The 57,671-nt window shown below is 36.6% G+C and carries 42 protein-coding genes, 1 tRNA gene and 1 pseudogene (1 of these 44 running past the window's edge); 19 read left to right on the forward strand and 25 right to left on the reverse strand.

Features of this window, described 5'->3' with window-relative positions; genetic code table 11:
• The first annotated feature begins 1,093 nt into the window (after positions 1–1,093).
• Entirely contained in the window at positions 1,094–2,008 is a 915-nt protein-coding gene (locus tag EG814_RS08695; RefSeq protein WP_125720952.1) for a hypothetical protein, read from the forward strand.
• 701 nt (positions 2,009–2,709) lie between these two features.
• Here EG814_RS08695 and EG814_RS08700 read toward each other — a convergent pair.
• The 6 genes from EG814_RS08700 to EG814_RS08725 form a co-directional block, all read right to left on the reverse strand.
• Positions 2,710–4,728, reverse strand: a complete 2,019-nt coding sequence (locus EG814_RS08700) for a glycoside hydrolase family 97 protein (RefSeq protein WP_125720954.1) — start codon at positions 4,726–4,728, stop codon at positions 2,710–2,712.
• A gap of 28 nt (positions 4,729–4,756) precedes the next feature.
• The gene (locus EG814_RS08705) at positions 4,757–5,998 is read right to left on the reverse strand and encodes a glycoside hydrolase family 71/99-like protein (protein ID WP_125720956.1); all 1,242 of its coding nucleotides are present in this window, start codon (positions 5,996–5,998) and stop codon (positions 4,757–4,759) included.
• A 232-nt stretch (positions 5,999–6,230) separates the two neighbouring features.
• Positions 6,231–7,745, reverse strand: coding sequence for a RagB/SusD family nutrient uptake outer membrane protein (locus tag EG814_RS08710; RefSeq protein WP_125720958.1), 1,515 nt, complete (start codon positions 7,743–7,745; stop codon positions 6,231–6,233).
• 28 nt (positions 7,746–7,773) lie between these two features.
• The gene (locus tag EG814_RS08715) at positions 7,774–10,791 is read right to left on the reverse strand and encodes a SusC/RagA family TonB-linked outer membrane protein (protein ID WP_235830935.1); all 3,018 of its coding nucleotides are present in this window, start codon (positions 10,789–10,791) and stop codon (positions 7,774–7,776) included.
• 26 nt (positions 10,792–10,817) lie between these two features.
• Positions 10,818–11,900 (reverse strand): hypothetical protein, encoded by a 1,083-nt coding sequence (locus tag EG814_RS08720; RefSeq protein ID WP_125720960.1) that lies wholly within the window; start codon positions 11,898–11,900, stop codon positions 10,818–10,820.
• Positions 11,901–11,908: 8 nt separating this feature from the next.
• Positions 11,909–12,430 carry a DUF5004 domain-containing protein gene (locus tag EG814_RS08725; RefSeq protein WP_125720962.1) on the reverse strand — a complete coding sequence of 174 codons (522 nt, stop codon included), beginning with the start codon at positions 12,428–12,430 and terminating at the stop codon, positions 11,909–11,911.
• A 482-nt stretch (positions 12,431–12,912) separates the two neighbouring features.
• On the opposite strand from EG814_RS08725, the gene EG814_RS08730 reads away from it, so the two are divergent.
• Positions 12,913–14,511 (forward strand): DUF6377 domain-containing protein, encoded by a 1,599-nt coding sequence (locus tag EG814_RS08730; protein ID WP_125720964.1) that lies wholly within the window; start codon positions 12,913–12,915, stop codon positions 14,509–14,511.
• Between the two features lie 317 nt (positions 14,512–14,828).
• On the opposite strand, the gene EG814_RS08735 is transcribed toward EG814_RS08730, so the two are convergent.
• The 9 genes from EG814_RS08735 to EG814_RS08770 all read right to left on the reverse strand — a co-directional run bounded on the left by EG814_RS08735 (position 14,829) and on the right by EG814_RS08770 (position 24,064).
• Positions 14,829–16,052, reverse strand: coding sequence for a sterol desaturase family protein (locus EG814_RS08735; protein WP_125720966.1), 1,224 nt, complete (start codon positions 16,050–16,052; stop codon positions 14,829–14,831).
• A gap of 550 nt (positions 16,053–16,602) precedes the next feature.
• Positions 16,603–17,889 (reverse strand): Glu/Leu/Phe/Val family dehydrogenase, encoded by a 1,287-nt coding sequence (locus tag EG814_RS08740; protein WP_206430295.1) that lies wholly within the window; start codon positions 17,887–17,889, stop codon positions 16,603–16,605.
• Between the two features lie 458 nt (positions 17,890–18,347).
• Complete coding sequence (locus EG814_RS08745) at positions 18,348–19,202, reverse strand: EamA/RhaT family transporter (RefSeq protein WP_125720968.1); 855 nt, start codon at positions 19,200–19,202, stop codon at positions 18,348–18,350.
• 498 nt (positions 19,203–19,700) lie between these two features.
• Complete coding sequence (locus tag EG814_RS08750) at positions 19,701–21,164, reverse strand: AAA family ATPase (protein WP_125720970.1); 1,464 nt, start codon at positions 21,162–21,164, stop codon at positions 19,701–19,703.
• 204 nt (positions 21,165–21,368) lie between these two features.
• The gene (locus EG814_RS08755) at positions 21,369–22,487 is read right to left on the reverse strand and encodes a vWA domain-containing protein (protein ID WP_125720972.1); all 1,119 of its coding nucleotides are present in this window, start codon (positions 22,485–22,487) and stop codon (positions 21,369–21,371) included.
• Positions 22,488–22,593: 106 nt separating this feature from the next.
• Positions 22,594–22,974, reverse strand: coding sequence for a YchJ family protein (locus EG814_RS08760; protein ID WP_125720974.1), 381 nt, complete (start codon positions 22,972–22,974; stop codon positions 22,594–22,596).
• Positions 22,964–23,197: a hypothetical protein gene (locus EG814_RS08765; protein ID WP_125720976.1), complete on the reverse strand. Its 234-nt coding sequence runs from the start codon at positions 23,195–23,197 to the stop codon at positions 22,964–22,966. Before EG814_RS08765 ends, EG814_RS08760 begins: the two co-directional genes overlap by 11 nt.
• Positions 23,198–23,360: 163 nt before the next feature.
• Positions 23,361–23,510, reverse strand: coding sequence for a hypothetical protein (locus EG814_RS20985; RefSeq protein WP_164515294.1), 150 nt, complete (start codon positions 23,508–23,510; stop codon positions 23,361–23,363).
• Positions 23,510–24,064: a hypothetical protein gene (locus EG814_RS08770; RefSeq protein ID WP_125720977.1), complete on the reverse strand. Its 555-nt coding sequence runs from the start codon at positions 24,062–24,064 to the stop codon at positions 23,510–23,512. The genes EG814_RS20985 and EG814_RS08770 overlap by 1 nt, the downstream gene beginning before the upstream one ends.
• A gap of 85 nt (positions 24,065–24,149) precedes the next feature.
• Here EG814_RS08770 and EG814_RS08775 point away from each other — a divergent pair, with 85 nt between their 5' ends.
• The 6 genes and pseudogenes from EG814_RS08775 (at position 24,150) to EG814_RS08800 (ending at position 29,179) form a co-directional block, all read left to right on the forward strand.
• Positions 24,150–24,395, forward strand: coding sequence for a hypothetical protein (locus EG814_RS08775; RefSeq protein WP_125720979.1), 246 nt, complete (start codon positions 24,150–24,152; stop codon positions 24,393–24,395).
• An 801-nt stretch (positions 24,396–25,196) separates the two neighbouring features.
• Positions 25,197–25,637 (forward strand): KTSC domain-containing protein, encoded by a 441-nt coding sequence (locus EG814_RS08780; protein ID WP_125720981.1) that lies wholly within the window; start codon positions 25,197–25,199, stop codon positions 25,635–25,637.
• A gap of 261 nt (positions 25,638–25,898) precedes the next feature.
• The gene (locus EG814_RS08785; protein ID WP_125720983.1) at positions 25,899–26,660 is read left to right on the forward strand and encodes a DUF4369 domain-containing protein; all 762 of its coding nucleotides are present in this window, start codon (positions 25,899–25,901) and stop codon (positions 26,658–26,660) included.
• Between the two features lie 18 nt (positions 26,661–26,678).
• A pseudogene (locus tag EG814_RS08790) lies at positions 26,679–27,065 on the forward strand (TlpA family protein disulfide reductase); the annotation flags it as partial.
• A gap of 433 nt (positions 27,066–27,498) precedes the next feature.
• Positions 27,499–27,582: transfer RNA gene (locus EG814_RS08795), tRNA-Tyr, on the forward strand.
• 289 nt (positions 27,583–27,871) lie between these two features.
• Positions 27,872–29,179 carry a site-specific integrase gene (locus EG814_RS08800; RefSeq protein ID WP_125720987.1) on the forward strand — a complete coding sequence of 436 codons (1,308 nt, stop codon included), beginning with the start codon at positions 27,872–27,874 and terminating at the stop codon, positions 29,177–29,179.
• Between the two features lie 355 nt (positions 29,180–29,534).
• Here the strand turns inward: EG814_RS08800 and EG814_RS08810 are convergent, their stop codons facing one another.
• Together EG814_RS08810 and EG814_RS08815 are read right to left on the reverse strand one after the other, a co-directional pair.
• On the reverse strand, positions 29,535–29,807 hold the full coding sequence (locus EG814_RS08810) for a MerR family transcriptional regulator (protein WP_125720989.1): 273 nt from the start codon (positions 29,805–29,807) through the stop codon (positions 29,535–29,537).
• A gap of 15 nt (positions 29,808–29,822) precedes the next feature.
• Complete coding sequence (locus tag EG814_RS08815) at positions 29,823–30,110, reverse strand: hypothetical protein (RefSeq protein WP_125720991.1); 288 nt, start codon at positions 30,108–30,110, stop codon at positions 29,823–29,825.
• A gap of 378 nt (positions 30,111–30,488) precedes the next feature.
• On the opposite strand from EG814_RS08815, the gene EG814_RS08825 reads away from it, so the two are divergent.
• Both EG814_RS08825 and EG814_RS08830 read left to right on the forward strand, forming a co-directional pair.
• Positions 30,489–31,373, forward strand: coding sequence for a TraG/TraD/VirD4 family protein (locus EG814_RS08825; RefSeq protein WP_262699910.1), 885 nt, complete (start codon positions 30,489–30,491; stop codon positions 31,371–31,373).
• Positions 31,374–31,884: 511 nt separating this feature from the next.
• Positions 31,885–32,358: a hypothetical protein gene (locus EG814_RS08830; protein WP_125720996.1), complete on the forward strand. Its 474-nt coding sequence runs from the start codon at positions 31,885–31,887 to the stop codon at positions 32,356–32,358.
• Positions 32,359–32,393: 35 nt separating this feature from the next.
• On the opposite strand, the gene EG814_RS08835 is transcribed toward EG814_RS08830, so the two are convergent.
• Positions 32,394–34,349: a hypothetical protein gene (locus tag EG814_RS08835; protein ID WP_125720999.1), complete on the reverse strand. Its 1,956-nt coding sequence runs from the start codon at positions 34,347–34,349 to the stop codon at positions 32,394–32,396.
• Between the two features lie 633 nt (positions 34,350–34,982).
• Positions 34,983–35,156, reverse strand: a complete 174-nt coding sequence (locus EG814_RS20990) for a hypothetical protein (RefSeq protein ID WP_164515295.1) — start codon at positions 35,154–35,156, stop codon at positions 34,983–34,985.
• Positions 35,157–35,500: 344 nt separating this feature from the next.
• Between EG814_RS20990 and EG814_RS08840 the strand changes: the two genes are divergently transcribed.
• The 8 genes from EG814_RS08840 to EG814_RS08870 all read left to right on the forward strand — a co-directional run bounded on the left by EG814_RS08840 (position 35,501) and on the right by EG814_RS08870 (position 41,920).
• Entirely contained in the window at positions 35,501–35,773 is a 273-nt protein-coding gene (locus tag EG814_RS08840; protein WP_125721001.1) for a hypothetical protein, read from the forward strand.
• A gap of 56 nt (positions 35,774–35,829) precedes the next feature.
• Positions 35,830–36,111: a hypothetical protein gene (locus EG814_RS08845; RefSeq protein WP_125721003.1), complete on the forward strand. Its 282-nt coding sequence runs from the start codon at positions 35,830–35,832 to the stop codon at positions 36,109–36,111.
• 75 nt (positions 36,112–36,186) lie between these two features.
• A complete protein-coding gene (locus EG814_RS08850) occupies positions 36,187–36,591 on the forward strand; it encodes a hypothetical protein (protein WP_125721005.1) in 405 nt (134 codons plus the stop codon).
• Positions 36,592–36,640: 49 nt separating this feature from the next.
• Entirely contained in the window at positions 36,641–37,540 is a 900-nt protein-coding gene (locus EG814_RS08855) for a hypothetical protein (RefSeq protein ID WP_125721007.1), read from the forward strand.
• On the forward strand, positions 37,530–37,676 hold the full coding sequence (locus tag EG814_RS20995) for a hypothetical protein (RefSeq protein ID WP_164515296.1): 147 nt from the start codon (positions 37,530–37,532) through the stop codon (positions 37,674–37,676). Before EG814_RS08855 ends, EG814_RS20995 begins: the two co-directional genes overlap by 11 nt.
• Before the next feature lie 724 nt (positions 37,677–38,400).
• The gene (locus EG814_RS08860; RefSeq protein WP_125721009.1) at positions 38,401–39,408 is read left to right on the forward strand and encodes a hypothetical protein; all 1,008 of its coding nucleotides are present in this window, start codon (positions 38,401–38,403) and stop codon (positions 39,406–39,408) included.
• Positions 39,409–39,429: 21 nt separating this feature from the next.
• Positions 39,430–40,047 (forward strand): porin family protein, encoded by a 618-nt coding sequence (locus EG814_RS08865; RefSeq protein ID WP_164515297.1) that lies wholly within the window; start codon positions 39,430–39,432, stop codon positions 40,045–40,047.
• Between the two features lie 31 nt (positions 40,048–40,078).
• A complete protein-coding gene (locus EG814_RS08870) occupies positions 40,079–41,920 on the forward strand; it encodes a hypothetical protein (protein WP_125721013.1) in 1,842 nt (613 codons plus the stop codon).
• A gap of 834 nt (positions 41,921–42,754) precedes the next feature.
• On the opposite strand, the gene EG814_RS08875 is transcribed toward EG814_RS08870, so the two are convergent.
• From EG814_RS08875 to EG814_RS08900, 6 genes are all read right to left on the reverse strand, one after another.
• Complete coding sequence (locus tag EG814_RS08875) at positions 42,755–43,405, reverse strand: outer membrane beta-barrel protein (protein WP_125721015.1); 651 nt, start codon at positions 43,403–43,405, stop codon at positions 42,755–42,757.
• A gap of 232 nt (positions 43,406–43,637) precedes the next feature.
• Positions 43,638–44,777: a formylglycine-generating enzyme family protein gene (locus EG814_RS08880; protein WP_125721017.1), complete on the reverse strand. Its 1,140-nt coding sequence runs from the start codon at positions 44,775–44,777 to the stop codon at positions 43,638–43,640.
• 460 nt (positions 44,778–45,237) lie between these two features.
• Positions 45,238–46,089, reverse strand: a complete 852-nt coding sequence (locus EG814_RS08885) for a transporter family protein (RefSeq protein WP_125721019.1) — start codon at positions 46,087–46,089, stop codon at positions 45,238–45,240.
• A gap of 17 nt (positions 46,090–46,106) precedes the next feature.
• A complete protein-coding gene (locus EG814_RS08890; RefSeq protein ID WP_125721021.1) occupies positions 46,107–47,144 on the reverse strand; it encodes an HAD family hydrolase in 1,038 nt (345 codons plus the stop codon).
• Positions 47,145–47,189: 45 nt separating this feature from the next.
• Positions 47,190–47,432, reverse strand: a complete 243-nt coding sequence (locus EG814_RS08895) for a hypothetical protein (protein WP_125721023.1) — start codon at positions 47,430–47,432, stop codon at positions 47,190–47,192.
• Between the two features lie 180 nt (positions 47,433–47,612).
• Positions 47,613–49,223 (reverse strand): arylsulfatase, encoded by a 1,611-nt coding sequence (locus EG814_RS08900; protein WP_125721025.1) that lies wholly within the window; start codon positions 49,221–49,223, stop codon positions 47,613–47,615.
• A 521-nt stretch (positions 49,224–49,744) separates the two neighbouring features.
• On the opposite strand from EG814_RS08900, the gene EG814_RS08905 reads away from it, so the two are divergent.
• Positions 49,745–57,671: the 5' portion of a PKD domain-containing protein gene (locus EG814_RS08905; protein WP_125721027.1), read on the forward strand. It continues 2,861 nt past the right edge of the window; 7,927 of the gene's 10,788 nt are visible here — the first part of the coding sequence; its start codon is at positions 49,745–49,747; its stop codon lies off the right edge, out of view.

The raw sequence follows: 57,671 nt of genomic DNA on the forward strand, positions 1-57,671 counted from the left end.
ACGGATTAATAGAAATTATGAACGTAGAAAATCGAAAATAAGGCAAGCAGGAAAATATAAATCTGTAACTAATTACAAAAGAGTTATTTAGTTCTTAACTTAATGACATTGACTCCCATCCCTCACGCAGTCCCGTTTTCAAATGATATTTGGTACTAAAATGACATTTTGGTTTCCATTCTATGCAGTCAATATTATCTGCCTATCTTTCGTTAGATGTACTGCGGTGCATCTCTACAGAACATACCTCCTTAAATTGAAACCCAAACCATACGCCTCTGTAACTTTGTACCTTTGCCCCTCATAAATTATCTGCCAATCTTTCATTAGATGCACTGCGGTGCATCTCTACAGAACATACCTCCTTAAATTGAAACCCAAACCATACGCCTCTGTAACTTTGTACCTTCCCCTCTGCCCTCATAAATTATCTGCCAATCTTTCGTTAGATGCACTGCAGTGCATCTCTACAGAACATACACCCTTAAATTAAAACCCAAACGTTTTACCTCTGTAACTTTGTCCCTTTGCCCCTCATAAATCATCTGCCTATCTTTCGTTAGATGCACTGCGGTGCATCTCTACAGAACATAAATTCTTAAATTGAAACCCAAACCATACGCCTCTGTAACTTTGTCCCTTTGCCCCTCATAAATTATCTGCCTATCTTTCGTTAGATGCACTGCGGTGCATCTCTACAGAACATAAATCCTTAAATTGAAACCCAAACCATACGCCTCTGTAACTTTGTCCCTTTGCCCCTCTGCCCCTCATAAATTATCTGCCAATCTTTCGTTAGATGCACTGCAGTGCATCTCTACAGAACATACCTCCTTAAATTGAAACCCAAACCATACGCCTCTGTAACTTTGTACCTTTGCCCCTCTGCCCTCATAAATTATCTGCCAATCTTTCGTTAGATGCACTGTACCTCTGTAACTTTGTCCCTTTGCACCTTTGCCTCTCTAAAAAAACATATTTCACTGGCAATCAAACAATTTAATAGAATAATTCCTTTTAAAAACAAATATTGAATCATTATTTTCATTAACTTTAATGTTAATATTTTCCTAATCACATAAAACTAAAGCTGATGAAAAAACTATTTCCTTTTTTAGTAATGATACTCTTTTGGATTCCGTTACATGCCCAAGTTGTTGCAGAAAACAATTTGAGCGAAAGTTTGAACACATCAAAGATTGAGAATGCAGAATTTCAGGACAATTACGCAGACGATCTTCCTTGGCATGCTAGAAGATTTAAATTTTCAGCAGGTGCTTTTTTCCCTATAAATAACACGCAAGTAGAAGTGGGAAGCAACGATGGCAGTTTTGGAAATTTGATTGATTTTGAAAAAGATTTGGGTTTTAATAGAAGCACATCGTCATTTACAGGATCATTTGAATGGAGAATTTCGCGAAGATCCAGACTTGGGGCAGAATACTTCTATCTAGACAGAAGTTCTACAAAAAGACTAGAAAGAGAAATCGAATTTGGAGACAATACTTATCCCGTAGATGCTACAGTTGGTGCATTTATGGAAAATCATATTGCCAGAATTACCTATGGGTATGCTTTTATATCGAAACCTAAATATGAAATAGGAGCTCTTATTGGTGCTCACGTAATGTTTGGAGATGTAGGTTTGCGATTGGAGGGCGCTACTGCAAGTGCAGAATATCGAGATAATTTTAGTTTTACTGCTCCATTGCCCGATTTAGGAATTTGGGGAGAGTTTGTATTAGGCAAAAAGGTCGGACTTTATGCCAACTTTAATTATTTCGCCGTCAAAATAGATGATATTGATGGACGATTGTTGAGTTACAATTTATCTATTCTCTACAATGTTTACAAAAACTTCAGTCTAACCGCTGGCTATACAGGCCTGAATGTGAGAGTTGATGTTGAAAAATCAAGACTTAACGGTTTCTTTAAATGGGGTTACAATGGCCCTTCTATAACCGCTACTTATAGCTTTGGAAATCATGTGAAGCTTTATAAACATTAATCTAAGGTACTAAGGTTCTGAGATACTAAGGTTCTAAGGTTTTTAGAGTTATTTTAAAAATAAAAAGTTCGCAAAGCTTTGTTTTGATAAAGCTTTGTGAACTTTTCGTAAAAAAAATGCCGCGAAGACACTAAGTCGCAAAGTTTTTTTAGCCACAAATTTCACGAATTTTCGCGAATTAACATTGTGCTTTTAGTCTTGTTTTTTTATTCCTGAACGAAGTTACACAAGAAGCTCCACAACGATAATAAAATTCGTGTAATTGGTGAAATTCGTGGCTAAAAAAATCAACACAAAACATATCAATAAAGCTTTGTGAACTTTTCGTAAAAAAAATGCCGCGAAGACACTAAGTCGCAAAGTTTTTTTTAGCCACAAATTTCACGAATTTTCGCGAATTTTTATTCCTGAGCGAGGTCACACAAGAAGCTCCACAACGATAATAAAATTCGTGTAATTGGTGAAATTCGTGGCTAAAAAACTCAACACAAACATATCAATAAAGCTTTGCGATCTTAATTTTGAGAACCTGCTTCGGCTTTAATAAAAACATCTTTACGCACTTTGCGGTAAAAAACTTAACGGTAAAAAAACAAACCCGATAACTCTCCAGCTATCGGGTTTATTACCAAACTTAAACTTACTTAACTTAACTCAAAATAAAACTTTATAAACTTAGAACCTCAGCACCTTAAAAAAAACTATTTTTCTATTGGAGAAAATTTTATTGCTGTTCCTCCTCCAGCAGCCAATTTGATATTTAAAACAGTTTTGCTGTTCACTTTTTGTTTAGAGATTGTAACGGGATACGGATTTGTTTTATAATTTGCTCCTTCTCCATCTGCATAAATTTCGGCTTCGTATTCTTTGTCTTTATCCAAAAATGAAAGCGCCACTTTCAGCTCTCTTGCATTTCTATTGGTAATTGAACCTAAATACCAGTTTTTCTCATCCCAATCTTTACGAACAATTGTGGTGTATTCTCCAATTTTAGAATCCAAAACTTTGGTATCTGACCAAGTGCATGGCACGTCTTTTACAAATTGAAACTCTGGTTTTCCTTCATAATTTTCAGGTAAATCTGAAGCCATTTGCAACGGACTGAAAATAATCACATACAAGGCCAATTGATTGGCTAAAGTCGTCTGTACTTTTGCGCCAGAAGGTGTTTTGTAATCAAAATTGAAATTTCCTGGCGTGTAGTCAAACGGTCCAGAAAGCATTCTTGTAAAAGGCAAAGTTGTTAAATGCTCTGGCGTATTTCCTCCATCTACAGACCATGCATTATATTCTTGTCCTCTTCCTCCTTCTTGCGACATAAAGTTTGGATATGTACGCTGTAAACCAGTTCCTTTCATTGGTTCATGGTTATCAATCATGATATGATATTTTGCTGCTGTTTCCATTACTTTTCTGTAATGACGCGCTCCGTACTGGCTGTCATGCCATTCTTTTTTATCCAAATACTTGTTTACGTAACCCGTTTTAACCGAATTCACACCCATTTTCTGATACAGTTTAAAAGCATCTTCCAATTGGTTTTCATAGTTTTTGGTTGCTCCTGCTGTTTCGTGATGTCCGATTAAACGAACATTTTTCATGGCCGCATATTTAGTAATTTCTTCCAAATTAAAATCTGGATAGGCTTTTGTAAAACTAAATGCAGAACCGTCAGCTGTCCAATCGCCATCCCAACCTTCATTCCAGCCTTCTACCAGAACACCGTCAAAATTGTTTTTCGCAGCAAAATCAATATATTCTTTGGTGTTTTTGGTTGTAGCACCATGTTTTGGTCCTTGTCCCCAAGTGTATTTTTCTAAATGCATTCCCCACCAGATTCCGATATATTTTGAAGGCGTTATCCAAGATAAATCTTCAATTTTTGAGGGTTCGTTTAAGTTCAGCATAATGGTTGAAGTTGCTACCGCTCCAGGAGTTGCACCGACTAAAATAGTTCTCCAAGGCGTTTTAAAAGGCGTTTCGGCATATACTTTTACGCCATCTGCCCACGGAACAAGATCGCTTTTGTATTGTTTATCAGTAGTTTTTAATAACGTCATTGAGGCAAAATCAGTTAAATTGGCTTCGTGAATCGCTACATACAATTTATCTTTAGTTTCAAAAGTTGCCGGTGTATTAATAGTATCCGTTTTACTCATTAATGTTTTGCGGTATTCGCTTTCGTAATAACTATTTTCGCGATGCACCGGAATCCACCAAACCTCATTATTGTCTTTAAAAGTAAATTGTGTCACTTCATTAGAAATTTTGACTTTTCCTAAATGTGGCTGTTTTGGAAATTCATAACGAAATCCGACGCCATCGTCAAAAACTCTAAAAATAATATCGACCAAACGCTCCTCGCCTTTTGCTTCTTTTAAGTGAACAATCAGTTCGTTATGATGATCTCTTACTTTTTTGAATTCGCCCCAAGGCTGTTCCCAAGTTTCATCTGCCGATTTTTCTTCAGTAGAAACCACTTCAAAACCATCGGTCATTTTGGCTAATCCTTGAAACTCAAATCCCATAAGAGAAGGTTCAATAACCGATTTTCCGTTAGAAGAAAAACTATATTGAGGCTGTCCAGATGGAGTTAATTCAAAAATTAATTCAGAGATTTTTTCTGGAGAACTGATTTTATACGTTTTTTTAGTACTGCAGGCTAGCATCACCACCGATACAAGCGCTATTAGGCAATAGCTGTATTTTCTGTTTTTCATTATTTAAATTGTATTAATTACAGCTCTATTATATTTCGCTCATTACTTGTTTTGCTTTTGCAGGCTGCATTGAAACAAAATAATTAAATGCCTGATTGAGTTTTTTCTGAGCGTCTGCATTTCCTTTTTTCGCCACACGTAAATCATACAGCTTACTGATTTCAGGAAATATATTTTCTGTACTTTTTACTCCAGCAAAAGTTTTGATTTTTTCGATAAAAGAATATCCAAATTCAACTGTTGGTTCAATCATAGTTCCTTCTCCGAAATCATTCCACGTAATTAGCTGCAGGTAATTTACATTCGCATTTTTTGCTAAAGCAAGCGTTTCATCCAATGTCGCTCCATTGTTGTGTTCAATTGTCCAACCAATCGCAGCACCGCCTCCGCCTTGAGCGTAAAAATCTTTAAAACCAGGATAAGCGCTTCCCATTGCAACACCCAATTTAGGTTTGGTATTGGTATAAAAATTGGTTAAAAAACTATTGTCTTTATACACCCATGCATATTCGCCAGCAGCATTTGCTCCTGCTTTTACAGAATGATCCCAAAGTGTTAGAAAAGTTGGTTTTACCGTCAGCGTATTAAAGACATTGGTCCATTCAGCGGGAGTTTGCAAAACGATTGGCCCAAAATTCATTAAAAGTGGTTTGCCATTAATCTTAATATAATTAGCATCAGAAAAATAATTCTTTTCTACAAAAGCCAAATCTGTTTTGGCAGCGCCGGTTACCGAAATTGCTTTTCCAGCATTGACAACATTAGTCAAAAATCGGTCTTCGTAAACAATAGCATATTCTAAACCTACTTTGTCCAGCATTTCTATAAGTTCATCTGTATTTTCTTTGATCATTCTATAATCATTGACATCGTAAGTGCCGTACCAATCGATCAGAATTCCATCAATTCCTGAATATTTCATCATCAGCAAATGATTTTCGATCACATTTTTATCGCCTGAGTGATAAGGACCAATCAGCGGATAATAATACGATGCAATTTCTCTTCGGCCGCTTGCATTTACATTGTTCGGATTTTTGTTTGCCATTGTCCAGTGATATCCCCATTTTTTATCGGCACTGCTTTCGTTGGTTTCAAACCACGGCATATAGTGCATATAAATTTTGGTGCTGTTGGTTTTCTCAATCGCAACAGGTGCTGTAACTTCTGGTTCTACTGGTTGGTATGAGCCTTTGTCATCGCTGCTGCAGCCAGCCGCCATTACAATGCTCATTAAACCAAAAAACAATGATGTAATATATTTTTTCATGTTGATGTATTTTATTTCTCACTAACTAAAAGGATTTTTTTCACGCAGATTTAAAAAAGATTTAAGCAGATTATAAAGATTAATTATTGTCAGATTTAAAATAAATCTGCTATAATCTGCAAAATCTGCGTGAAAAAATCTTTTTAATATATTTATAAAAACATATATAAAATGCTGAAAAACATGTCAGCCTTCCACGACTAACCAACATGGAAGACTGACATTTAAGAATCTAGCTTTGAGGATATCCAGGATTCTGTTTCAAGTTTTTATTTGTTGTCATAACAGTACTCGGAATTGGGAAAATTGCTCTGTATTTTTCCGTTGTGCCTTTTGACCACCATGGCTCGAAGAATGTTCCGAAACGAATGTTGTCTGTTCTTCTTCTTCCTTCGAATGTAAATTCTTTCAACAATTCTTGATTTATAAATGCTAGATCAATAGTTGCCGGCAATTCTTCTCCAGCGCGAGCCGCTACTTGCTGTACAAATGGTCTAGCTAAATCTGGTGAGCCTAAACGAACGTAACATTCTGCCTGCATCATCAAGATTTCTGAATAACGGATTAAAACAAAATCGTGATCGCGTTCCCATTGTTCTCCTGCTTTCATTTCGTATTTTGCCAAACGAACTCCTTCATTCTCTTTTGCATCTTCTAAACTTGTTAAGTTTTCTGTATACGTTAACGGTTCTCCGTTGTCCATCATAATTACACTTCCTGTTGCCAAATTGATCTGATCGCCTTGAAGCATACATTTTTTTCTCTTGTCTGTATCTGCAAAAGCAGAATAAACACCAGGCTGTGCGCACATTCCGTTTGCACTCCAAGGGTAGTTGTTTGGAATTGCAGAAATGGCTAATTTTTGATTGTAATGCGCAGACATTGAGTTCATGTAATTTCCTACTGTTCCTGCTTTTGAATCGTAAGGAATAGCAAAAATAATTTCTGGCGAAGTCTGATTCTCTGTTACAAAATTGGCAAAGAAATCTGGTGTCAAACTGTAACCTGTAACTTTCTGGCACATCTCGATACAATCTTGCCAACGTGCCTGGCCAATAAAGGCTTCTGAATTAAGATACAATCTAGCCAAGATAGAATAAGCTACATTTCTAGTCAATTTAGAATATACCGGATTTGGATTTAAAAACGGAATCGCATCTGTCAATTCTTTTTCAACAAAATCATAAACTTGTTTTCTTGTTGAATTGGTCGGAAGATCTGTATCTTCAAAATTGGTTACGATTGGCACATTTCCAAATAAATCTAAAAGATTGTAGTAATAATACGCTCTAAGCGCTTTTAATTCTGCAAAAATCGGTTCTTTAGCTTTATCAGTCAAAGATGATTTATTGATCTGATAAATGATCGCATTAATCTTAGCAATTCCGGTATAATTGTAACGCCAAGCTGAAAGAATCATTCTATTATCTGCTTTCCAAGTATGTTTTTGTGCGTCTTGATATTGACCGCCATCATACCAGTTGGTTCCTCTTGTCGGTATTGTAGCCTCATCTGAAACTACTTCATTCAAAAAGAAAACATATTCGCAAGTTGGATAATTATTGGAAATTGCATCAGAGAATCCTCTTAACGAAGAATAAGCCCCACCTACCAGCGCATCGATTTCTTTGGTTGTATTTCCGAAATTTCCGTCTTCTACCTGATCATACAGCTGTTCGTCCAAATCTGTACATGATACCGTAAAAAGCATGCTTAAAAGTATTGCTGCTGTTATTTTGATTTTCATTGTTAATATTTTATGGTTATCAATTCGCTTAGTTATTCAGCGTAAAATTTAGTCCAACAGAAATTGTAGTTGGTCGAGGATAATTGTTGTATCTGTCAATTCCAGGAGCGGCCAAACCGGTTGTATCCATTCTTCCAGTTTGATTAATTCCGTCCTGAGCATTTAAACCAATCTCTGGATCTACACCTTTGTAACCTGTAATTACAAATAAGTTTTCTCCCATTACATACATTCTCACTTTAGATTTTTTGTATTTCAATGGTAAAGTATAACCAAAAGTTAAGGTCTGAAGTCTGAAGAAAGAAGCATCTTCGATCCAATAATCAGAATACTTAGGGGCAGAAGTAATACCGCTGCTTAAGAAAGAATCTGGCACATTGAAAGCTGGTAATCTGTTTGGGTCGTTCAACATCATATTTGTAGCATTCAAAGCTTTTTGTCCAAACATTCCGTATCCAGAAACTCCAAGATCAAAATTTCCGTAAGTAAAATTCATTCCAATACCTAAAGTCAAATCTGGCTGAATATTTCCTAAATCTGTCTTGTCTTCATCTACCAACGCACTTTCTGCAACTATTTCTCCCGCTGCATTGTAATACTGTATTTTTCCATCTGCATCTAAACCAGCATTTTTGAATCCCCAGAAAGTTCCAACTGGATATCCTTCAGCAATAATTTGCGAATACTGTCCAGACATACCCGCCAGACCATGAAGAGATCCGCTGTAGATAACATCTGTTTTATATGTTGGATTAGAAAGTTTTTCGATTTTCTGAACATTGTGTCCAAGCGTTAAATTGGCATTCCAATTGAATTTATCTCCCTTAATAATGTCTGCATTCAAAGTCAACTCAACCCCTTTGTTTGACATTTCACCAACGTTTGCCAACATCGTTCCTACTAAATATGGAGGCTGAGGCACTTCGTAAGTATATAATAAATCTTTTGTTGTTTTAGAATAATATTCAAAAGATCCTGTAATTCTGTTGAAAAGTCCAAAATCAAAACCAACGTTAATCTGTTCTGTAGATTCCCATTTCAAATCAGGATTTGGGTTTTGTTTTGGAGAATAAGCCAAACTCCACGTTTTAGTAACTGGATCGTAATAACTGTCACTTCCAACTCCTAAAATAGAAAGCGATTTGTACTCACCAATTCCGTCCTGATTTCCAGTAACTCCGTAACCCACTCTCAGTTTTAAATTATCTAACCAGCCTTTTGAAGATTCCATAAACTCTTCGTTAGAAATTCTCCATGCCGCAGAAGCAGATGGGAAAGTTCCCCATTTATTGTTTTCTCCAAAACGGCTAGATCCGTCACGTCTTACCGTTGCAGTCAATAAATATTTACCGTCGTAACCGTAGTTAGCACGAGCATAAAAAGAAACTAAATTTGATTTTCCTTTGTATGAATACACATCACTTAAACGATAGTTGTAACCAGCTCCTAAATTATTATAACTAAAAGCATCTGTTACAAAACCTCCTCTCTGTGCTCCAAAACCTTCGTAGATATTTTCAAGGTAAGAATAACCAGCCAAAGCGCTAATGTTATGTTTGTCTATAACTTTGCTGTAATTTACATAAAGTTCGCCTTGCGCATTGGTATATTCTGCATAGGTTCTTTGTGCAAAACCGCCTTCAGTTTGCCCTTCCATAACAGCATAAGATGGTTTGTAAGTACCTCCTTTTACAGCATTGTGTTCTAACGAAATATTTGCTGTAGCCGTAAAGTCATTTAAGAATTTTACATCTGTTTTAAAATAACCTAAAAGTCTGTGTCTTTCGTTATCAAAGGTTCTGTTTGTTAAAATCTCAACTGGATTTTCGTAAATATTTCCTGTTACAACACTAAAATTTCCGTTAGAATCGTAAACCGGAATCGTTGGATTTAAGTTGTAAGCTCTTTCAAAAATTCTGTAATCAATTGGGTGCCATTTGTCAATATTTGCAAATAATCCCATATCAAATTTTACTTCTTTATTGTCTCCAAGAAACTGATAAGCGCTTACATTACCGCTTAATCTTTCCAATCCAGATTTTTTTATAACTCCTTGATTGTCTAGGTAAGAAAGAGAAGTTCTAAAACCGCTGTCTGCTTTACCCGAATTGATACTCAAAGTGTGTGACTGAGAAACTGATGTCTGCTCGATTGCTTTCTGCCAGTTGGTATTTGCGCCGTAATCTACCGCATCTGCAATCTGATTCTGGCGAACATAACCTCTCCATTGATTTGCTGAAAGAAGATCTAAATTATCATTTACATAACCAATCCCCGTTTGTCCGTTGTACACAACAGAAACGCCTTTTGTTCCCGATTTTGTTGTAATCATGATTACTCCATTTGCTCCACGAGAACCGTAAATCGCCGTTGCCGAAGCATCTTTAAGAACGTCAACCGATTTAATATCCGAAGGCTGAACCACATTAATATCGACTCCCGCAATACCATCTACCACAATTAGCGGACTGTTGCTTGCTGTTAAAGAAGTTCCTCCACGAAGACGAATTGTAGCCCCTGCAGCTGGATCTCCAGAAGGACGAATAATATTCAATCCTGCTACTTTTCCTTGCAAAACTTGTTCTGTAGAAGAAATAGTTCCTTTTACTAAATCATCTGCTCCAACTGTAGAAACTGCGCCAGTCAAATCTGATTTTTTCACTTTTCCGTAACCTACAGAAACTACTTGCACTTCTGCCAATGTGTATCCGTCATTTTGCAGGCGTACTTCAACATTTGAAGTACTTCCCGTAACTTGAATTTTTTGTGTTGTCGATCCGATAAACGAAACTTCGATTGCACCTCCTACGGCTACCTGAAGACTAAATTTACCATCAAAATCTGTTGTAGTTCCGTTTTTTGTTCCTACTTCAATGATAGAAGCTCCCGGCAATACCGTTCCAGTATTGTCATAAACGGTTCCTGAGATTTGTTTTTTCGTCTGCGCGAAAGTGCTAGCAGAAAGAAAAAGCATAAAAATCATCAATACCGCTCCTTTAGCAGTCCACATTTGATGCAGGACGCTTTTTGTATTTTTACTATTCATTAGAATTGGTTTTAATTTACTAGTGATTATTTATCTAAAGTTTTAAGCGGAATCGTCGTATCCGAAATCGTTTTGTCTTTATTGTCTTTTACCAAAACATGGATTTCACTTAAATTTGAAACTCCGTTTAGTTCTGAAACTAGATTGACAAAACCTTTAATTTCTGCAGTTCCTCCAGTAAACTCACCAGAAATTATTTTTGGTCCAGCTGTTATCGTGTAGATTAATTTGTTTACTCCTACCTCGTTATTTTTTCTCGACATTCCAAGAAAATCCTTTTGACTGATTTGTGACGGAAAGAAAGCAAAACTTGGCGGCGGCGGCGGAATAAACTCTCCTGCGTAAATAATCTGATCGCCAGAATTGGTTGTCCAGTCTTTTGCTACCATTAGGAAAGTAATATTTTCCATAACAAAACCTGGCTCGGTATTGTAATATTCTTGCGGAATCAAATCCATTCTATAAAAACCATTACCAAGATCTTTCAATTTTGTTTTTTCAGAAACTTCTGGAAGCCATGCTTGATATTCTTGCAAAACAGCCCAATTGTTTAACCCACTATGAAAGTGAACACTTGGCACACCAGCAAAACCATCTTTCAAATTAGAATTGAATAAAATACTTACCGGCTTATCAACTAAAGGTTTTTCTGGATACGATCTGATTACCTCATTTGCAGTATAAAACGATGAAAAATCAGTGTATGGCATATTTCCAACATCACTTTGTTTAGAACCATTTTTATTCTTTAAACGAAACCAGAATCCTGCACTTGCAGCAATTTCTTCTGGAGTTTTAGAAAAATAAACTGTCGGAGTCAAAGTAAAACTCCAGATTTTATTTCCTTCGTATTTCAGTTTTGCAAAATCAGAAGAGTTTTCCCAGTTTCCCGCATCTGGTTCAGATGGAGACCAAATCCAGATGTATAAATCTTCTGTCTCCGCAAATGTCGATGCCGACATATCAAAATACCATGTGACTTTTTCATCATACTTGTACACCACAGGAAATGATGACATTGGCCCTACAGCTCCAGCAGCTTCTTGCGCCTGAATAAAATTAGGAGCCATCAACAAGGCAATTAAAATTGTATATATAAACTTTTTCATATTACTTTTTAATTAATAGCATTTAATTTAAACACATAAGAAACAAAATCTACACCGCCAGAAGAATGCGCCAATTGAAGTTGCATTTCTTGAGTTTTTCCTGGAACCGACATCAATCTCAATTCATCTGTTTTTTGCGTTTTCTGTGCATCACTGTACAAATAGATTTTTGTTCCAACGCCATTAGTCTGTTGAAAAGCTGAGCTAAGTGCCCAATACCCTTTTGGTGCAAATAATGGAGGCACATCTCCAGTTACTTCATAACTTGTCGGATTATTATTTTCATCTACATTAAATTTGATTTTAAAATCTTCGTAGTTGAAATAAGTACTCAAGTTTTCTTCGTTTGGTTCGATTTTGTTTGCTTTCGCAACTTCATCAACCATTTTCAGATTTGTTAATCCCCAATTTCCATTTACTTTTTCATAAAGGGTAATCGGATCTACGTAGCTTTCGTCATCTGTGTTATCGCATCCAATAGCAAAAAAACACATCATAAAAGCTAGCCAATAAAGACTTTTACATTTCATAAATTTTTGGTTTTCGTTAGTTTGTTATCCCTTTCAAAAGGATACAGCGAAACTAGACGTTAAATAAATCCTAAAAAAAAAATCTGATAAAAATCAAGATGAAATTCAAACAACTAAAACCATAACTAAATAGTAATCAATTATTTACACTTTTTATCTTTATAGAAAAATCAAGACGCTGTTTAGATGAAAAAGGAGTTTTTTTAAATGGTAAAAATGACAATATGTAAAATATTTGGTATATTTTTTTTACAATGAATATTTATACGTAGTTTTTATTGTATAATTGCAAATAAATTACCTGTTTTTAACATTTACAGCTTATTTTCATTCAGAAAATTACCTTTTAAAGCTATGTTATTGAACAATTTATAAAATTCCATAAAAACAGGTTTAGCTTAATCTCAAACTTATTCTTAATTTTAAAACGAATTAACTAACTATACCAATCAACCAACCTTTTCCCTAAACCAAACAAAATCATGCAAAGAATATTGATGCTGCTTTTCTTCTTAGGAGGTTTTTCTCTTACTGCGAAAGAGACGAATCCTTATCTTGAAGAATTAGATCAGGTACTCTTAAAAAAAGAGGTTTACCTGAAACAGAAATATCGAAAAATTGAAATTTTAAAGAAAAACGTATCGAAGTTTACACTCAACCAAAACAATGAAGAGCTGTACAACTGTTATATGGCCTTGTTTGACGAATACAAATCTTTTAAATACGACTCGGCTTATTACTATTTAGAGCAATCTAAAATCAAGGCTAAAATTTTAAAAGATCCAAAGTTTTTATCTAAAAGTAGAATAAAAGAAGGTTTTGTGCTTCTATCTTCGGGACTTTTTAAAGAAGCAATTGATACGCTCGATGTTATTGATGACACCAAACTGGACATCAAAAACAAATTTGAATATTATAACATAAAAGCACGTGCATACTATGATCTGGCCGATTACAACCGTGATCAGCGTTTTAACATTCATTATGTACAGCAGGGAAATCATTTTTTAAAGAAAGCTTTAGAATTAATCGGAACCAATACGAATGAATATTGGGCCGCAGAAAGTTTAAAACGCCTCAAACAGCAAGATTGGCGCGGTGCCGAGTTTGCCTTCAGCTATTGGATTAACAACTATAATCTGCCTCCCGATTATTACGGAATCGCGACTTCGAGTCTTGGTTATATTTATTCGGAACGAGGTTATACCAAAAAAGCGATTCAATATTTGGCTTTAGCCGCAATTGCTGATGTTAAAAATGCGACAAAAGAAACGGTGGCACTTAGAAATTTAGCCAATGAACTCTTTAAAATGGGCTATTTGGATAAAGCCAACGAATACATCAATATCGCAATGGATGACGCTACTTTTTATAATGCCAGACATCGAAAAATTGAGATTTCGTCGATTCTGCCCATTATAGAAAAAGCACAGCTGAACAATGTAAAAGATAAGAATGATAAACTCGAAAAAATCATTATTCTTTTGACGATTCTTACTGTTATTATTTTTGTTTTTCTTGGTATTATTTTCAAACAATTAAAAGAAAAAAATAAAGCAAGAAAAATCATGGCCAACTCGTACTTGCAATTGCAGGAAATGAATGTGAGTTTGAGCGAAGCCAATGCGATTAAAGAAGAATATATTACGTATTTTATTAAAGCAACTTCGGCTTTCATTAATAAAATTGACCATATTCAGAAGAGTACTTTGCATAAAATCATCACCAAAAAAACAGATGAAGTTATTGCGAGTTTAAAACGTTACAATGTAAAAGAAGAACGCGAAAATCTTTTTCATCAGTTTGACGAAATCTTCTTGAAATTGTTCCCAACATTCGTAACCGATTTCAACAAATTATTCCCAAACGATCATAAATGTATTGTTAAAAAAGGGGAACTTCTAAATACCGAATTGCGAATTTTTGCTCTTTATAGATTAGGAATTCAAGACAGCAGTCAAATGGCAGAATTCCTAGAACTTTCTGTAGCTACCATTTATACGTACAAAACCAGAATTAAAAGCAAATCTGATTTTAAAGATACTTTTGAGCAGAAAATTATGGAGATTAAGACGATTTGATAAAAGGTTCTGAGGTTCTGAGGTCCTGAGGTTCTGAGGTTCTGAGATAGTAAGGTTCTAAGTTTTTTTTAGCCACGACCCGAGCGATAGCGAATAGGCGAAGCAATTCACGAATTTTCTTTTTCCAATCACATCGTATAATCGTTGCGTATAAATTTCACATATCATTTTGAACAAAAATTCGTGTAATTATCAGCCACGAATTCACGAATTAAACTAATTCTATCCGCATAGATTTTAAAATTATTCGTGAATTCGTGGCTAATAACTATACGAATTGATTGGAAAAAGAAAATTCGTGAGTTCGTGGCTATTTCTCATTCCGAAGCCTCTAACTGCAAAACAACATTTTGATAGCGTTTACTCAATGAAAACAGCTGTTCTGCGAAAATCATTACTGCTATAGGCACAAAGAAGAACGCCAATAAATCTTCTTCGTATAAGAAATAAGTCGAAATCAAGGCGAGGCGAGCATATTCCAAATAGTAAATCCATTTGCGCTGTTCTAATAAAGCCCCACAATTGATTAAAGTTAGAATAACCAAAGAAAGTACAAATAGCTTATCATAACTTTCTAAATAATCAAAATAATAGGTGAAAACGGTTAAAATAAACGTGCAGATTCCTAATTGAATGTAAAGGTAATTTTTAAATCGAAGCCTTTGATTTGGAGCAGCTTTATCTTGCAGAAATCGCTTTTCTAGAATCGGACGAATATCCTGATCCATATCGGCAGGGCTACCGAAAACGGCTTTCCATTTGGCTTTAAATCCTTTGGAACGTTTCATTAATTCGTAGATTTCGAAATAATAATGAAAATGCTGCCACAAGAAACTATAGCTTTTCAGCGGATGCGTTAATCCATATTTTGGTTTTTCTTCTTCGGTTTGGAAAGTTCCAAATAGACGATCCCAAAAAGTAAACATATCACCATAATTTTTGTCCAAATATTTTTCATCAGAAGCGTGATGAACGCCATGAACTGAAGGCGTTACAAAAACATATTCCAGCCATTTTATTTTGCCGATAAGCTGAGTATGAGTAAAGAACGAATAAGCGCCATGAACAATCAGCATGGTAATCACCATTGTAGGATGAAAACCAATTAACGGCAAAATACACCAAAATCCAGTTCTAATAATTGCCTGAAATGTTGTAATTCTCGCTGCAGCCGTAAAATTAAATTCTTCGCTATGATGATGCACGATATGCGCCGCCCAGAAAAAATTAACTTCATGTCCTAATCTGTGGTACCAATACCAGACAAAATCGGTCGCTAGAATTAAGGCAAACCATACTAATGCATTACTTGGAATATCAAATAGCCTATAATCATCATAAATTAGATAATACAATTGGTAAAAACTGGCCGCGATAAATAAGTTAATCAAACGCTCGGCAATTCCGATAGAAATATTAGACACAGAGCTTTCATAATTAAAAATTTCAGACCTTTTTTTGCGTTGGGCAAGCTTATATTCCAAAAACAAAAAAAGAAAAAAGGCCGGCATGGCAAATGCTAAAAAATTGATATTTTTCATTTGTATGATACTTTTCGATTCTAAAAATTATTTATGAGCAATTTTATTTAAACACATAGAAACATAGATTTTTTAGTTTTGCGAAAAGACAATTGAAAGAAACTAGTTTCTAGCACATAGATTACTTCTGCTTGTCATCCTGAGGAACGAAGGATCGCACTCGGGAATCTACAAAGGTTGGTAGCATTTTCTTTGCGGAGTTTCTTGTGCGATCCTTCGTTCCTCAGGATGACAAACTTTTGTCTTAAAAAAACTTCGCGACTTCGTGACTTTGTGGCAAAAAAACTCAGCATCTTTGTCAAGTTACTTGCGGAGATCTTTGTTCAGGATGACAAACCTTTCTCAAACTGCTATGTTTATTAAAGCTAGTTAAACGCCTTTTCTACGTTTTCAATCCCGATAGCTATCGGGAATGTTTCTATGTGTTTAATAATTTTACTCATCTTTTAATAAGTCAAACGAAAAAGACATTTCCATCAATTACGTTCTTATAGAGAGTTAAAGAAAAACGTAATCAACGAAAATGATCTTTTACGAAGTAAACCTGATTTTAATTCTGCTTATATTGAGGTGCTTCTAGCGCAACCTCTTTAACCGACTGCGTTTCGGCTACTTTTTTCAAAGCAATAATATAAGCTGCAATACGAGGCGTTACATTGTGTTTTACTGCCACTCTAAAAACAGTATCAAAACCTTTTTCTAAAATATCTTCCAGACGTTTATTAATCTGTTGAATTCTCCAAGATTCTAAAAGCGAATTTTGAAGCCATTCGAAATAAGAAACGGTAACACCGCCCGCATTAGCCAAAATATCAGGAACAACTAATATATTTTTTTCATGTAAAATCTGATCTGCATCTGAAGAAACAGGTCCGTTTGCTGCTTCAATAATAATTCTTGCCTGAATATCTTTCGCATTTTTCTGTGTAATCACATCTTCTTTTGCAGCAGGAATTAATACATCAACATCTAAAAGCAATAAATCTTCGTGTTTTATGGCAACCGAATTCGGATATCCTTTTATAGTTTTATTATTCAGATTATAATATAAAATCAGCTCAGGAATATTAATTCCGTTCGGATTGTAAAATGCTTCAGAAACGTCACTTACAGCCACAATTTTTACTCCTTTTTCGTGTAGAAATAAAGCAGAATGCAGTCCAACATTTCCAAATCCTTGAATTGCCGCTGTAGCTCTCGCAGGTCTTATTTTTAATTTCTGAAGCGCTAGAAGAGTGATAATACTTACTCCTCTGCCCGTTGCTTCTACTCTACCCAAAGATCCTCCAGAATGAAGATGTTTTCCTGTAACTACGGCATGAATTGGTCTTCCGTGCAAAATAGAAAATTCATCCATCAGCCAGCCCATTTCGTCTGGTCCTGTTCCCATATCCGGAGCAGGAACATCTTTTTCTGGTCCGAAAATATCTGCCAAAGCTTTGGTATAACCTCTTGTAATTTTTTCTAATTCAGTTTTAGAATGGTTTCTAGGATCGCAAATAATGCCGCCTTTTGCTCCACCAAATGGAATTCCAGTTACAGCAGATTTCCAGGTCATCCAGGCGGCAAGTGCTTTTACTTCATCAATATTTACAGCAGTATCATAACGAATTCCACCTTTTGAAGGTCCTAAAGCCGTGTTGTGAATTACACGATATCCTTCAAAATTCTGAACATTTCCGTTATCTAATGTAATCGAAAAGTTGACCGTGATTTGTTTTTCTGGACGCTGTAGTTTTTGACGAATAGAATCATCTAAATTTAAAATTTCTGCAGCAATATTAAAGCGATCAATCATCGATTGAAACGGATTGTGTTTTATAATTTCTGAGCTCATATTATATAGTTTTTTTAGGTTTGGGTTATCTTTTTTATGTTTATATATCTTCTTCTCTTTTGAAGATGCTTTTATTTTTATTCTTCAAATCAGATGCAACACGGAATCTTTATCAGGCAGCTGCGCATCAAAATTTTCATATTTCTGTCGGTTCTCATATCTTGATTTTTTAATGATTCAAAAAAAAAGCCTTTCATGGTGCAATGAAAGGCTAAAAAAAAAATAACTAACAAGTACTTTCTCTATTAACGCCATTTCAAAACGTGATTCATCATACAGCACATCGCAAAGCTGCAGGTGAAAGACGTCGTTATATTTTGGCTATAGTTTTTCATTGTTGAAGCAAATCTACAAAAATATATTTATAAATTCTATAGAATTAGTAGAGTTTGTTTTGTGCAAATTTTCATTAATCTATTAAAACAACTGTAAACTAAAGGATTACGCTCTAAAAAAAATTATTGTAATTGCGAAAAAAATATAAAAACAACGGCAATTAGCGCTAAAAATAATCCCAAAATATTGATTTTAGATAGTTTTTCTTTAAAGAAAAATGCACCAATAAGAGTTCCTAGAATAATTACCCCCATATTCATTCCTGCAAAAACCGTTGATGGATTTTCTGCAAATGCTTTATGCGCTTTTAAGTAGAATAATATATTTCCGAAGTTGAAAATCCCAACCAATATCCCGAAAGGAATGCTTTTTAAAACGAAATTTTCTTTTGCTATAAATAACTTATATATAACTATAAGAATAGAAACAGCAAAAGCAATTAGAAAGACAAAAAACAAAGATGTTGTATAAGGAACAACAGTATATAACGCTATTTTCTTGAAAAGAATATCAATAACTCCAAAACCAAGCAGAACTGTTGCGGGATAAATCCATTTGTTTTGTGTATTTTCTGTAGGTTTTCTTAAGATGAATAAAAGCGCTGTGAAACCAACTAATACCCCAATAATTTTATAGGTATTGAATCCTTCATTAAACAAGAGCCAAGCCGCCAAAATCGGAATAAATAATGACAATCTTTGAGCTGCATCTGTTTTTGCAATTCCCATATATTTTATGGAAAGCGCCAAAAACAAAAATAAAATCGGAAGCAAAATTCCAACTGAAGTGTAAATTTCTAACGGCGCATTATGATCTAAAGCATTAAGATCTGGCGTAAAAGTAAAGTAACAAAGCGTAATCGCAGCTATATAATTGAAGGAAATGATTTGTGATGCATTAGCATTATATTTCCTGGAAATCTTGAAAATCACACCAACAATAACACTGCAAAGAATACTTAATACAAGGAATAACATAAATTGATTTTTGGATTGTAAAAGTAAGGTATTAACAGAGAAAATGATTCAACCGGTTTTGAAAAACACACTAGTCCAGGTTACTTTTTATTTAAACATATAGGAACATTCCCGATAACTATCGGGATTGCAAAATTAGAAAAGGCGTTTCACTTGTTTAAAATTCACATAGTTGTTTGGGGATGGTTTGTCATCCTGAGGAACGAAGGATCACACAAGAAGCTCCGAAAAGAAATTTGACCAATCTTTGTCGATTCACGAGTGTGATCCTTCGTTCCTCAGGATGACAAATCTCTCGCTATGTTTCTAAAAAGCAAACCCGACAGTTTTTAAAAACCTGTCGGGTTTAATACCGAAAAAACTATGTGTTACAAACTAGTTTCTTTCAATTATCTTTTTTACAAATCTAAAAATCTATGTTTCTATGTGTTTAAAAAAACAAACCCAACAGACTTTAAAATCCGTTGGGTTTAATGTAATCTTTAAATCGTAAACAGTTTAAAACTTACTGATATAACTTCCGTAAATATCTCTAAACTGATTTCCTTTTGCAAAACGGTCTTTGCTCAGTTTTTTATATTCTACCAATCCCCAAAGAATAAATTCTTTCATGAAATACACATCTTCTTTTGCCAATTGAGGCTGGTATTTTTTCAATAAATCATCTAACGGACTTATTTCATCTAAAATACTTTTGTATTCTTTATCAGAAGCGTCATCTAATAATTCGAAACCGCTTTCTGCGAAAAACCATTCCACTACATCAGAATAAGGCGTTTTCTCGTCTGGTTTTTCTAATTTTTCGATTTTTGGGAAATATTCTGGAAATAAAGTTCGAATGGCAGATCCAATTAGACTTTCAGCCACAACATCAGCTCCCTCCTGCTCTCCTTCATAAACCAATTCTACTTTTCCTGTAATCGCTGGAATTATTCCAACAAAATCAGACAAACGTAAAGTCGTTTTATCGGCGCCTGAAATTAAGGCACGGCGTTCTGCTGTACTAATTAAGTTTTCGAACGCTGTAATGCTCATTCTCGCACTTACACCGCTTTTGTTGTCGATATATTCGCTTTCGCGTGCTTCAAAACTTATTTGTTCTAAAATATCTCTAGCCAAACTCGGAACATACACAATATCAGTTTGGTTCTGATCCAGTTTCGATTCTTGCTCGGTAATGGTTCTGGCAATCTCGATACTTTCTGGATAATGCGTCAAAATCTGCGAACCAATTCTATCTTTCAAAGGCGTTACAATACTTCCTCTATTGGTATAATCTTCTGGATTTGCCGTGAAAACAAATTGCATATCTAAAGGCATTCTCAATTTAAATCCACGAATTTGGATATCGCCTTCCTGCAAAATATTAAACAATGCAACTTGAATTCTTGCCTGTAAATCAGGTAACTCATTAATCACAAAAATACAGCGATTCGCTCGCGGAATCATTCCAAAATGAATTACACGATCGTCTGCATAAGATAATTTTAAATTTGCAGCTTTAATCGGGTCAACATCTCCAATCAAATCTGCAACGGTTACGTCTGGCGTTGCTAGTTTTTCAAAGAAACGTTCATTTCTGTGCAACCATGAAATTGGCGTTTCATCACCTTTCTCAGCAATCAAATCTCTTGCAAAACGAGAAATCGGATTCAACGGATCGTCGTTAATTTCAGAGCCTTCCACAAACGGAATATATTCGTCTAATAATTCGACCATCTTACGAGCCAAACGCGTTTTTGCTTGCCCGCGAAGTCCCAATAAATTGATATTGTGACGAGAAAGAATTGCACGTTCTAATTCTGGAATTACGGTATTTTCAAATCCGTGAACACCTTCAAAAACAGGCTTCCCTGATTTAATTTTTTCACGAAGATTATTACGCAATTCGTCTTTGATTGATTTGGTTTTATATCCAGAGGCTTTTAATTGGCCTAATGTTTTTATGTCTAGTAGATTCATATCTAGGTTTATAATTATATTATTTAAATAGTATTGAATAATTTCTCCCGCAGATTTTGGAGATTTTGCTGATTTATTTTGCTTGTGTTAGACGCACTGCAGTGCGTCTCTACGATTAAGCAATGCGAAAAAACCTTTGCCTCTCTGTTACTTTGTTTCTTTGTCACTTTCCTTAGCGCCTTTATTCCTCAGAACCTTAGGACCTTATTTAACTCTCTTCTTCCTATTTGCTTCGTAATCCTCAAAAATCATTTCACCCAAACCTTTCAATCCGGTGTAAAATGCTTTTCCTTGATTGGCTTCTGTAAACTGATTCACAAAACGCTGTAGATAGGGATCTCGAGCAATCATAAAAGTAGTAATCGGAATATGAAGTTTTCGCGCCTGCTGAGCTTGTGTATAGCATTTATCGACAATATATTCATCGAGTCCATTGCTGTTCATATAATAGGAACCGTCACGCTCGCGAACGCAGCTCGGTTTTCCGTCCGTAATCATGAAAATCTGTTTGTTGGTATTTCGCTTTCTGCGAAGAATGTCCATCGCCAATTGCAAGCCAGCAACTGTATTGGTATGATATGGTCCAACCTGTAAATACGGCAAATCTTTGATCGGAATCGTCCAGGCGTCATTTCCAAAAACTAAAATATCTAACGTATCTTTTGGGTATCTTGTTGTGATTAATTCAGCTAAAGCCATTGCCACTTTTTTGGCAGGCGTGATTCGGTCTTCGCCGTATAAAATCATACTGTGGCTTATGTCGATCATCAAAACTGTACTCATTTGCGCTTTGTATTGCGCTTCTTCGACGACCAAATCATTTTCTGTCAATTTAAAAGCATCAACACCATTATTGATTTGCGCATTTCGGAGACTTTCGGTTAAAGAAATTCTCTCGAGACTGTCTCCAAAATTAAATTCGCGGAATTCTCCAGTATGTTCATCGCCATTTCCAGCATGTTTGGTTTTATGATTGCCACTTCCAGAACGTTTTAAATTTCCGAAAATCTGATCTAAAGCTTGCTGACGAATCGCTCGTTCGGTTTTTGCTGTAATACCAAAACCATTACTGCCATCGCCTTTAACTTCATCTCTAATGTAACCCTTTTTCTTTAGGTCTTCGATAAAATCGTCGATTGTATAATTTTCGTCGGTAAGTTTATATTCGTTGTCCAGTTCCCGAAGCCAGTTGATTGCTTCATCAAAATCGCCCGAAGTATGGGTGATCAACTCTTTAAAAATCGTAAAAAGTTTGTCAAACGGAGACTGAAAAGGAGCTTCGTAAGTCTTAAAATAAAAGCCTTTTTTAAATTCGTTTTTCATAAATCTAAAATTACATCTTTTTGGAATTATGAAAAACGAATCGTTTATTAATTTTTAGTTAAAATATTTAACCAAAATCTCGAGCTAACAGTGTTAGATATAATAATTATTCAAACTTTCCATCAACATAATACCAAGCTCCATTTTCAAATTTAAAAGTAGAAAATTCGTAGTGAACTTGTGGTTTATTATCTGAATCTAAAAAGTAAGCTTTGAATTCGACTGTATTTTCACTGAAACTCAAAATTTCCAATTGTTGCCATTTATTCGAAACTGCCCATCTTAATATTTCAGGTTTCGAATAGTATTTTCTTTCAGAAACATAAGTAGTTTCCATCAGATAATCAGCATTATGAGTTGCATACGCAGAATATCTGGATCGCATTAAAGCTAAAGCTGATGGTGCTTTTTGTTTTCCGCTTAAATATAAATTACAGCAGTCATCAAAAGGCAATCCTGTATCACAGAAACATTTTTTACTCTCCATCAAGTGGTTCTTCTCCGTTAATCTTTACATGAAGCTGATTCAGCAAAACCTGATAACGGGTAATTTCTCTCACTTCTTCGTCTTCTTCAGCAAAATCAATCATTTCATCTAATTTTTCGCTTACTTCTAGTAATTTATTGTTGGCTTCCCTATCGTTTTTTGCAGCAATTAAATCAATGATTTCTTGTACGTCTGCTTTTAATGTTTCAAATTTTGCGTTCATTGTGTTTTATTCTTTTGTTTGCCACGAATTGCACTAATTTTCACTAATTTTTAATTTAGTATTTCTAAAAAATTAATTCGTGTTTTTGCCACAGATTAAAAGGATTCAAAAGATTTTTTTTAATAATCTGTGCTAATCTTTTTAATCTGTGGCGAAAATATTTTTATTTCTCTTCTTCTTTACTTTCGTTGTATTTTTTTACTATTTCTTTAAGCTTTTCTTTTCTTGAAATTTCGGCTTGTTTAGCTTTTGCTTGAGCTTTGTGGAGCTTATCATTATGCTTTTTGATATTTCTTTCGTTATTTCTTCCCATTACACCTCTCTTTTAATTTGTTCTAACGTTTTTTCTGTAAAAATCAATTCGTTGATGATTTCTTTCCGCAATTCATCAATATCTTCATAATCAAAATGTTTTGCCCAATTGGTCAGTTGCTGCAAATTTCGAATTTGTTTTAATCTTTTAGCAGTTTCAAAACTTGTTCTTAAAATTGCTTTTCCATCATATTCTGGATTATTCTTGTGCTCGTAATTGGCAAGATTGTTTTCTAAATCAGCTTTTATATAGTATAACTTTTCTTCGGCATTATCGGGATAAAACTCTTCCCACTTTGCAAAACCTATCTTTGTTTTAGATTCTCCCGAAGCCTCGGGATCGGGGTTACGGGCAATCAAACGCCACTTACTATTCGCTAGTCTTCCCCAATGATTCGAAACGCGGTACATTCCTTCTTCAGTATAATAATAAGTACTTCCTGCTTTGCTTTCAAATTGTTTTTTCAATCCTTGAATTGCATCTGGAAGAACCTCACTAAAAGCACAAAACGTATTTTTAAAGGAATTAGGATGTGGCTTAAAATTTTTCTGCATGTGCAAATATACTCAGATTGTACGGAACTCCCTAAAACAAACATTAAATGCTTACCTTTGCCTTTTAATTTTAAAACAAAAAATCATGTCTAAAGATACAGAGCAAAAAATGCCGCAAAAAGGAGTTTTTACGGGAATTATAGAAAAAGATGAAAACAATAATTATTTCTGTGGCGTATATCTTTTAGACTATAAAATGGTTCAGGCTAAATTTAAAGAGGGCGATTGGATTACGATTAAATCTATAATCGAAAACCCAAGCGATATGAGCTACAAACAATATCCAAAGAAATCTAGAAACTTCGATAAAGCGAATCATAAACCGAAATAATTTTTTGTTTCAGGTTTCATGTTTTTTTAGTTTCAAGTTGCTTGTTGGGGGTGTTTTTTTTACCGCAAAGGTCGCTAAGATTTTATTAAGAACCTAAGCAAAATCTAAATATTAAGTTCGCAAAGCTTTGTGTTGACATGGCTTTGCGAACTTTTCATTTTAATGATTCTCAAATAAAAACTTTGCGCACTCTGCGTAAAAAACTTTACGTAATTTGTGGTAAATTACTCCACATAACATTTAAGACTGGGTCATTTTTTAACGCAAAGGTCGCTAAGATATTTTATTAAGAGCCTAAGTAGAATCTATATATTAAGTTCGCAAAGCTTTGTGTAGACATCGCTTTGCGAACTTTCATTTTTAAATGATTCTCAAAAAAACTTAGCGTACTCTGCGTAAAAACCTTTGCGCGCTTTGCGATAAATTGCTAAACACAAATTTAGATTCGGAGCATTTTTTACCGCAAAGGTCGCTAAGATATTTTATTTTAGGACTGAGCTAGATCTATATATTAAGTTCGCAAAGCTTTATTAATACAAAGCTTTGCGAACTTTTCATTTTTAAATGATTCTCAAAAAACTTTGCGCACTCTGCGTAAAAAACTTGCTCCCGATAGCTATCGGGATTGCAGTAAAAAAACACTCCACTAAAACAATTAACGTTTTAATAAACCAACTTTACCGATTATTTTTTGCATCAAAACTAAAAAGTTAAAAAAAAGTGTACCTTTGCAAAAAATTTGTCGATTTGAACTAAAACAAAACGATTTCAAACTAATAGACAAGTAGTTACCTTTTATTTATGAAAAAAATAGTTGAATACCGCAAGTTACTAAACGTAGAAAAAACTGCAGAGTTAAAAGATTTAAAGACAATTTATCGTAATGCGATGAAAGAATCTCATCCTGATAAATTTGTAGGTGATGACGCTGGTTTAAAAGAAGCAGAAGAAAAAAGCAAAACGATCATCGAAGCTTACCATTTCTTAGTAAGTATTCACCCTGATACTATCAAACTTAATTTACCTGAGTACACAGAAACAATTTCAACTTGTTCTATAACAGATTTTAAATTTGTTGAAGGACGTTTAATTATTGACTTTTCTAACGGAAGTGTTTACGAATACATTAGTGTTCCAAAAGCAACTTACGTTAAAATGGTAAATGCAGATTCTCCTGCAAGATTTGCAAAAAGACATATCTTAAACGCTTTTACTTGGAGAAAGAAAACAAACCAAGAATAGTTTTTACTACTAAATTTTATAAAAAAGCACTCCATTAAACGAGTGCTTTTTTTATGCTCAAAATTCAAATATTTGAACACAGATCGTTTAAATAAGTTTCCTATTAAGATCTTTTGATCAAATTAAGCCAACAAACACGCTGATTTTAGGCATTTTAAAGCAAAAAAAACTATAACAAAATTTTAGGCAGCAAAATTCTGTATGTTTTATATTTTTAGATACTTTTGTTGCACAAATCAATTAACTAATTAATTTTTTATAATGAAAAAAATACTTTTTGTACTTACAGCTTCTGCAGCTATCATTTCTTGCAGTAAAGTTAAAGATGGAGAATACCTTATTACTGGTACTGCTACAGGAATTGAAAATGGAAAAACTATTATCTTACAAGGTCAGGATCCTGCTACAAGAATGCCACTTTCTCTTGATACAGTAAAAGTTGAAAACGGAAAATTTGAAATAAAAGGAAAAGTTACAGAACCAGCTTTTCATACTTTAATATTACAAGGTGCAAACGGACCTATCCCATTTATTCTAGAAACTGGAGAAATTAAAGTTGCTATTGATAAAGATAGTATCCATAAATCTAAAATCTCCGGAACTTACAACAATGACGAGTATGTAACTTTCATGGAAGATATGAATAAAACTCAAAAAAGTTTAATTGATTTCCAGAAAAAGAACAACGAAAAAATGAAACAAGCTCAACAAGCACAAGATACAGCAACTATCAATGGCTTGATGAAACAATACATGGAAATTCAAAAAGAAGTACAAGAAGGAAGCAAAAAGAAATATTTGGCTTATGCTGAAAACCATCCAAAATCTTTCATTACAGCTTTAATAATTCAAAGTTTATTGAATGATCCAACTGCTGACATGAAAAAATTGGAAAGCCTTTACAATACTTTGGATGAGTCTATAAAAAATACTGCTCCTGGAAAAGAAATCAAAACTAGATTTGGTCAAGCAAAAATGCCATCAGTTGGTGCAACAGCTCCAGCTCCAGGCAGCGCTAAATGAAGAGCTGATTTTTCGGCTCCAAATCCAGAAGGAAAAGTAGTTTCGCTTAAAGAAAGCATGGGCAAAGTAACAATCGTAGATTTCTGGGCTTCGTGGTGCGGACCATGTAGACAGGAAAATCCTCATGTTGTCGCTTTGTACAAAGAGTTTCATTCTAAAGGATTAAATATCGTTGGGGTATCTTTGGATAAAGATGCTGCAAAATGGAAAGAAGCTATTGCAAAAGATGGCTTAACTTGGACTCATGTTTCGAATCTGAAATTTTGGGAAGAGCCAATTGCAAAACAATATAATGTTGAAGCTATTCCAGCAACTTTTATACTTGATGCATCAGGAAAAGTGGTCGCTCAAGATTTAAGAGGTGACGAATTGAAAGCAAAAATCAAAGAATTGCTAGCAAAATAATTTTATTTTGAAATAATAGAAAAATCTCCCTTGTGGAGATTTTTTTGTTTTATATCCTCATGAAACTTAACAGTGAAAATTTAGAAAAAAAAGTTTAAAAAAATTAAAGAGAGCTATTTCAAATATTATTATCAGATTTTTTTTCGGCTATATTTATAATATTTCACAAATACATCAATAAAAACAGCACTTAACGATTTTATTAATCCCTAAATCTAAAATAAAAAGCACAAATACAACATGAGAATATTCTTATTTTTAAAGACAAATTTAAAAAAACTTCAATTTAGCAGATTTTTATTTTATTCAATTCCAGCGAATTAAAAAATAACTTTAAAATAACTTAAAATTAAGTCATTTTTTTGTTTGGAAATCTAGAAAACGTTGCTATCTTTGCCACCGCTAAGAACAACTAAGCACAATAGCTGAGATCGGGGAGATACTCAAGCGGCCAACGAGGGCAGACTGTAAATCTGCTGTGTGAACTTCGCAGGTTCGAATCCTGCTCTCCCCACCAAAAGGGTAAAAGAAGCGAAAACGAAAGTTTTTCAATCTTTTCAAAAGCCCGAAAAAAACGTGGTAAAGCCTGCAAATCGTAAGATTCGCAGGCTTTTTGTTTTTACTGCACTTTTCATATTTTTTAAAACTGCACAAAATCTTTGTGGCAAAATCGTGGCAAAAAAACCACAACAGAAATTTTGCCACAAATTTTAAAGCAATCCCTTATAAATAAAGGGGTTAAAGAGGTTAACGACTTGTTTTTTTACAGCTATAATTCTATATTTATTAATCTAAAAAACTGAATTATGTTAGAGAACAGTTTTGGGATGGCATTTTTTTTAAAAACCGCCCACAAAGGAAGTAAAATCAGAGCAGTTCATCTTAGAATTACCGTTGATGGCATTACTAAGGAAACATCAACCAAAAGAAGATGGGACTTCACCCGATGGGATCAAAAGACAGAACGCGCCCTCGGCACCAAAGAAGATGCCAAGTCTTTAAACTACTTTTTGGATTCATTGACTTTTAAAATCCATGAAATTAAAACGGAGATTATTCACAGCGGAAACCCCATAACTGCCGAAAAAGTTATGGATCATATCTTGGGAAGAGTAACACCTCGAGTAAAGGTGCTGGAAGAATTCCAAAAACATAATGATGAAATGAAATCATTGCTTGGAAAAGGTTATGCAAAAGGAACTCTGGATAGGTTCACTATTACTAAAAATCATTTAACCGCATTTATCAACTTTAAGTTTAAAAAAAATGATGTCGAATTTTCGGATTTGAGTCTTGAGTTTGTAAAGGACTTTGAATTTTATCTTAGAACAGTTCGGGAATGCAGCAATAATACAACTCTGAAATACATTGCAAATTTTAAAAAGATTGTAATCCGAGCCATTGACAATGAAATTATCAGTAAAGACCCGTTTAAAAACTTTAAGGGACGAAAAACAAAATTGGTAAAGAAACCTATTACCACACAGGAACTATATGAACTGGAGAGACATTGTTTTACGACAGAAAGACTTAATGTCGTAAGGGATGTGTTTGTATTCCAATGCTACACAGGACTGGCGTATGTCGATGCATATCAGTTAAAAAGAAAAGATATCAAAGAAGGAATTGACGGCAATCTCTGGATAATGTCCGAAAGACAGAAAAACAATTCTTCATTTAACGTGCCTCTGCTTCCCCAAGCATTAAAGATAATTGAAAAATATAAAGACCACCCGCTCTGCCTTCAGCGCGGTACGGTGCTTCCAGTCTCTTCCAATCAGAAAATGAACGAGTATCTGAAAGAGGTTGCCAATTTATGCGGTTTTTCTTTTGCACTGACCACCCACGTTGCGCGCCGTACTTTTGGAAGTACAGTCACCCTGAATAATAACGTTCCGATAAATGTAGTAAAAGAACTGCTGGGTCATGCATCTGTCAAACAGACCGAAGCATATGCCATTACAGAACAGGCAACGATTGGCCGTGAAATGTCTATTCTAAATAAAAAACTCAATAAGAATGAGGCTAGAATATCTAAACCAGACATAGCTGCGCTCAACAGACTAGAAAAGGAAATACAAGCTATCAAAAAGAAATACAACATTTCTTCTTGATCAATAATTTCAAGATATAATTAATTAAAAAAAGGGATTATCTCAAATATCTTGAGATAATCCCTTTTTACATAGTATTACTTCGCTTTTATAGCCTGGATCGTAAGATGGTTTGTATTTAATGTATCCAAAATCCTGTAGCTGTTTGAAATATTTATGATAAGTCGGCAGCGTGTTCACGTGCGATAACTCCATAATCTTACTGCGGCTGACTTTTATCCTCCTTCTCTCCCCCTGTCTATACCCTAATCCTAATATGGCTGTTAAAATTGACAGATGCCAGACATTAAGTTTAGGATCATTGATATACATTGACAAGTAATCCATAATATGCTTTTTTTTTAACCCATTATTATTATTTTTCATCATCAAAAAGTTTTTGAAGATCTTCTTTGTTGTAATAATAGGATCCAAGCACTTTCTTAAAACGCACTTTCTTGGATATCCTAAGATTCTGGACTGAACCGGCAGATATATCAAGCAGTTTTCTCACTGACTTGCTTTTAATCCATAAAGATTCGGTAGTATCTTTCACTGGTGGAATTGCTTGTGAAATCAGTGTACGCATGGACTCAGTCAGCATCAGTCCAAATTGTCTTAAATCGTCTTTTGTTAGAAAATCTTCCATACTTCTAAAATTATATTATTCTACATGAAAATAGATACTGCTTCTTTTATTTTTATTTTTTGTAGGAACATAGACTATGTATCCATAAGAATCCAGTTCCTTCATACATTTATGATAAGTCTTTGGAGAAACCACTTTAGCGATATTCTGAATTTCTAGACTGTAAGCCTGTATAGGATTGATAAAGTCTTTAGTGGCACGAAACTGAAGCAGTGCAGCAAATATCGCGATATGGGTCGTTCCGATCCGAAAGTCATTTTCAATAGCTTGAAAAAAAATGGTTGCGATTTTAATACTATCCATAGTATGGCTTTTATTGCTCAAAATTTAGGTGTCAACTTTTTCGGAGCTCGTTCAAATTGCATGTCAGATTTCTTTACCTGCTGGACTTTACAGCCACTTTGTAACTCCCTCAAACTAATCTTCTGCATCCTGTCATTATAAAACGTGAGTGTCTTAAAACGCGGATTTGCTTCTAAAAAAACCTTCATTTCTCTCCCTTCAATAAGCAGTACCGCCTCTTCACGTCTACCTTTTTTTAAAGAATTTGCAAGGGATTCAAATGAGTCGTCGTCATCACCTTTAAGTGGAAGGGTATTTAACACATTGCTGAGATTAAACTTGTAAGCTTCTGGATATTCGTGCAAGCGGTAGTTATCCAGTTTATCTTTGTCATAAAAATTGAATTGTTTCCGCGCCTATCTGAACAATGTCATGGAGCAGCTTGAGGGGCAAATCGCTTCCGCTAAGATTTCCATGGCACGATTGTCCAGTGCGCAGCTTTATTATGTACTCTCCGGGAATGATTTTACGCTCGATATTAATAATCCTGCAGATCCTAAGCTAGTCTGCATGGGAAACAATCCATTGAAAATCCAGACTTACGGTGCTGTGCTTTCCCTTTTTGTGAGCAGGCTCATCAAGCAGGTAAATCAGAAAGACAGGCTTAAAAGCAGCCTGATATTTGATGAATTCCCTACCATTTATCTCAACAATATGGACAGTCTTATAGCTACAGCAAGAAGCAACAAAGTAAGCACCTGTCTGGGGATTCAGGACTTCAGCCAGCTGCGCAAAGATTACGGCCGCGAGCAGGCAGATGTCATACTCAATATCACCGGGAATATCATCAGCGGTCAGGTGAACGGCGACACCGCCAAACAGCTTTCTGAACGTTTTGGAAAAATAATGCAGGAACGTGAAAGCCTTTCAATTAACAGCTCAGATACCTCGGTCAGCAGGTCAAAACAATTGGAAGCGGCAGTTCCGGCATCTAAGATTTCCTGCTTAAGTTCAGGGGAATTTGTCGGCATGACTGCCGACAATCCTGACTGTAAAATTGAACTTAAAACATTCCATTCCGAAATAATAAATAATCATAATGAGCTTAAAAAAGAAGAGAATTCATATCAGCAGATCAGTCCGGTACGGATCATAAATAACACCATGATTGAACGCAATTATCTGCAGATAAAAGATGATATAGCTGAGATTGTAAATTCAGAATTGGAACGTCTTTTACATGACCCGGCATTGTCTCATTTAGTAATCAAAAAAAAGAAATAATCTTTTCACACATTCAATATTCACTTGCCCCCACCCCACTTTGTAAATAATTTTGGAAATGAAGTACAAAGATAAAATACGACATTTCGAAATCAGTCCTCCGACACAAGAAGTATGATTGACAGAATGGACAAAGAATACCGACACGCATGTCCTAGCTTTTAGTAAATTCTTCCGTAGTGGATTTGAAGAGTTAAATCATATTAAAAATTGTTTTTACTGCTTAGTATTATTTCAGAACTATCATTTCACGACCAATTGTTGCAGTGTTAGAAAAATTTTAATAAATTTTCACATTCATCTCATGCAAAGTTAGTTGAATACACTTTTTCTCATGTCATTATTTCCGACATCTCCAAAACGTATGCTTAGTAATACTCTTCCAAAAAAAATGCGGAACCATTGTATCCGCAATTAATTTTGATTCAAATTTACGGGCATTTTTTACAAAAGATTTATAACATTCCAACGCTTTATCATTACTTTTAGCTTTTTAAAAAACCAAATAAATATGCTGGATGCATTATCAAATCTTATTCAATTATCAGAGATCAAGGATTTTAAAACGACCATAAATCGTGAACAGGTTATTCAATCAAAAAATATTATAAATAGCAAACCTTCCTCAACAAAAGCTTTGTTCGTAATTTTATGCGCTATGAACCTAATCAATGCAGCTATAAAAACTAAAGAATTCAGAGGAGAAATTTATTATGGTATGCTCAAAAAGCATGTATCAAAACTTTTAGTATATGTTACAGATAATCACAACATAAAATTTGATGCACAAATTTACATTGACAAAGTGCAAAATTGCGTTTACATAGAAGTTTATGATCTTCAATTTAGTTTTCATAATATTACAATTTATGATGAATTAAATTGCTACATAAACTCTCCTAAAAATACGAAAACAGTGTGGAAAGAAATACAATTACAGAAAATTGCTGGCGAATTACTTACTTACGCACTTAGCGCTAAGTAAAATATAGTCCTTCCAGTACATTAAGTTACATGGTATTATTTTTCTATATTTAGAGCAATTTGCAAATCATCTTCTATCTTCAGAATAACTAAAACCAGCAATTTTAAATAGGAGAAATATGCATATTCATGCTTTTGAATCTCTTCAGGATTTGCCTGTGTTCCGTGCAGATAGCTATTTCGCAGTTCTAGCCCATTTGTAAATTCTTTTTTATTAAGAAAATAGTTAAAATAAGATTGTTCAGATTTTGAAAACAGTGAACTATCAAAAAATAAAATTTTCTCATCCACCATTCTTAAAACCTCATTTTGAAGTTTTAAAGAATATCTGTGATATGATGCAAATTCATTTTCATATAAATCTTGAAGTATAAGCAGTCTTTCAATATTCGCAATTTCTAGAATTTCATTATCTGTAACTTTGAAAAAATCTTTTTCTATCAAGAAATCGATTTGTTGTTTTTGGTATTGCTCAAAATTGTTGTAATTCAAATTTTCATTTAACGCTAGCCTAAAGAAATTTTTATAGTTTTTTTCCGCGAAAGGCTCCACGTAATTTAAAAATGACTGATCTGAAAATAATAAACTTGAACTATAACCCATTTCTTTATTATCGGAATTGAAATAAATGTATTTATTACTATTTAGACTTGGTATATCACTAATCACTGTAGGTACTGAAGATATCTGTAAAAGTTCAAAATCGATAAATCCATCTTCAACATAAAGTTTAAACTGTTTTAGTATTGACTCAAATTCTGGCGCAAGCAACCTTACTTTTTCAAAATAAGAATTTGTAGCGGATGGTATTAGAAAACGAGCATTTTCTGCAAAACCATATTTTTCTCTGAAAAAGGCTGTAAAAGTTAAATGCAAAATATCTTCCAACGTTGTATTTAGCCCTTTAACAATTCTACTATATCCGTAAATTTGAGCTCCTGAAGTCATTTCTGATAAGGAAAAGGCTGTTCCCGTTCTGTACTCGTTTTCTGAACGGACTCCCATTAATTCTTCAAACAGCACACGCTGATTTTTCTTGCTTACTAAATTTATTCTCCACTGATTATCAACAAACCCAAAAAGATCTCTAAAATTTTGAAATAATACATAAGGGGTATCGTTTTTCTTAATAAAATTTAGGCTATATTCATAATGAATAACATGTTCATCATCAAAATAGGCATTTATAATATTGGCTGTATCATCGGGAAAGCTAACTGAAACACCATATTTTATAGAAGAATTATTAACGAACAGCTTTTCAGTTTCTTTTTTGTTTAATCGTTTAGCCTTCAGTTTTGTTCTATCTGAAATTTTAAATTCTGCCTTATTTCTAACATTTTGAATTAGCGCAAGGTAGTTGAGATTTATAACATCTGAATCTAAATATTTTAAAATTATATTTTCTTTATCTACAACAGTTAGCTTACTAGGTATAAAATATTGTCTATCGCGATTCTGTTTCTCAGCTTCATAGTGGGTCAGTAAAATTTCAGCTGCTTTTTCATAATCTAGAAGAAAGTTTTTTAACTCTGCACAGTAATAATCAACAAGTGGCTTATGAATTAAAATTTCAGTAATCAAGTGTGGTTTTATATCAAGAAGAGCTCTAAAAGTTACTTTTGATATTCTTTTAAATGTACTGTGACTACTTACAATTTCCCAAAATGACTGTGTATATCCTAGCTGAACACTTTCATATAAAACCATAGCATTTATCTCATTTATACCAGCGAAAAATTGCCCAACTTTATTTCCATATTCATTAGTTTTCTCTTTAAAATTGTCTAAATCTTCTATAGTCCAATTTTTTAAGTACAAATCATTATCGAAATATTTTTTTAAGTGATAAAGTTCTAAAATATCATTTATGTCATTGTAACTAGTTTTTATTTCACTTTTCAAGATAGACTCACCTTTTAAAAGTTCACGAGATCCAGCCAAATCTTCCCTGGAATAAAAATGTACACGGTTAAAATCACGTTTATTCATACTTGTTATAAATGGTTTTTATTATTAAATAGGCTTAAGAGCAAAATATTCTATTAATCATCAACTTACATCATATAAGTCTTCATTCGGACAAACTTAACAAAATTAAAACTCTGATAAGTACGGAAAACCTTATTCTTAATTCAATAGATTTGTTGATTAAAATCAAAAAATCTTTTTTTTTACACAGCTTAAAATGCTTCTTTTAATTTGAGTGTAAGCTCCACTGCCTGATCAAATCCTGAAGCGGTAAAAAAGTTCGAGAATCTCCAGAAGATAATCCAGATTCTCCCTATTTCTCAAAATCTGCTTGTGGTCCGCCAGATTCTTTCGGTAAGACGAATTATTTCCCGAAATCCTGTCTGGTCGTAGGCAAAATTATTATTCGAAGCGCTGCGAATAACAGAAGCTGAGAGCCTAAGGATCCTTTCAGGCTCATAACGTAGCATATGATTGAGTAACATCATAAAATAATAGCCGGTATGCGATGCCATGAAACCATGCTCAATCTTCACAGATTCTGTCGCTGCAGATTCACAAATTAGGATAATTCACATTTGCTTTTGAAAAAAGTAAAAACTCAGTAGTATCAAGATCTGGGTAATTTAGATTCAAATGGTTATGTGAGTGATTTTAGTGTTCTTTACATTGAAAATCATTAACTATATAAACTCCAGAAGTCTCTTTTAAATTTTTATAAGATGCGTGATACGTCAGTCCAGAATTTAAATAGAAATTACCAACTGAGATGTCTTTAAAAATCTTTTCAACTTCACTTAATTCATCTTGAATAAACAATTCTTTCATGTGTGAATTTTTATAACCGATAGGAATATATAGTTTACTGTTTTCAATATCTTTAACCGAGATAATATTTGGTGCACGATATAATATTTTTATTGGTATGTTAGATAAATGAAGTTGAAATCGTTTGAAGCGTCATCAAGCTTTAAAAATCCAAATGGTTTTGACTTATCAATTGTACTGTCTCGATCGTATTCATTTACGTCTCTTATTCGAGATAAATCTAAAACATTATCTGCTGCTAATAGCGTTTCGAATGTTATTGGATTCTACATCCAGATTCTAATGACAAAATGCTTCAACAAAGACGTAATAAATTTATCAAAAGTTATAAAATCCGGCGTAATTTGAAAATACTAGAAAAAGAAAAGCTTTTACAAGATGAAAGCATACACAAAACAGAATTTGAACAACAATGGTATTTTAGTCTGGAAGATATGACAGAGTATTTGCAGGAAGATTTATCAGAGATTAAGAACTTAAAACTTCCTTTATTAATCGGCGGGAAAAGAAAAACAGTTAAAACAGCCACTTTCGAAGACATAGAAAAAGGACGTAAAAAAGAAGAGCTATCAGACTTTAATAAAGCACTTCTAAAAGCTAGACATTTTAAGAAATGACAAATAGTTGGAAATCAAAGAAAAGTTTATACCTTTGTAAGGTAAACCAGCTAACTATGAGTGAAGACAAAATTACAAATCTTGAAAATAGGATAGATACTTTAGAGTACAAAATAGATAAAATCATAAGTACATTAAAAAATGTAGCTCCCGCCTTGGATAGCAATTTTAAGGAAATAAAAGAGCACTTGGAAAACTTAGAAACCAAAATAGATAAACTTGATGGCTCTACTGAAAAAGGGTTTGAGGAAGTTAAATGGGAACTTAAAAAGATTCAAGATGTAACAAGATATGCAGATGAATATTTAAATATTCCTTCTACACAAGGTCAAGCTTAAAAATGCAGTAATATAAAAATCAAGCCTCTTTAACCAGAGGCTTTTTTATTTGCTATATTTGAATAAAAAACAAGTATGGAAATATTTATAGGTGTTGCGGGACTTATAATTGCTTGGCTAACATTTCAAAAGACATTCTACTCTAAACCTGATGAAGAAAGGAATAACCTTCTAGGCACTTTCCTAACTACTCAAAAACTGCATTTAGAAGTTCAGTCAATACTTCAAAAGTATATTGACGAGAATAATGGAGCTGAACATTTTATTTATCCTGATATAACTTTTCAACATTTGTTGAATATGTACAAACAAGGTTTTGAAAAAGATTTATCTGATAAAGTTTATCAAGATTTGAAAAATAACCAAATTTATACTAAAAGCAATATTGCAACATTTCAAAAATTGATTGATAAACAGCATAGTGATTTACTCATGTTTCGTAATCAATTATTATTTTTAACTCCACCCACAAAAAACTAGAAACACAAAATCTAGTGTAAAATGGGTATACTTACCAAATTTTAAATATATGTCAAATATATACTGGCCGGTCTATAAAAATTTAGAATTGGGAGTTCTTAATTTAAGTTATTCGATTCATATAGACGATAATCAATTAAATGTATATTCTTCGCAAATTTCAGATCTAATTTTAAGAGCATCAGCAGAAATTGAATCGATATCAAAAGAATTATACAAATCCAACGGTGGCCTAAAAACATCAAAAATAAAATATGACTCCGATGCACTTGAGCACCTTAATAATCTTTGGAAACTTGATTTAAAGTCTGTAATTGTAACGTCAGTAAACTGCTTTCAAACATTGAAAGAATTAAAACCATTTATAAAAAATGAAACTAGTACTTTTCACAATGGAATAACTTACACTTGGAATAACTCATACCAAAATTTAAAACATGATAGAGCAAATTCATTACGATTCGGCAATTTAAAATATCTTTTTGATATAATGTCGGCTTTATATATCTTAAATCTGTATTACAAAAATGATACGGTTTTATTGTACAATGATGGTGGTGGAGTAAATTTCCCTTCGAATATGGGATCGGATTTATTTTCAGTAAAATTACATAAATGGTCTCTTTATGATGAAAATCTTAACTATAAAAAAAGAGTTGATTTTGATGAGTGTTTATATTTCACACATTACACAGAACAGACAATTGAAAATATAAAAAATGCATACGCCAAGGACCTACAGGAAATGAGAAGTTCAATCCTACATCACCCCAAAGCAATGGAATATCTAAAAAATAATAAAGTCGAGGAAATCTTGGATGAAGAGCTAATGAAGAAAATTTTAGGAGACGAAGAATACTTACATTTCACTATTAATAACTCTGCAAATCAATTAGAAGCAACAAAATATTATCATTGGCAAGCATCATTGAACAAAAATGATTTTTAAAACTTTTAACCTACAGTCTGTAGTAGTTGGTACAGAATATAAGTATCAAAATAAAAAACAAATCTATCAAAAATCTGATCTTACCGTTCTTGATGTTCAGATTCCTGCTTCAAACGAAAAAGTAATCCGAAGATAAGTGGAAAATAGTTCTGAAGAAAACAGTATTTCGATTTTTTATCCCCAAAAAGCTTTGGACGTGTTACTAGATCTGCAACAAGTCACTAAAGTGTATTTTGCCATCATTTTTTTAAATAAGTTAATGGAATAATCATTGCACAGTACTTTTAGCATAATTAAAAACTCAGCAAAATTAAGTTCTGCCGAGTTTAGGGTTGTATACCAAAAATTATCCAAAATATGACCAGTTGGAGTTTTGTGGCAAAATCGTGGCACATTGTTTTTTGGTGAACAAAAAACTCAGCAAAATCAGGGATTAACAAGCTTAGGTTCGAAACTGTATACGAGTTCAATTCTTGTTTAAAAGCGATTCGAATTAACATCAAAAAACAAATCCCAGCACATTAACGGCGAAGGACTAATTGAGCTTCAGATTCGCATGAAACTCTTATTTCTATTTTCTCATGTTCAATTTTTTTCGAAAACCGCTTTCGCATACTCTACTATTAACTACTGTTCCAGTGAGAAATCGGTTTATTTCTGTTAGAAATATAACTTGGTCAAAAGGAACTTCAAAAATATTTAAAAGCTTTTTCCCTTTTATCTAAAATCCAGCTACAATCATTTCTATTGCGACTTTTTTCAATTTATATCACAAAATCATATTGTTAATTTGTTATTTTTTTTTATTTTCGCAACAAAAATTTAACTTTTTTTTATGAGTTTATAATTAAATAAATAGTATGAAATTTCTCAAAATTATATTTTTAACCGTTTTATTTTTTCAAAATTTTCTTTCTTTTTCCCAATCAGAGAAAGAGATGGAGGCTATTGCTAAATATCAATTAGGTGAAGAGGCCTACAGTAACAATGAATTCGACAAAGCTCTTGCTTATTTAGAACAAGCTAAAGCTATTATCGGCAACAAGCCTAAATTATTATATTTAGAAATTGTAGTGGAAATGGACAAGGGGTTTAGTACTTCAGAACGGGTTAGAAATATATTAAAAAAAATAGAGGCTTTTGAAAAATCAGCTGGAATTGATAGCTACTCACCAGATAAGAAAATGGCTGTCGCCAAAAATAAAATTCTGCTAAAAGAGAAATTAAATGATATGACGCTGCAAGAACAGAAACTAGCAGCACAAAAACAAGAACTTGAAGTCAATATTAAAAAAGGACAAGCAAACTTTGAAAGCTTCACAATAGACGAACTTCCTTTGGGACAAACAATAGAAGAATTTCAAAAACAATATCCAAATATTCTGCCTGAGAATTACAAAATGTCTAAGACAAAATGGGAATCAGGCACTGAGGCTGATCTTATTTATGCTTGCCATTCTAAAAGCATTGGTTTTGAGAACAAGGAAAATTTTCTATTGCCTTACAATTCATCTACAGGGGCGCCTATCTATGACACCACTATTCATTTAGTACTAGTGAAAAACGGCAGAGTTGTTGGATTTCAGAAAACGATTTTTTACTACAACAGCAAAGGGCAAGGTATTTTAACTTACTCAGAGGCTACTGCGGAGGTTACTAAATACGTAGAAAAATTTAAGGCTGATTTTGAATCATATGGCAACAAATCAACCGATGCCATACCTTATTATAATTACCAAAACCAATGGAGCTGGGTTATTTCAGATACTAAGGGAGTACATTTGTACAGTGACAATTACGTAGACGAAAAAAACCCAAAAAGATGGAAGAGCTCCCTTACAGTGCGAGTATTCAAAGACTATAAATAAATTTAAAAAACAATTATGATTATGATGAGAAAACTACTTTTAGCCGCTATGTTGACGGTTTCGACATTTGCATTTTCACAAGGTGAACTTTTTGGCACAATTGGAATGACTAAATTTAGCGAAAAAGACAACGGACAGAAATTTGAGGACCACAAAGCCACATTATCAGGTAAGCTCGGATTTACTTTCTGGATACCTTTTGAAGACGCACGATTTTCAATCAATCCAGGAATAACTTATGGAAACATGGGAACCAAATTTAAGGGTTCAAACGATGATACTACTGTAACAATAACACTTGGATATGTAAGCGTTCCTGTTGATTTTGTGTACAAAATCAAGCCTATCGGAAGCACTTTCTTTTTCTCGGGAGGTGGTTACTATGGCTACCTCACTTCAGCTGAAACTCAAGATGGAGAGTTAAAGATAAACGATGGTGATTATTCATACAAAAGAAGTGATTATGGTGTTAATGTAGGAGCTGGATACTTTTTTGAAAATGGCATCACATTGCGTCTAACCTATTCAAAAGGTCTTGCCAATATTATGAATTATCCAACTGGTGTTGATGGTAGCCACATAAAAAATTCAAATTTTGGATTATCGGTCGGTTATATACTATTTAAAAAGAGAATCTAATAGAATTCTTAAAATCAATACTGTTTGAATCATGAAAATACTTCCGCCAATCAAATTGCACATAGCTTTTCTGTTATGTCTGGTATTAAATTTATCAGCACAAAACAAATCTGCAACAAAGAATTTTCTTTGGGAATTAACCTTGCCAACAGATATGGACCGAGGACCTATGCGAATTGGTATTGGCGGAAGCTATTATTTTGAAAGGGAAACAATTGGTCCAAGGCACTACGCCAATCTGCATATTTCATTTTCAAAAATGAATTTTCTTGGCAATGGGATCCCAGCTTACAAATATAACGGAACAGCTTATCTTGCCAATGCCATGGACGCGATAGATGGTCTTGGCGCTTCAGGATTTGACAAACTAGCGGTAACTTCCATAAATATGAAGATTCAGGTACTTGCTGCACAAGCCAATTTGGGAGGTTCAAATCCTTTTATTTCAATAGGAGCAATAATGGGCGAAACAAACAGCGTTAATCATGCTGCTGAAATTTCAAAAGAAACCAATTTAGATCATCTCGATTTAATGTGGGCAGGCTCGTTTATTACCAATCTTAACTGGAACAATTCATCAGACTTAGAAGCCAGAATTCGTAATCTAATAAATTCACAGCAAAATAAAGAAGACTACAAAAATGTAATACGACAAGCTGATAATGCATTTAGCAGAAACAATCTTGAGGAAGCTAAGAGTTTATATGGACAGGCTCTCAGATTAGTTCCAAAAGAAAGTTATCCTGCTACACAATTGGCTAAAATAGAACGTGCGCTAGCCGAAAAACAAAAAAAAGAAGATATTGTCAAAAATGAAGACACTACTGTTGAAAGCTCTAACAATCCAGAAGCCGCAGGCCCTGTAGTTAAAACACCTCGCCAACAAACACCTGAAGAAATCAAGCAGGCAAAAAATCAGGAAATTCAGGCAAAAGCAAATGCTCAGATGGCTGATATTAGACAGAAACAGGAAGCTGCAAAGCTATTAGAAGCCGATTTTGTAAGCAAGGCCAGCAATTTATCCCAATCTTTCAGTCAGGGAAATGCGGCATCAAGCTCTGCAGAAGCCATGAGGGAGGCTGGTTTGGCAGATAAAATTTTCAATTCAATTGATGATATCAATCAGGAATATAGCAGACAGATGCAGATTATAGAACAGGAATCCAATAATTATGCTGCCGCTAAAGCCGCTTCAGTCTCCAGTTATTTAGATGCTACATCAAACAGAGGTTCTCAATATGATGCTGCCATAAACGGAAGTATGAAAGCACTTGGAGGCCTTATAAGCCAAATCAAGGCTGATAAAATAGAACGAGAAAACAAAGAGCGTCTACGCGAAGAAAGAGAAGCCCAATTGGCTTTACTGGAAAGCAAAAGAAAAGCGGCCTTGTTTGGTATCAGACAAAAAATGTTTGAACTTTTTCCAGAAGGCAGATTGCCTTTGGAATCAAATAATGTAAAACAAAGCCAAGTATATGTATTTGCCTTCATAGCCGATAAAAATGCTCTCCTGACGCAAGAAGTGTGTTCCATAGCCATTAGCAATGTCATAGCGGTTGACAAACTAGACGATGGAAGTTTCCCTTATAAATCTGCATTTGCAAATAATCTTAAGAAATTCGGTGTTGGCAAAGTCAGCATTGTAGGCTACTATTTATATCAGGCTGATGCTGAAAAAATGCAGAGCTCCTTTCTTGGACTAGCATCAAAAAGCATTTTGCAGATTAATCAATTTAGTTATGGTGACGAATCTATGAAAAAAGGTGCCAAGACAGTAAACCCAAATGATTTTTGGGAAACTGGCAAAAGCAATGATACAGCGAAAGCTAAAAAAACAGAAGCGAAAAAACAAGAAAATTTTTGGAATGATTAGCCATTTATCTAAGTAATAAATCATGATTATAACTTAATTTAAAAACGATTCATTATAATACAACTTTTATTCTACGTTGTTTTCAGTTCCAGAAATTAACTTAACAGATAGTATGACGAATTCAAATTAAAAATACAATAGAGATACAAATTAAAGTGCCATAAAATGTAATTATAATTTTTTAAGAAAAAGCCTTGAGCTTAAATAGTTTTTTGGCAACAAGATTTGAAGACAAACCTATTAAAAAAAACATGCAAGCCCGATTGTCTTGACTATGACACTATAGCAATCAATCTCTTAACGGCATTCTCATTCAAAGATCTTTTTTTATCGCAGTTCCTTTCAATATTATTGTGCCGACGATGCCGTACAATTGCTTTTGACATTTATCCATTTCGTATTATTGCTTCTTTGGAATTGAAGTCACAACTTGTTTATAAACGAGGTTCGAATCCCGTTCCGGTGCAGCTTTTAGTGAAAACCTTAAAAATATTGATTTTTAATACTTTTTTTGATCCGATAATTTTCATGCCAATGTCGAAAAAAATAAAAAACATATATTTCAATACAGTGTGGTTCGAGTCTCATTAAGATAAAATTAGAACAGAAGTGCTTCGCGCCCGGGGGTCTTTTCTGCTGTTATTTCACCGCAGATGCAATAACCCGCGCTTCTCTGCGTTAGTGCTTCACCTCATATAGGCATAAATGGAAGATTATGTTTATGGACAAGCCCGCAGATAAGGTGTCTTATTGGCACGCTATCATGCGGGCTTTATCTATCGCCGCCTATATATGAGAATTTTCTGCTGCAGTTCAAGGGTTGCGCGCATTTTCTCATTTGCTGAAATCATAGCTCAGCACTGCCCCCAGGCCGAACTGGAATGTTGAGGCATAATCGGTCACTGCGACCGGTCCCCAGTAGTAGTCCCAATAGTAGTCATAACCGACGGCCGCCGACATGGACTGCAGATAGGCGTTCAGGTTGATGGAAAACGCAGAATCGGTTTTGATCTTAACCCCCGCTTTGGCCTCCCATGCAAAATAAGTCCCGTTGCCGCTCTGCGGCGCTTCCAGCACAGCAATCCCTGCACCGGCCCCCAAAAAAGGCAGCGCTTTTTGCGAACTGGAACCAAAATAATAGGTATAGTCCGCCAGTATATAATTAATGGCGCCTTTGTCATCTCCGGCATTCACCTGTCCTCCTGCCGGGATGCCTGCCGCAGGCAGGGCGGCTTTGGTGTACAGGGGCATTCTGGCATCCAGCCTGTTGTATTTCAATTCTATGGAAGCATTGTCAATTATAAAATATTCCAGACCGGCCCCATATTCAAAACCGTCTTCCACTCTTGCATAAGAGGAATCAAAATCCACCCTGTCCGAAAAGGTGTAGCCTGCGTAAAGATTAAGCAGCAGCGACTGGGCACTCTGTGCCGAAGCCGTAATTGAAAAGAAAAAAACAACAGCTGGTAAAAGGTACTTTTTCATAATTTCTGATTTTAATTAATACTTAATGATTTAATTTTCCCTTTGAGGGCGCTTCATTGAAAAATATTTGAGCGATTTGCCCTATTCCTGGATGCATCTGGTATTTGCCTGCGAGATATCCAATCACAAACTTGAAATTTAGGCTTATTTAACTTTCTCAGGCAGAGGCATTTTCCATGTGCCGTTTACTGCATCTTGTCTAGAATCATCCCATGCAGATCAGGCCATTTTTTTATTCTAAGCTTTTTACGCATCTAAAACCTAAGTGATTGGCTGCAGACCGATATTCCCCTTTTCCTCTGGTTCCAACCATGTAGCGTGTGCAATATTGATCGGTGCATAAAAAAGAACCGCCGCGATGCACTCTTTTGATTTGTGAAGGATCATTCGGATCGTTGTACGCATTTGGCCCTTGAGGGTTTTTGATCGTTTTTCCGTTTTCTGCCAAGGATTTATAATAATCCACGCTATACCAGTCGTGTACCCATTCCCAAACATTTCCGGCCATATCATACAAACCGTATGGATTTGGAGCATATTGTTTTGCTGGAGCAATTCCTTTAAATCCGTCTTCTCCAGTGTCGCCGTCTTTTATAGGGAAATGTCCCTGATAGATATTTGCCTGAAATTTGCCGTCAGGTTTTAAATTATTTCCCCAAGCGTAAAGATTTCCTGTTTTACCGCCTCTAGCTGCAAATTCCCATTCAGCTTCTGTCGGAAGCCTTTTTCCTGCCCATTTCGCGTAAGCTTCTGCATCTTCATAAACCACATGAACAACAGGATAATTTTCTTTTCCCTTGATGCTGCTTTGCGGCCCGTCTGGATGCCTCCAGTCTGCTCCCGGTTCATAACGCCACCATTGAAGAAAATTATTCAAATTAACTGCAGATCGCGTAGGGGTAAATATAACAGAGCCTGTAATCAGATCCTCCTCATTTGCAGTTGGAAATTCTTCTTTTGTTGGTTTTTGTTCCGCAACGGTTACATAGCCTGTAGCTTTTACAAATTTTTCAAATTCTCCGTTCGTAACCTCGGTTTCGTCCATATAATAGCCGCCAACGTAAACTCTGTGAATGGGAGCCGCATCTTTTGCAGCGCCTTTAATGCTGCACAAACTCTCGTCTTCTACATTTGAACCCATTGAGAATTCGCCTCCAGGAATCCAAACCATTCCTTTTGGGGCTTTTACAGCGGGTTTGAATTTATTTTCTACAGTTGGCTTAAATTCAGATGCTGTATTATTTGGAGTTTCATGACATTCTGCGACAGTTTTTTTCTCTTCTTTATCAGCAGATCTGCTGTAGCTGTAAGCAGACGAAATAATAATAGAAGCTGTCAGCAAGGCTAAAATCAAAAAAGTCTTGTTTTTCATAATAAAGGGTTTTAATCTCTCAGGTTCCTCTAGAGGATTATACTCAAAACATAATAATATTTGTCTCTGCCGCCCTGACAGGCGCAGCACTTTTTGAGCGCAAGACTGCTTTGAAGAAGGATGCCTGTGCAATCATTTCACAAAGCTTGAGGTTCAATGTGCTGCGGCGCCCTTCTGGTCTGGCCCTGCAAAAACATGCTCATGATTTATCCAGACAGCTTTCTGAGGATGCTCCCTGAAAATCTGCTTTCCTGCGCCGATCCGCCCATAAAAGCATCAGAAGCAAGCTTTCTGTAAAGCCGAACTGTAACTGCTGCCCACTATCTTAATCTATAAACGCGTGAAAATACCATCTGGCGAAGGCCCGCCGCGAACAAACCTTAAAAGGATTTCTCAGTCTGCCCTCTTAGCTGCATATAGGGAACAAATGCAGTATGCGCACTTGCGTGCGGACAGCAGATTACATGGGAATATACCATCTGAAACCCAGCCTAATGCCAAAATTTGCCGAATTTCGAGGATATCCCTCTGATCTGTAAGCCATTATTTCAGGCTCTATATAAGCATTATATTTCAATTTGCCCGACCAGATATATCCTAATCTGAAATCCATCGGTATGGCGACTTTTCCTGTTTTGTAATCAATCTGCCATTCGGGTTCAATTCCAGCATACACGCCATTCGGCCAAGTGTAAAATACATTAGGCTGCAGCACCGCATAGGCAGAAGATCCGTACTGGCCATTTTTTGAAACCGTGAAAAAATTTTCCAGTATCCAGTACATCTGCCACTTGCCTAACTTTGTAAACGTTACTGTAAAGGCAGGTCCAAGACTCCATTGCGGCGAGCCCAGCTTGGGATCTCCCGCGGTGGGAATCTGAAGATTCCACCCGGCTCCAAACTGTCCCCATTCTTTTTTACTGAGGATAAAAAACTGGTTAAGCGTCACATCGCCAAGACCGGTCCTTCCGCCTGGTGCAGTATTTAGAAAAGCGATCACCCTGATGAGCTGAGGCACTTTAATTACAAAGCCTTCTTTCATCGGTATGATTCCTCTGACCCTGAAATTTTGCGCAAATCCATCCTGATTTTCCGTTTTCAGGATTGCAAATTCTTCAAGCTGCAGCTGCCAGGCCAGCGTTGTGGGATTCATGACCTCTTGGGATAATTTCACAGACGTCTTGCCCTCAGGCTGGTCCTTTTCCAGCGGGTTCTCTTGGGCAGTGATGCCCTGCATTCCAAATATAAAAATTAGCAAAACAGCCTGCAAGGCTGTTTCACGAAGGATGGTATATGCTTTTGTATATTTCATAACGCCGATTTAGAGGATTATTTTTCTGGATAGATAACTTTCCAGTCTGTTTTCATATCGGCAAAGGACCAGTTTTTAACTTTGCCTTCATCCAGGCCTTTATCCAGATTTCCGACAGGCGACTTTCTGTCGTAAGCCCATTCTCGGACTGAGTCGGTATGATGCACATATAATTCAAAGTTTTTATATTTATTGGATGCCGTCCACTGGAGCATCTGGAGGTCCCCGTCGGAATTTCCAGCCGCAAAAACCGGCTTTTTGCCGATATATTTTTCTATAGCAACCGGCTTGCCTTCTCTGTCATCATTAAAATCCAGTCCCGGAAGCTTCACGATAGACGGCTTGCCGTTATTGTAGTCATACCTCGCCTGAAGCGTGCTGCCCACAACCTGATAGCTTGGAATTCCATATGCCTCTTCTGTCCAGGCGCGCATGAAGTCTATTCCGCCTCCAGAGACAATAAAGACCTTAAATTCCCTGTCCTGAAGGTATTTTACCAGCTCCAGCATAGGCTGGTAGATCAGCTCTTTATATAATTTTTTCTTGACGGGATGCCGCGCGGAATCTATCCACTTTCTGACATTTGAATTGAACTCTTCTGTGGTCATGCCCGAGTGGCTCACCCCGACAATCTGCAGAAGCCCATTTTTTCCCTGCTTCATCAGATCGCCCATATTGTTTTCCAATACCGCCTTGAAAGGCTGCTTATTTTTCCATTCCGGATGCTGGGGTGCCAGGGCTTTGACCTGATCCAATGCAAAGAAAAGCTGAAAATAGAAAGGCTGTTCGGACCACAGCGTCCCATCGTTGTCAAATACAGCAATGCGGTCTTGTACCGGAATAAAATTAGGGCTTTTGGAATCTGTGACATCCTTTATGTAAGCAATAATATCTTTTTTCACTTTTGTATCATTCCACGAGGCAAGCGGATCTGTACGCTCAATTGGCGTTCCAGCCTGTGAAGCGCTTTGGGCCTGTTCTTTTCTGCATGCTGCCAGCAGCAGAAGGGCAGCGCAGGAAACCAGGACTTTGCTTAAATTTTTAATGTTTTTCATATTACTTATTTTAAGAACTTCTAATGTTGCGGCTATCCAAAGTTTTCATTCCATTCTGTTGAGTATATAAATTAAGATTTCCTCCTCCAGCTCTGCCGATAAATTTTCATTTTCCACCCTGCTGCTGAAATCCTCATCGATCTTCTTCTTAATTTTCCTGACATTCTCCTTAATGCTGCAGTATTCATCACAGATCATTTTAAAACGGTCATCTGCCAGATAAAATACCGTAATCGATTCCATATACTGGGCAAACTTTTCATTCTGTAAATCTTTAGGAAGCGACATATATCTATATTTAAAAATTATAAAATATAACTGGAAATGCCAGCTGGCGCATTAACACAGCCAAAAGTTTTGGCGATTTGCTATCTGCTGAAAACATTACTGGAACAATGCCCCAATATTAGCATTTATAAATAAGGCAGTTTTTAACCTGCCTTATTTTATTATTTAAATTACTAAAAACTAATACTTTATATCCTCAGGCAGCTTCATTCCTTTCTCGTCGAGCATTTTCTTGGCTTCCTGAATATTTCTAAATCTCGAAATGCTTTCACTTCCCGTATAGACCTCTCCCTGCATCTGTCGCGGCGGATACTGCACATAAGTTTTAATGAGATCCTGGATGGCTTTATTAAAGACCGGCAGCGTCCAAGTTTTTTCGGTAAAACTGTTCATGAACAGGTCATATCGTTCCTGCGGATCCTGCCATAGATCATAAATGGCCGGAACAGTCGCAACATAAGTTTCATCCCCTCTCCATCCAAGCTGCTGTCCCGGCGCATCACTTCCCGCCTGAGCTCCATTGTCTCCTCTTGTATTGTACACTGCCTTAAAGTGGCTGACCCTTACTGCACCTGGCGAAAGTTCTGATTCGGTAAAGTAAAACCACGTATTGCGAAGCGGCTTTCCTTTCTTGAACAGCACATTTGCCATATCATAGCTGTCGAAAACCATCGGTTTGCCCTCACGGTCATTTTTAGGCAGCTCAACTCCTGCAAGACCCGCAAAAGTTGCCATCAGATCTAATCCCCCAACTATGTTATGATTCTGGCTTCCTGGCTCTATCTGTCCAGGCCACCATGCTATAGCAGGCACCCTGCTTCCCCCTTCCCTGTCGGTCCCTTTCGATCCCCTGAATGGTGTATAGCCTGCATCTGGATGAACATCCTGCCATGCCCCATTGTCAACGGTATAGATCACAATTGTATTGTCAGCAATACCCAGCCTTTTAATTTCATCCATCACGCGCCCTACATTATAATCCATCTCCATCACGCAGTCTGCATATTTGCTGGCTCCAGGCGATTTTCCCTTAAATTGTTTGGATGGCAGGTTAGGCTGATGGTTCTTGGCAAAGTTTACACACATAAAAAAAGGGCTGCCTCCATTTGCGTATGTGTCAAGCTGCTTTAAGACATTGTCAGTCATCATCATATCAAGTTCGGCAATGTTTTCTTCTGTCACTTTAGAAACCTCTCGTACTTTTCCTCCTGCTTCACCTTCCAACACGCCGGTAGTTACCTTTTTGAAAAAACTAAGCATCTCTGGTGTCATATCCGGATTCCATGACGGAAAAGCATAGGTGTAAGCATTTAAATGATACAGTACCACGTTCTGCATAATATCAAATCCGTGAGCGGTGGGCATAGCATAATCAGCTTCGCCTAAATGCCATTTTCCTGAAAAATAAGTTTTATAATTTGCTTTCTTTAAAACAGAAGCCAGTGTCCATTCTCCCGCTGGAAGTCCTCCCCCCTGCCCCTGAAATGCCACGGTAGTCATTCCGCTTCGGTTTGGTATACGTCCGGTGATCATTGCTGCCCTTCCCGGCGTGCAGCTTGGCTGTCCGTAAAACTCCCAGAACTGCATCCCTTCCTTGGCCATTTTATCAAGATTAGGGGTCGGCATCCCCCTGGACTCGCCGCCTCCAAATACTCCTAGATCTCCCCATCCGGTGTCATCAGAGATTAGCATTATGATATTGGGCTTCTTTTTAGTCTGGCTGAATGCAGATCCGATAAAGGTAAAGACCATCAGGCCGGTAAAAATAATCTGTAAAATTCTCTTTTCCATAATCTTAGGTTTAAATTAATTTTTTTAATTGCATTATCTTCCTTTTATTGACTTATTAAAATCAGAATTAAATAATGGTGAATTGTTTTGGCTTAAGGGATTCCATTTAGTCCCTAGAGCATAGCTCGAAAAGCAAGTCAATCAAATTTAAATATTCTTCTAAAGCTTGGCAGATTATTGCCGCATTAAACGGTTGCAGATTATAATCTGCAACCATTTTATAATTTAAAAGCTGCATCAAAACATGAAAGATCATCAATAAAAAAACACATAAATACTTAAAAAACAAATCATTACACACTTAAATCTTCAAAAACAACTAACAGGCACAAAAAATCAAAAAGACCTGATTCTCATGCGATTTTTATATGTTTCAAATTATAATCTGCAACATCTTTAAAAAAAAACGGAGCTTTTTTTGGCGTAATTTTGAGAAGCTTTTTTCAAATTAAGCATACCTTATCAAAAATCGCCACTTCTTATTTCTCAAATTTTCAGCTATAGAATTTATTTTACTGCCTATGAATAATTCTTTACCCATCCGCTTTTTTTTTAAGAAACATGTCCTAATTTTAATTGTTCTGCTCAGCGCTGCAAATAAGCTGGCAGCACAAAACTGTACTGTAAACGCAGGAGTGCTCAACGTTACTATCTGTGAAACTGACGCTTTGGTTCTCACCGGAAATAATCCATCTCCAATTATTGGAAACGTTTCCTGGACACAGATATCGGGACCCGCCGTGGTTATAGCCTCCCCAAACAGTACAAGTACAGCAGTAACAGGATACACTGGAGGAAACACTTATATCTTTAGATACAGCGCAACCTGCGGCGACGGGATTGCGGCCTATCAGGACAAAGTGGTCAACGTACAGCCTATAACTATTGCAGATGCAGGGGGAAATATTGCAAGCTGTCCGAACACCTCCGGCAATTTAACAATTTCGGCCAATAGCCCGCAAAATGCTGGAGAGACCGGATATTGGGAAATAGTTGGTGCTAACAATGCGGGTGTTGCAATTGATTTTCCGAATCTGCCAACCTCAACAATAGCATTACCGGCAGCAAGCTGCGGCGTTTCAACCCTTCAATGGGTTATAGAAGGCCCTGAATTTGCGCCAGGGCAGCGCTGCAGGACCACCTCGCAGATAACAGTTACAAACTACGGAGGCGTTACGCCAGTTTCTGCCGGACCGGACCAGACACTGAGCAACTGCTACACCACGACGCAAAGCGCAAACTTAAGCGCAACTTACGGAGGATGCGGCCTAAACGGGCAAAATGGGCAATGGACATTTGTCAGCGGTCCCAATACGCCGGCTATAAGCAGTCCTGGTTCCAATAATACGCAAGTATCAAATCTTGTACAGGGAACTTACACTTTCAGATGGACCGTAACAGGCCCCTGCGCCTCGGGCAATGACACCGTTAACATTATTGTTCCCGCTGCGACGCAGGATGTAACAACGCTTCCTGGCGGCGACGAAGATATTTTCTTTTGCGACAATACCATTACTCAAGTTACTTTAGCAGCTCAAACCCCATTATATGCCGGTGAAACGGTTCAATGGACGCAAATATCGGGCGACAGCGGTGCTGTGATTGTTTCACCGGCAAATCCCACTACTCTGGTCACTAATATTTCAGATTCAGGAGACCCGTACAAGTTTAGATATACGCTTACCAATGCCAATACGGGCTGCGTATTTACTAAAGATTACAATATTCAGTACAATGGACCTACAAGAACCATTGCCGCCAATAATGGCAATGATATGGTCGGGAGCTGTGATGCGACAGTCTTTACAATTCCCCTTACGGTAACGGGAACCGGAGTAAACCAGTACAGAATTGTGGCAGGCCCGGATAATTCACCGCTCGGACCCTTTCCTACTGCCCTTCAGAACGTTGGAAATTCACTCACCCTTACACTTACCGAACCAGGAAATTACACAGTTGAATTTATAAGAAGCCAGAACGGATCTCTTCCTGTTGGATGCGGTTATGGTTTTGATACTTTAAACATTCTGGTTTCCGGGGAACCTACACCTTCAAATGCAGGGTCTGATGTCAGCCTTCCCTGCGGCGATACCAGCACCATACTTTCAGGGGTCGCCACAGAGGACGGCATGCATTTCTGGAGCCAGCTCAGCGGTCCGAATGATGCTGTAATTACCGATAGTTTTGCTATAAACACACAAGTCACAGGGCTGGTACCGGGAACTTATGTCTTTCAATATATCACAAAAGGGGGCGGGGCAACCTGCGGCTTTTCGGTTTCTACCGTTACCATATATGTATCTGGCAGTACACTGGGAACAACAAATGCAGGACCTGACCAGATTGTCTGTACAGGCTCGCAAGTACCCTTGGCCGCCACGCAGGCTTTAAGCGGTGAGATCGGCACATGGAGCCAGATTTCCGGTCCGAGCGCAATAACATTTTCCAATATTAATGATCCTAATGCCACGGCAGAAGGATTTGCTGTCTCAACAGCAGCGTATGAACTGCAGTGGACTATCTCTTATCTTCATCCGGGTCCCTCCTGCAGCGCCCCTGTTTCCGACACTGTGCAGATTATTACAAATGATAGAAATGCACCGACCCCTTCAGATGCTGGACCTGATGCCTGTTATCCCAATGGAACAACTTCATTTAACCTCAACGGCAATACAACCCAGCCTCAGGATTTCGGAACCTGGACCGTAGTGCCTTCCTCCGGGGTAACAATCGTAAATCCTGCAGATCCGAACACGCAGGTTATTGTTACCGCCAGCGGAACCTACACCTTTACATGGTCTATCGAAAACAGACTCAGACTGTGCCTGCCCAACCAGAGCAGCGTCACTGTAACTATTGCAGATACGCCGCCGGCGGCGGACGCCGGCCCTGATCAGGAAATTTGCGGATCAGCAATTACAATGGCTGCTGCAGCCAGCAGCGGAGCAATGGGAACCTGGACAAGAATTTCAGGTTTGGGCGGTTATACTATAAGTGATATACACGATCCAAATGCAGTTTTTACCTTCACCAGCAGCGGTTATTATATTTTCAGGTGGACAGTAAATGCTGATGTATGCGGTGAAGCTTTTGATGACATAAATTTAACCATTGGCATTCCGCCCCACCAGGCCGTTGCCGGACCTGATCAAAATATCTGCAATAACACCAGCGTTACAATGGCCGCAAGCACTTATGACAGCTTTTTTGAGACTGGCCAATGGTCGGTTCTAACCGGCGCGCCAAATCAGCCTAATATTGTTGACCCTGCCAATCCTAATACCGTGATTAACGGACTTGTAGCCGGAACTTATACTTTTAGATGGACAATAACTGCAAAAAGCATTTTCTTATGCCAGGGCACATTCGATGATGCGGTTGTAGTAGTCACACCGGCTGCAAATGCCGGAAGTGATCAAAGTTATTGCGACGTTACAAGCATTCAGCTTAAAGGAAATGAAAATTCAACGGGAACCTGGACCCTTACCAGCACATCAGGAAATCCTGCAGCCGTCAGCATAACTCAATCTCCTGCTGACAGCTATATTGCCAATGCAACTGTGGTTCCAGGAAACAGCTATGTCTTTACTTACACAACTGCTTCAACTACTTTCCCTGACGGGTCTGTCTGCAATGGATCATCAGATTCTGTTAATGTCGAAATCTTCAGCGGGGCGAGCATACCGCCCGATGCAGGTCCCGACCAGACATTGTGTATTTCTGATGTCGGCGGAGTCGCTGCTTTGCAGGGAAATGCTCCGCCGCCTGATGTTTCGGTTTCTGAATGGCGTTTTGCATTTCAGCCTCCCGGAAGCGTCGCAGTAATAGACAATCCCTCTGCTGCTTCAACAACCGTTTCGAACTTAACAGTTCCCGGCTTATATATTTTGGAATGGGTTTTTGAAAGCCCGTCATGCAGAACATTGTCAGATATTGTAAGAATAGTAATGAATGCGGCGCCTAGTGCCGCAAATGCTGGATCAGATGATGCTGCAGCCTGCCAAACTACTTATCAGACAGCTGCTGTGCCTCCAGCTGTCGGCATTGGAACTTGGTCGATCACCAGTCAGCCTCCAGGAGCTGCAGCAGTAATAGACAGCCCTAACAGCCCAGCGACAACGCTTTCAAATGTTACGGTTTTGGGAACATATACACTGACATGGACAGTTTCAAATGGACCTTTTACCAGCCCATCATTATGTCAGCCCTCATCAGACACTGTTAATATCACCTTCAATGACGATCCTCCAACCGCAGCAAGCGCTGGGCCTGATCAGGAGTTATGTGATGCCGCTTCAGTGACTATGGCAGCTAATGCTCCAGTCATTGGCACAGGAACATGGGCTCAAATTTCCGGGCCGGCAGCGACAATAGCATCGCCAAACAATCCAAATTCATTAATTTTAGGATTAGTGGCGGGCACTTATGAATTCAGCTGGACAATTGCAACAACAGGATGCTCCTCTGAAGATACAGTAATCATTACTATTTACGATTTGCCATCAACTGCAGATGCAGGACCAAACCAAATAATTCCGCAATTTTCTCCCGTAAACCTCAATGCAGCCGCTCCCGCGGCTGGCACAGGAGTTTGGACTCAGGTTTCAGGACCGAGTATTGTAGGATTTACAGATGCATCATCTGAAACAACAGCTGTTACTGGAACAGTTGCTGGAAATTATGTGCTGCAATGGACTGTAAGCAATGGCAATTGCGCAGCTTCTTCAGATACTATGAATCTGACAATTCTTTCAGTTGCCGATCTAGAGCTGGCAAAATCAGTTGTTCCTGTCAGCGGAAGTTCTGGAGATACAGCCACCTTCAATATTCAGGTATTTAATAACAACTCCTCAGGCGGAACTGTGACTGCAACAGGGGTTTCTGTAAGAGACTATATCCCATCGGGATATACAATTGTGCCAGGTTCAGTTAATTTTGCGGGACAGTATAATATTGGCGACAATACTGTTACCTGGAGCAGCCTTGCGATTCCTGCTGGCAGCAGAATCACCCTTTCATTTCAGGCTGTAATCAAATCGGCAGGATCTTACTTAAATAGTGCAGAAATTATTGCTTCTAATCAATTTGACCCGGACAGCACGCCTAATAATAATATTCTCACAGAAGATGATCAGGATGATGCTGCTATTACACTGGATCTGGCTGATTTATCTCTTCAAAAAACAGTTTCGCCAGCCGCTGTAAGCATAAATGACAACGTGATATTTACAATCAGAGTTACCAACAGCGGGCCGAATAATGCTTCAGAAATTACTGTTTCAGACCACCTTCCTCCAGGATATGCCTACGTAAGCGATAATGGAGCAGGAAAATATAACAATGCTACAGGCATCTGGAATGTCGGCAGTTTAAATAATGGAAACGCTCTAACATTACAGATTACCGCTAAAGTCAACACTGCTTCTGCAGCCAATTATATCAATACCGCCGAAATACAGACAGCAAAACAAAAAGATCCAGACAGTACACCCGGCAATGGCCTTCCAGAAGACGATATTGCCAGTGCCAATGTTGTCCTGAATTCAGCCGACTTGGAACTTGCAAAAACGGTAACTCCTGCTTCTGCAGCAGCAGGACAGCAGGTAGATTTTACAATAAATGTTGTAAATATAGGGCCTGGAAATGCAACAGGAGTGAATGTGCAGGATATTGTTCCTGCTGGTTATACTTTGGTGCCCGGTTCGGTGTCAAACGGAGGAACCTATCAAGCCGCAAATTCCTCAATTAACTGGGAGAATTTGGTTCTAAGCAGCGGCGCCAATTTAAATCTAAGCTTCAGCGCCGTGGTAAATCCTATAGGTAGCTATCTAAATACAGCTCAGATAACGGCAAGCGATCTGCCCGATCCTGACAGTACTCCAAATAACAGTATTCCAACTGAAGACGATCAGGACGATGCCGAAATTACCTTTATCGGACCTTCTGCCGACTTATCTTTAGTAAAAAATGTCGTTGCAGGAAATACGAGTCCTATAGCAGGAAGCCAGGTATCATTTGAGCTTATTATCAAAAATGATGGCCCTGATAATGCTGCAGGAGTCCAAGTAGCCGATTTGCTCCCTTCAGGCTTTCAGTACATAAATTATAGTTCCTCCGCTGGTTTGTATGACAGTGCTTCGGGAATTTGGAGCGTAGGCACAGTTGATGCCGGCGTTTCAGAATCACTTATCTTGGATGTTAAAGTACTGCCAGCTGGGAATTATTTGAATACAGCCCAAGTAACAGCAAGTAATCTTCCTGATCCTGACAGCACACCAAACAATGATGACGGAGATCAGAGCGAAGACGATGAAGATAACGCTGCTGTAGTGCCTGTTCCGCCATCAGCAGATCTATCATTGACTAAAACCGTGAGCAGCACAACTCCTTTAGCGGGCTCAACAGTAACTTTTACTATTATTGCAACAAACAGCGGTCCGCAGGATGCTGCACAGGTTCAGGTGACCGATTTGCTGCCAGCTGGCTACACTTTCAGCAGTTTTAATGCAACAAGCGGAACTTATGACAGCACAACCGGACTTTGGACATTGGATATACTCGAAAGCAGCGAGTCTGAAACCCTACAGATTAACGCAATAGTAAATGCCACCGGAAATTACACAAACACTGTCGAAGTAACCAGCAGTGACACACCAGACCCTGATTCGACCCCAAACAACGGAGTAACGTCAGAAGATGATTATGCTGAGGCCAGCACCACTCCTATTCCGCTTTCATCCGATTTATCATTAACTAAAACAGTCAATAACACCACTCCATTAGTTGGTTCTAGAGTTACTTTTGAAATTGCCGTAACCAACAATGGCCCTCAGAATAATCCGGGAGTTCTGGTAACAGATTTATTGCCTTCAGGATATACGTACAGCGAATATAATGCTTCAACTGGAATTTATAATCCTGTGACTGGGGTATGGAATATCGGTATTATCCCTAATGGAAAAACGGAAGCTCTTCAAATAATAGCAACCGTAAACGCAACAGGGGATTATTTAAATATAGCTGAAATAACAGCAGCCGATCTTCCTGACCCAAATTCTACACCAAACAACGGAGTGACGACAGAAGACGATTATGCTACCGCAGCCGTAACGCCAGTTCCGCTTTCATCCGATTTATCATTGACTAAAAAAGTAGACAATCCAACTCCGTTTGTAGGTTCTCAGGTAACTTTCGAAATTGTTATCACCAATAACGGGCCGCAAGACAATACAAATGTTGAATTGACAGATTTACTGCCTTCTGGATACACCTACAACAGTTTTACGATTTCAACAGGAACTTACGACCCTGTAACGGGAGTTTGGTCACTTGCCAATATCGTTAATCAAAAATCTGAAACTTTACAGCTTACAGCAACTGTAAACGCGACAGGAGATTATTTGAATATTGCCGAAATAACAGCCGCTGATCTTACAGACCCGAATTCTACTCCAAATAACGGAGTTGCCACCGAAGATGATTATGCAACTGCTATAACAGCGCCAACATTGCAATATGCCGATTTATCTTTAACCAAAACCGTTAATAATGCAACACCGATTGTGGGTTCTGTAGTTACTTTTGAAGTTGTGGTAACTCATAATGGCCCGCAAGATACAGCTGGAGTAACCGTAACCGATTTACTGCCTTCTGGCTACACCTACTCCAACTTTACGATTTCAACTGGAACATACAATCCGACCACAGGAGTTTGGGCTGTAGGGAATTTAGAAAATGGAAAATCAGAAACACTGCAAATTCTAGCAACGGTAAACGCAAGTGGAGATTATCTGAATGTGGCAGAAGTGACCGCCAGCAATCTTCCTGACCCGAATTCTACTCCAAATAACGGAATTACGACAGAGAATGATTACGCATCGGTTTCAACCACTCCAATAGCACAATCTTCAGATCTTTCTTTAACTAAAACAGTAAACAATGCAACTCCTTTAGTTGGATCGATTGTTAATTTTGAAATTGTAGTTACAAATAATGGCCCAAATGATAATACTGGACTTGCGGTAACCGATTTACTGCCGTCTGGATATACTTTTTCGTCATTTACCACTTCAAAAGGAACTTATGATCCTATAACGGGAGTATGGACAATAGGCAATTTATTAAATGCAAATTCAGAAACTTTACAGATTTCAGCAATTGTAAATGCTTCTGGAGATTATTTGAATACTGCCGAAGTTACAGCAGCCGATCTTCCTGATCCGAATTCTACTCCAAATAACGGAATTACGACAGAGAATGATTATGCATCAGCAACTACAGTTCCAAACCAATTATCTGCTGATTTGGCTTTAACAAAAACCGTTAATAATCCAACCCCTTTAACCGGTTCTACAGTTGTTTTTGAAATTATAGTTGAAAATTACGGGCCTCAAAATACAACAGGTGTAACCGTAACCGACTTACTGCCTTCTGGATATACTTTTAGCA

Source organism: Flavobacterium ustbae, assembly GCF_003946915.1.
Taxonomy (GTDB): Bacteria; Bacteroidota; Bacteroidia; order Flavobacteriales; family Flavobacteriaceae; genus Flavobacterium; species Flavobacterium ustbae.

Excerpts from the sequence above, each read along its gene's own strand:
- EG814_RS08695 (WP_125720952.1), top strand. The coding sequence starts at position 1,094 with ATGAAAAAACTATTTCCTTTTTTAGTAATGATACTCTTTTGGATTCCG.
- EG814_RS08700 (WP_125720954.1), bottom strand. The coding sequence starts at position 4,728 with ATGAAAAACAGAAAATACAGCTATTGCCTAATAGCGCTTGTATCGGTG.
- EG814_RS08705 (WP_125720956.1), bottom strand. The coding sequence starts at position 5,998 with ATGAAAAAATATATTACATCATTGTTTTTTGGTTTAATGAGCATTGTA.
- EG814_RS08710 (WP_125720958.1), bottom strand. The coding sequence starts at position 7,745 with ATGAAAATCAAAATAACAGCAGCAATACTTTTAAGCATGCTTTTTACG.
- EG814_RS08715 (WP_235830935.1), bottom strand. The coding sequence starts at position 10,791 with ATGAATAGTAAAAATACAAAAAGCGTCCTGCATCAAATGTGGACTGCT.
- EG814_RS08720 (WP_125720960.1), bottom strand. The coding sequence starts at position 11,900 with ATGAAAAAGTTTATATATACAATTTTAATTGCCTTGTTGATGGCTCCT.
- EG814_RS08725 (WP_125720962.1), bottom strand. The coding sequence starts at position 12,430 with ATGAAATGTAAAAGTCTTTATTGGCTAGCTTTTATGATGTGTTTTTTT.
- EG814_RS08730 (WP_125720964.1), top strand. The coding sequence starts at position 12,913 with ATGCAAAGAATATTGATGCTGCTTTTCTTCTTAGGAGGTTTTTCTCTT.
- EG814_RS08735 (WP_125720966.1), bottom strand. The coding sequence starts at position 16,052 with ATGAAAAATATCAATTTTTTAGCATTTGCCATGCCGGCCTTTTTTCTT.
- EG814_RS08740 (WP_206430295.1), bottom strand. The coding sequence starts at position 17,889 with ATGAGCTCAGAAATTATAAAACACAATCCGTTTCAATCGATGATTGAT.
- EG814_RS08745 (WP_125720968.1), bottom strand. The coding sequence starts at position 19,202 with ATGTTATTCCTTGTATTAAGTATTCTTTGCAGTGTTATTGTTGGTGTG.
- EG814_RS08750 (WP_125720970.1), bottom strand. The coding sequence starts at position 21,164 with ATGAATCTACTAGACATAAAAACATTAGGCCAATTAAAAGCCTCTGGA.
- EG814_RS08755 (WP_125720972.1), bottom strand. The coding sequence starts at position 22,487 with ATGAAAAACGAATTTAAAAAAGGCTTTTATTTTAAGACTTACGAAGCT.
- EG814_RS08760 (WP_125720974.1), bottom strand. The coding sequence starts at position 22,974 with ATGGAGAGTAAAAAATGTTTCTGTGATACAGGATTGCCTTTTGATGAC.
- EG814_RS08765 (WP_125720976.1), bottom strand. The coding sequence starts at position 23,197 with ATGAACGCAAAATTTGAAACATTAAAAGCAGACGTACAAGAAATCATT.
- EG814_RS20985 (WP_164515294.1), bottom strand. The coding sequence starts at position 23,510 with ATGGGAAGAAATAACGAAAGAAATATCAAAAAGCATAATGATAAGCTC.
- EG814_RS08770 (WP_125720977.1), bottom strand. The coding sequence starts at position 24,064 with ATGCAGAAAAATTTTAAGCCACATCCTAATTCCTTTAAAAATACGTTT.
- EG814_RS08775 (WP_125720979.1), top strand. The coding sequence starts at position 24,150 with ATGTCTAAAGATACAGAGCAAAAAATGCCGCAAAAAGGAGTTTTTACG.
- EG814_RS08780 (WP_125720981.1), top strand. The coding sequence starts at position 25,197 with ATGAAAAAAATAGTTGAATACCGCAAGTTACTAAACGTAGAAAAAACT.
- EG814_RS08785 (WP_125720983.1), top strand. The coding sequence starts at position 25,899 with ATGAAAAAAATACTTTTTGTACTTACAGCTTCTGCAGCTATCATTTCT.
- EG814_RS08800 (WP_125720987.1), top strand. The coding sequence starts at position 27,872 with ATGTTAGAGAACAGTTTTGGGATGGCATTTTTTTTAAAAACCGCCCAC.
- EG814_RS08810 (WP_125720989.1), bottom strand. The coding sequence starts at position 29,807 with ATGGAAGATTTTCTAACAAAAGACGATTTAAGACAATTTGGACTGATG.
- EG814_RS08815 (WP_125720991.1), bottom strand. The coding sequence starts at position 30,110 with ATGGATAGTATTAAAATCGCAACCATTTTTTTTCAAGCTATTGAAAAT.
- EG814_RS08830 (WP_125720996.1), top strand. The coding sequence starts at position 31,885 with ATGCTGGATGCATTATCAAATCTTATTCAATTATCAGAGATCAAGGAT.
- EG814_RS08835 (WP_125720999.1), bottom strand. The coding sequence starts at position 34,349 with ATGAATAAACGTGATTTTAACCGTGTACATTTTTATTCCAGGGAAGAT.
- EG814_RS20990 (WP_164515295.1), bottom strand. The coding sequence starts at position 35,156 with ATGAAAGAATTGTTTATTCAAGATGAATTAAGTGAAGTTGAAAAGATT.
- EG814_RS08845 (WP_125721003.1), top strand. The coding sequence starts at position 35,830 with ATGAGTGAAGACAAAATTACAAATCTTGAAAATAGGATAGATACTTTA.
- EG814_RS08850 (WP_125721005.1), top strand. The coding sequence starts at position 36,187 with ATGGAAATATTTATAGGTGTTGCGGGACTTATAATTGCTTGGCTAACA.
- EG814_RS08855 (WP_125721007.1), top strand. The coding sequence starts at position 36,641 with ATGTCAAATATATACTGGCCGGTCTATAAAAATTTAGAATTGGGAGTT.
- EG814_RS20995 (WP_164515296.1), top strand. The coding sequence starts at position 37,530 with ATGATTTTTAAAACTTTTAACCTACAGTCTGTAGTAGTTGGTACAGAA.
- EG814_RS08860 (WP_125721009.1), top strand. The coding sequence starts at position 38,401 with ATGAAATTTCTCAAAATTATATTTTTAACCGTTTTATTTTTTCAAAAT.
- EG814_RS08865 (WP_164515297.1), top strand. The coding sequence starts at position 39,430 with ATGATGAGAAAACTACTTTTAGCCGCTATGTTGACGGTTTCGACATTT.
- EG814_RS08870 (WP_125721013.1), top strand. The coding sequence starts at position 40,079 with ATGAAAATACTTCCGCCAATCAAATTGCACATAGCTTTTCTGTTATGT.
- EG814_RS08875 (WP_125721015.1), bottom strand. The coding sequence starts at position 43,405 with ATGAAAAAGTACCTTTTACCAGCTGTTGTTTTTTTCTTTTCAATTACG.
- EG814_RS08880 (WP_125721017.1), bottom strand. The coding sequence starts at position 44,777 with ATGAAAAACAAGACTTTTTTGATTTTAGCCTTGCTGACAGCTTCTATT.
- EG814_RS08885 (WP_125721019.1), bottom strand. The coding sequence starts at position 46,089 with ATGAAATATACAAAAGCATATACCATCCTTCGTGAAACAGCCTTGCAG.
- EG814_RS08890 (WP_125721021.1), bottom strand. The coding sequence starts at position 47,144 with ATGAAAAACATTAAAAATTTAAGCAAAGTCCTGGTTTCCTGCGCTGCC.
- EG814_RS08895 (WP_125721023.1), bottom strand. The coding sequence starts at position 47,432 with ATGTCGCTTCCTAAAGATTTACAGAATGAAAAGTTTGCCCAGTATATG.
- EG814_RS08900 (WP_125721025.1), bottom strand. The coding sequence starts at position 49,223 with ATGGAAAAGAGAATTTTACAGATTATTTTTACCGGCCTGATGGTCTTT.